At 58.9% G+C, this 57,671-nt stretch carries 46 protein-coding genes and 3 pseudogenes (1 of these 49 only partly in view); 39 read left to right on the forward strand and 10 right to left on the reverse strand.

The features are described 5' to 3' along the window. Positions 1 to 299 precede the first annotated feature (299 nt). The 13 genes and pseudogenes from ACYAR8_RS06750 (at position 300) to ACYAR8_RS06810 (ending at position 15,421) form a co-directional block, all read left to right on the forward strand. The gene (locus ACYAR8_RS06750) at positions 300 to 884 is read left to right on the forward strand and encodes a hypothetical protein (protein WP_463579445.1); all 585 of its coding nucleotides are present in this window, start codon (positions 300 to 302) and stop codon (positions 882 to 884) included. 123 nt (positions 885 to 1,007) lie between these two features. Next, positions 1,008 to 3,638, forward strand: a pseudogene (locus ACYAR8_RS06755) (DUF637 domain-containing protein); the annotation flags it as partial. After that, a complete protein-coding gene (locus tag ACYAR8_RS06760) occupies positions 3,635 to 4,117 on the forward strand; it encodes an SMI1/KNR4 family protein (protein ID WP_074893731.1) in 483 nt (160 codons plus the stop codon). The pseudogene ACYAR8_RS06755 and the gene ACYAR8_RS06760, both read left to right, overlap by 4 nt. Before the next feature lie 473 nt (positions 4,118 to 4,590). Beyond that, positions 4,591 to 4,823: pseudogene (locus ACYAR8_RS06765) on the forward strand (colicin E5-related ribonuclease). Further along, on the forward strand, positions 4,802 to 5,137 hold the full coding sequence (locus ACYAR8_RS06770) for a hypothetical protein (RefSeq protein WP_175514230.1): 336 nt from the start codon (positions 4,802 to 4,804) through the stop codon (positions 5,135 to 5,137). Before ACYAR8_RS06765 ends, ACYAR8_RS06770 begins: the two are co-directional and overlap by 22 nt. A gap of 405 nt (positions 5,138 to 5,542) precedes the next feature. Next, on the forward strand, positions 5,543 to 6,826 hold the full coding sequence (locus tag ACYAR8_RS06775) for a hypothetical protein (protein WP_463579446.1): 1,284 nt from the start codon (positions 5,543 to 5,545) through the stop codon (positions 6,824 to 6,826). A 308-nt stretch (positions 6,827 to 7,134) separates the two neighbouring features. Beyond that, the gene (locus ACYAR8_RS06780) at positions 7,135 to 7,809 is read left to right on the forward strand and encodes a hypothetical protein (RefSeq protein ID WP_074893751.1); all 675 of its coding nucleotides are present in this window, start codon (positions 7,135 to 7,137) and stop codon (positions 7,807 to 7,809) included. A gap of 187 nt (positions 7,810 to 7,996) precedes the next feature. Further along, positions 7,997 to 8,302 carry an EndoU domain-containing protein gene (locus tag ACYAR8_RS06785; RefSeq protein ID WP_463579466.1) on the forward strand — a complete coding sequence of 102 codons (306 nt, stop codon included), beginning with the start codon at positions 7,997 to 7,999 and terminating at the stop codon, positions 8,300 to 8,302. 9 nt (positions 8,303 to 8,311) lie between these two features. Beyond that, the gene (locus ACYAR8_RS06790; RefSeq protein ID WP_463579447.1) at positions 8,312 to 8,698 is read left to right on the forward strand and encodes a hypothetical protein; all 387 of its coding nucleotides are present in this window, start codon (positions 8,312 to 8,314) and stop codon (positions 8,696 to 8,698) included. A gap of 1,020 nt (positions 8,699 to 9,718) precedes the next feature. Next, positions 9,719 to 10,426: a hypothetical protein gene (locus ACYAR8_RS06795; protein WP_463579448.1), complete on the forward strand. Its 708-nt coding sequence runs from the start codon at positions 9,719 to 9,721 to the stop codon at positions 10,424 to 10,426. Between the two features lie 229 nt (positions 10,427 to 10,655). After that, positions 10,656 to 11,615, forward strand: a pseudogene (locus ACYAR8_RS06800) (omptin family outer membrane protease). Positions 11,616 to 11,912: 297 nt separating this feature from the next. Continuing rightward, positions 11,913 to 13,013, forward strand: a complete 1,101-nt coding sequence (locus ACYAR8_RS06805; RefSeq protein WP_463579449.1) for a WD40/YVTN/BNR-like repeat-containing protein — start codon at positions 11,913 to 11,915, stop codon at positions 13,011 to 13,013. Between the two features lie 26 nt (positions 13,014 to 13,039). Beyond that, positions 13,040 to 15,421 (forward strand): efflux RND transporter permease subunit, encoded by a 2,382-nt coding sequence (locus ACYAR8_RS06810; protein ID WP_108122622.1) that lies wholly within the window; start codon positions 13,040 to 13,042, stop codon positions 15,419 to 15,421. 487 nt (positions 15,422 to 15,908) lie between these two features. On the opposite strand, the gene ACYAR8_RS06815 is transcribed toward ACYAR8_RS06810, so the two are convergent. Together ACYAR8_RS06815 and ACYAR8_RS06820 are read right to left on the reverse strand one after the other, a co-directional pair. Then, on the reverse strand, positions 15,909 to 16,760 hold the full coding sequence (locus ACYAR8_RS06815) for a 3-hydroxybutyryl-CoA dehydrogenase (protein ID WP_463579450.1): 852 nt from the start codon (positions 16,758 to 16,760) through the stop codon (positions 15,909 to 15,911). A gap of 12 nt (positions 16,761 to 16,772) precedes the next feature. After that, entirely contained in the window at positions 16,773 to 17,957 is a 1,185-nt protein-coding gene (locus ACYAR8_RS06820; RefSeq protein WP_463579451.1) for an acetyl-CoA C-acyltransferase family protein, read from the reverse strand. Positions 17,958 to 18,145: 188 nt separating this feature from the next. Here ACYAR8_RS06820 and ACYAR8_RS06825 point away from each other — a divergent pair, with 188 nt between their 5' ends. After that, positions 18,146 to 19,174: an AraC family transcriptional regulator gene (locus ACYAR8_RS06825; RefSeq protein ID WP_463579452.1), complete on the forward strand. Its 1,029-nt coding sequence runs from the start codon at positions 18,146 to 18,148 to the stop codon at positions 19,172 to 19,174. Between the two features lie 16 nt (positions 19,175 to 19,190). Here ACYAR8_RS06825 and ACYAR8_RS06830 read toward each other — a convergent pair whose 3' ends face one another. Then, entirely contained in the window at positions 19,191 to 22,745 is a 3,555-nt protein-coding gene (locus ACYAR8_RS06830; protein ID WP_463579453.1) for a glycosyltransferase family 2 protein, read from the reverse strand. Between the two features lie 362 nt (positions 22,746 to 23,107). On the opposite strand from ACYAR8_RS06830, the gene ACYAR8_RS06835 reads away from it, so the two are divergent. The 9 genes from ACYAR8_RS06835 to ACYAR8_RS06875 all read left to right on the forward strand — a co-directional run bounded on the left by ACYAR8_RS06835 (position 23,108) and on the right by ACYAR8_RS06875 (position 30,513). Next, positions 23,108 to 23,686: a class I SAM-dependent methyltransferase gene (locus ACYAR8_RS06835; RefSeq protein WP_074893074.1), complete on the forward strand. Its 579-nt coding sequence runs from the start codon at positions 23,108 to 23,110 to the stop codon at positions 23,684 to 23,686. Positions 23,687 to 23,694: 8 nt separating this feature from the next. Then, positions 23,695 to 24,531, forward strand: a complete 837-nt coding sequence (locus ACYAR8_RS06840; protein ID WP_074893107.1) for a phytanoyl-CoA dioxygenase family protein — start codon at positions 23,695 to 23,697, stop codon at positions 24,529 to 24,531. Positions 24,532 to 24,659: 128 nt separating this feature from the next. Next, complete coding sequence (locus ACYAR8_RS06845; protein ID WP_074893076.1) at positions 24,660 to 25,373, forward strand: class I SAM-dependent methyltransferase; 714 nt, start codon at positions 24,660 to 24,662, stop codon at positions 25,371 to 25,373. Positions 25,374 to 25,594: 221 nt separating this feature from the next. Further along, entirely contained in the window at positions 25,595 to 25,822 is a 228-nt protein-coding gene (locus ACYAR8_RS06850; protein ID WP_237254702.1) for an acyl carrier protein, read from the forward strand. A gap of 93 nt (positions 25,823 to 25,915) precedes the next feature. Next, complete coding sequence (locus tag ACYAR8_RS06855) at positions 25,916 to 26,986, forward strand: aromatic ring-hydroxylating oxygenase subunit alpha (protein ID WP_463579454.1); 1,071 nt, start codon at positions 25,916 to 25,918, stop codon at positions 26,984 to 26,986. After that, positions 26,983 to 28,086 carry a 3-oxoacyl-ACP synthase III family protein gene (locus ACYAR8_RS06860; protein WP_463579455.1) on the forward strand — a complete coding sequence of 368 codons (1,104 nt, stop codon included), beginning with the start codon at positions 26,983 to 26,985 and terminating at the stop codon, positions 28,084 to 28,086. Before ACYAR8_RS06855 ends, ACYAR8_RS06860 begins: the two co-directional genes overlap by 4 nt. Next, a complete protein-coding gene (locus tag ACYAR8_RS06865; protein ID WP_463579456.1) occupies positions 28,087 to 28,848 on the forward strand; it encodes an SDR family NAD(P)-dependent oxidoreductase in 762 nt (253 codons plus the stop codon). Continuing rightward, positions 28,845 to 29,486 carry an acetyltransferase gene (locus ACYAR8_RS06870; protein ID WP_463579457.1) on the forward strand — a complete coding sequence of 214 codons (642 nt, stop codon included), beginning with the start codon at positions 28,845 to 28,847 and terminating at the stop codon, positions 29,484 to 29,486. The genes ACYAR8_RS06865 and ACYAR8_RS06870 overlap by 4 nt, the downstream gene beginning before the upstream one ends. Before the next feature lie 7 nt (positions 29,487 to 29,493). Continuing rightward, a complete protein-coding gene (locus ACYAR8_RS06875; protein WP_463579458.1) occupies positions 29,494 to 30,513 on the forward strand; it encodes a ketoacyl-ACP synthase III in 1,020 nt (339 codons plus the stop codon). A gap of 69 nt (positions 30,514 to 30,582) precedes the next feature. Here the strand turns inward: ACYAR8_RS06875 and ACYAR8_RS06880 are convergent, their stop codons facing one another. After that, positions 30,583 to 34,113, reverse strand: coding sequence for a glycosyltransferase (locus tag ACYAR8_RS06880; RefSeq protein ID WP_463579459.1), 3,531 nt, complete (start codon positions 34,111 to 34,113; stop codon positions 30,583 to 30,585). Between the two features lie 77 nt (positions 34,114 to 34,190). Next, positions 34,191 to 35,309 carry a dTDP-4-amino-4,6-dideoxy-D-glucose aminotransferase VioA gene (vioA, locus tag ACYAR8_RS06885; protein ID WP_463579460.1) on the reverse strand — a complete coding sequence of 373 codons (1,119 nt, stop codon included), beginning with the start codon at positions 35,307 to 35,309 and terminating at the stop codon, positions 34,191 to 34,193. 355 nt (positions 35,310 to 35,664) lie between these two features. On the opposite strand from vioA, the gene ACYAR8_RS06890 reads away from it, so the two are divergent. Together ACYAR8_RS06890 and ACYAR8_RS06895 are read left to right on the forward strand one after the other, a co-directional pair. Beyond that, positions 35,665 to 36,906, forward strand: coding sequence for a glutamine synthetase family protein (locus ACYAR8_RS06890; RefSeq protein WP_463579467.1), 1,242 nt, complete (start codon positions 35,665 to 35,667; stop codon positions 36,904 to 36,906). A gap of 54 nt (positions 36,907 to 36,960) precedes the next feature. After that, positions 36,961 to 38,439 (forward strand): MFS transporter, encoded by a 1,479-nt coding sequence (locus ACYAR8_RS06895; RefSeq protein WP_463579461.1) that lies wholly within the window; start codon positions 36,961 to 36,963, stop codon positions 38,437 to 38,439. A 326-nt stretch (positions 38,440 to 38,765) separates the two neighbouring features. Here ACYAR8_RS06895 and ACYAR8_RS06900 read toward each other — a convergent pair whose 3' ends face one another. From ACYAR8_RS06900 to flgA, 4 genes are all read right to left on the reverse strand, one after another. Beyond that, complete coding sequence (locus ACYAR8_RS06900) at positions 38,766 to 39,506, reverse strand: flagellar brake protein (RefSeq protein ID WP_074893093.1); 741 nt, start codon at positions 39,504 to 39,506, stop codon at positions 38,766 to 38,768. Between the two features lie 82 nt (positions 39,507 to 39,588). After that, positions 39,589 to 40,056 carry a flagella synthesis protein FlgN gene (locus tag ACYAR8_RS06905; protein ID WP_074893095.1) on the reverse strand — a complete coding sequence of 156 codons (468 nt, stop codon included), beginning with the start codon at positions 40,054 to 40,056 and terminating at the stop codon, positions 39,589 to 39,591. A gap of 49 nt (positions 40,057 to 40,105) precedes the next feature. Beyond that, complete coding sequence (gene flgM, locus ACYAR8_RS06910) at positions 40,106 to 40,423, reverse strand: flagellar biosynthesis anti-sigma factor FlgM (protein ID WP_074893097.1); 318 nt, start codon at positions 40,421 to 40,423, stop codon at positions 40,106 to 40,108. Positions 40,424 to 40,593: 170 nt separating this feature from the next. After that, positions 40,594 to 41,355: a flagellar basal body P-ring formation chaperone FlgA gene (flgA, locus tag ACYAR8_RS06915; RefSeq protein ID WP_074893099.1), complete on the reverse strand. Its 762-nt coding sequence runs from the start codon at positions 41,353 to 41,355 to the stop codon at positions 40,594 to 40,596. A 73-nt stretch (positions 41,356 to 41,428) separates the two neighbouring features. On the opposite strand from flgA, the gene ACYAR8_RS06920 reads away from it, so the two are divergent. From ACYAR8_RS06920 to ACYAR8_RS06950, 7 genes are all read left to right on the forward strand, one after another. Beyond that, positions 41,429 to 42,361, forward strand: a complete 933-nt coding sequence (locus tag ACYAR8_RS06920) for a chemotaxis protein CheV (protein WP_074893101.1) — start codon at positions 41,429 to 41,431, stop codon at positions 42,359 to 42,361. 44 nt (positions 42,362 to 42,405) lie between these two features. Continuing rightward, positions 42,406 to 43,233, forward strand: a complete 828-nt coding sequence (cheR, locus tag ACYAR8_RS06925) for a protein-glutamate O-methyltransferase CheR (RefSeq protein ID WP_074893103.1) — start codon at positions 42,406 to 42,408, stop codon at positions 43,231 to 43,233. Between the two features lie 1,145 nt (positions 43,234 to 44,378). Further along, the gene (gene flgB, locus ACYAR8_RS06930) at positions 44,379 to 44,786 is read left to right on the forward strand and encodes a flagellar basal body rod protein FlgB (RefSeq protein WP_074893064.1); all 408 of its coding nucleotides are present in this window, start codon (positions 44,379 to 44,381) and stop codon (positions 44,784 to 44,786) included. Between the two features lie 3 nt (positions 44,787 to 44,789). Further along, positions 44,790 to 45,233, forward strand: coding sequence for a flagellar basal body rod protein FlgC (gene flgC / locus ACYAR8_RS06935; RefSeq protein WP_074893061.1), 444 nt, complete (start codon positions 44,790 to 44,792; stop codon positions 45,231 to 45,233). 15 nt (positions 45,234 to 45,248) lie between these two features. Beyond that, positions 45,249 to 45,968 carry a flagellar hook assembly protein FlgD gene (locus ACYAR8_RS06940; protein ID WP_463579462.1) on the forward strand — a complete coding sequence of 240 codons (720 nt, stop codon included), beginning with the start codon at positions 45,249 to 45,251 and terminating at the stop codon, positions 45,966 to 45,968. A gap of 29 nt (positions 45,969 to 45,997) precedes the next feature. Next, positions 45,998 to 47,332 carry a flagellar hook protein FlgE gene (gene flgE, locus ACYAR8_RS06945; RefSeq protein ID WP_108122596.1) on the forward strand — a complete coding sequence of 445 codons (1,335 nt, stop codon included), beginning with the start codon at positions 45,998 to 46,000 and terminating at the stop codon, positions 47,330 to 47,332. Between the two features lie 256 nt (positions 47,333 to 47,588). Then, complete coding sequence (locus ACYAR8_RS06950; RefSeq protein ID WP_463579463.1) at positions 47,589 to 49,325, forward strand: flagellar hook protein FlgE; 1,737 nt, start codon at positions 47,589 to 47,591, stop codon at positions 49,323 to 49,325. A gap of 998 nt (positions 49,326 to 50,323) precedes the next feature. Here ACYAR8_RS06950 and ACYAR8_RS06955 read toward each other — a convergent pair. Next, a complete protein-coding gene (locus tag ACYAR8_RS06955) occupies positions 50,324 to 50,503 on the reverse strand; it encodes a hypothetical protein (RefSeq protein ID WP_074893053.1) in 180 nt (59 codons plus the stop codon). Between the two features lie 272 nt (positions 50,504 to 50,775). On the opposite strand from ACYAR8_RS06955, the gene ACYAR8_RS06960 reads away from it, so the two are divergent. From ACYAR8_RS06960 to ACYAR8_RS06990, 7 genes are all read left to right on the forward strand, one after another. Then, positions 50,776 to 51,516, forward strand: a complete 741-nt coding sequence (locus ACYAR8_RS06960; RefSeq protein ID WP_074893051.1) for a flagellar basal body rod protein FlgF — start codon at positions 50,776 to 50,778, stop codon at positions 51,514 to 51,516. Between the two features lie 47 nt (positions 51,517 to 51,563). Further along, positions 51,564 to 52,352: a flagellar basal-body rod protein FlgG gene (gene flgG / locus ACYAR8_RS06965; protein WP_074893049.1), complete on the forward strand. Its 789-nt coding sequence runs from the start codon at positions 51,564 to 51,566 to the stop codon at positions 52,350 to 52,352. 97 nt (positions 52,353 to 52,449) lie between these two features. Beyond that, positions 52,450 to 53,163, forward strand: coding sequence for a flagellar basal body L-ring protein FlgH (gene flgH / locus ACYAR8_RS06970; protein WP_108122644.1), 714 nt, complete (start codon positions 52,450 to 52,452; stop codon positions 53,161 to 53,163). Positions 53,164 to 53,176: 13 nt separating this feature from the next. Next, positions 53,177 to 54,286, forward strand: coding sequence for a flagellar basal body P-ring protein FlgI (locus ACYAR8_RS06975; RefSeq protein WP_074893047.1), 1,110 nt, complete (start codon positions 53,177 to 53,179; stop codon positions 54,284 to 54,286). Between the two features lie 12 nt (positions 54,287 to 54,298). Next, positions 54,299 to 55,585, forward strand: coding sequence for a flagellar assembly peptidoglycan hydrolase FlgJ (gene flgJ, locus ACYAR8_RS06980; protein WP_108122588.1), 1,287 nt, complete (start codon positions 54,299 to 54,301; stop codon positions 55,583 to 55,585). Positions 55,586 to 55,595: 10 nt separating this feature from the next. After that, the gene (gene flgK, locus ACYAR8_RS06985; protein ID WP_463579464.1) at positions 55,596 to 57,638 is read left to right on the forward strand and encodes a flagellar hook-associated protein FlgK; all 2,043 of its coding nucleotides are present in this window, start codon (positions 55,596 to 55,598) and stop codon (positions 57,636 to 57,638) included. Between the two features lie 13 nt (positions 57,639 to 57,651). Further along, positions 57,652 to 57,671, forward strand: the 5' portion of a protein-coding gene (locus ACYAR8_RS06990) for a flagellar hook-associated protein 3 (protein WP_074893041.1). It continues 1,570 nt past the right edge of the window; the window shows 20 of its 1,590 coding nt (coding positions 1-20); the start codon lies at positions 57,652 to 57,654; its stop codon lies beyond the right edge, outside the window.

The following is a 57,671-nucleotide window of genomic DNA, read 5'->3' on the forward strand; positions in this document are numbered from 1 at the left end:
TGCAGCCCTTTTGCTATCTATTTGCTTCCCTTTTGCTCCCAGGTTGCATCCTTTCTGCACTCAGGTTGCACCCCTTTTGCACCCATCCTTACGACCTACGGTCTACCTGCTCAATCCGCCCTTTTTCAGCATGATTTTTCGCTCCTTAACAGGAGCAAAATCTCAATACACAACACGCGATAAAAGGGGACGGACCCCTTTGTTTATGAGTTACCCAAGGTTTGGGAGTCACTACTCGAAAAGAACTCGAGTAACGCCCGTGTTTATACACAAGCTGAATTTTTCAAGGAGTTCAAAAAATGAAGTTGAACCAGGCAGTCTTTAATGATCTTTGGAATGGAGAAAGAAGTGTCTGCTTTTTTGTACACTTTGGAAAATGTTATTGGATTATAGATGAAAAGTATAATTTCTCTCTTGACGCAGAAAAAGACTATCGTGCCTATCTTGAAGATGGTGATATAACACAAGAGCAATACGAACAATCATGTAAAATTTTCAGGGGCGGCATTTTGAAAATGACGTCGGAAAATTTTCCGCAGTATCTAAATGATTCAAGTGAAAAGATTTTGTCTTCAGGCGATTTGAAAAATTTTATTGCGGCTGATTATGAAGTCTTTGAAAAGGTTGAAAATTATTTTTTAACCGGTGATGGTTTGTCCTCAGCCCTATTTGAAAAGGCCAATATTATTAATTCCAAGCTTCCTAGGTTCTACATAAATTTTGATAGAAAAATTTTTATGCACATGGATGACGTGCGTGGTCATGAAAGTCTAGCTTATTCTAACTGGACTGCTGAATGCTTTGATTTTAGCTTTTTGATCCCTGCTCGCGAGCGGTACTGGATAGTGGCGGGCAATGACTATTGGAAACTTCGGTTTATATAAGCGAGAAAAGTGCAAAAGCGACAGCGGCAGATCCCAAGCTGGCTAGCCTTACCACTATCACGGACGGAATGAGGGCTGATCCTTACCGCCCGGACTGGCAGCGTACGTAGGTAACGAGCCGAGAGCGGTCGCGACGTCACCGTGACCGCCATCGGCGGCGATGTCACCAACGAGCGCAGCGTGACCTCGCTCGACAGCGACGTGCGGGGCCAACTGCATAAGGAATACGCCGACAACGCCGCCCGCATCGAAGCTGCCAACGACCTGAGCGTTTCGGCTGGCCGCGACATCAACAACATTGGCAGCACGCTCCAGACCGGCCGCGACCTGATCCTTAATGCCGGGCGAGACGTCAACATCGCCTCTGCGCAGGTTACCAACAGCCAGATACTCAGCCCTAAACGCACCAGCAGCGACATCACCCAGATCGGCTCGACCGCCAGCGCAGGCCGCGACCTCTCGGTACAAGCGGGGCGAGACATCAACGCCATCGCCAGCCAGATCGACGCCAAACGCGACATCGCCATGGCCGCGACCGAAGACGTCACCATCAGCTCGGCGGCGGATGAAGAGCACTCGTACAGCAAGAGCAAGAAGGTCAAAAAGCAGGAAGACCACGTCAGCCAGGTTCAGACCGAAATCACGGCGGGTGGGAGTGTTGCTGTGAGTGCCGGGCAAGATCTGACGCTGATCTCCAGTCGGATCGCTGCGGGTGATGAGGCGTACCTCGCCGCCGGAGACAAACTCGGCGTTTTTGCGGCGCAGGACAACGACTACTCGCTGTATGACATGAAGAAGAAAGGTCACTTCGGCGCCAAGAAAACCAAGCACGACGAAGTCACGCAGGTCACCAACATCAGTAGCGAGATAACTTCTGGCGGTGACATGGTCTTGGTGAGCGGTGGCAACCAGCATTACCAGGCCGCGAAGATCAACAGTGGCGATGATCTTATTATCAAGAGTGGCGGCTCCATAACGTTTGACGCGGTTAAGGACCTCCATCAAGAGAGCCACGAAAAAAGCAATACGAGCCTTGCGTGGAACTCCATGTCAGGCAAGGGCAAGACCGATGAAACCTTGCGCCAGAGTGAACTGATCGCCAAAGGCGCTGTGGCAATCAATGCGGTGGATGGCCTGCATATCGAGGTCAAGCAGGTTAATCAGCAGACGGTTAGCCAAGCGATTGATGCGATGGTCAAGGCTGATCCTGAACTGGCTTGGTTGAAGGATGCGGAGAAGCGGGGGGATGTTGACTGGAAGCTGATCAAGGAAACCCACGACGCTTATAAGTACAGCAGCTCGAGCCTGGGTCAGGGCGCGATGCTGGCGATCATCATTGTCGCGACTGTATTGACGGCTGGTGCCGCTAGCGCGGCAGTTGGCAGCGCTGCTGGTGCCGGTGTGGGAAGCGGGACCGCAATGGCAGCGGGTGGTAGCACCGCCATGGTGGAAGCCGGTACTGCGGTGGGGACCGCAGCAGCAGGGTGGGGCAATGTTGCAGCAACTGCCGCACTTACCTCCTTGGCGGGTACGGCGGCCGTGAGTGTCATCAACAACAAAGGCAATCTCGGAAACACGGTTAAAGATACCTTTAGCAGTAACAGCCTCAAGAACGCGCTCATTGCAAGCGTGACCGCGGGCATTATTGATTACGCAGACCAAAATTGGTTCGCCAGCGCGGGTGACGCCGCTAATGGCGGTTCAAAGGTTATTACAGCGGGGCCGACTCAAAATCCAGGCTACGCGTCGAGCATGCTGCAGCCTGACAGTTGGGCGAATACGCTGGCACGCAGCGGCACGCACGCTCTGATCAACAGCGGGGTTTCGACAGCGGTCAATGGAGGTAACTTCGGTTCCAATCTAGGTGGCGCACTTGTCAGCGAGGGTATCGACCTTGGTTCCGCTTTGGGGAACAAGGTCGTTGGAGATTTAGCCGGGGAGCTGCACATTGCGCCCGAACTTGTGCAAAAGGTCGTGCTGCACGCCGTCTTGGGTGGGTTAATTTCCAAGGCGACCGGGGGTGACTTCGCAAGTGGGGCGATCGCAGGCGGGGTGGCGGAAGGGCTCACGCCGCTAGCGAATAATTATCTGGCCCAGTACGTCAGTGATCGATTCTCAGCAGCTGACCTTACAGAAGCCGGAAGCCAAGCAAAAATCACAACAGGGCAACTCATAGGCTTAATCGCTTCGAGCATGGCGGGTGGTAGCGCTGCTACCGGCAGCCTCATTGGCGGCGCTGGCGAGAAATACAACAACGAACAACACCACAACCCGGTTGAGGAGGTCGAAGCCGAAATCAGGCACTCCGAGGGCTTGCCGATTCCCCCCCAGGAAGCGGCGGACCTTGGAATGCCTCCGATCCAGTCAATTGTTCCAGGTCCCCCAGTCATGGGTTTAGGTGGGGCGGCCGCTGTCGGAGGGATGTCTATCCCTACGATTGGCGGCCGGAAGCCGATAAACAGTCAGTATGCAGGAGGCCAGTCTCCCTCAGGCGTGGCATATAGCGCGAGCGGATTCCCCGACTTTTCTCCGTACGCAGTTTCAACTGTTGTGGTTGAGGGCATGACAGGTGTGTATAGAGTAGACTCAAGGTTAGCGAATCAGCTGGTAGGTTTGACGCAAACACCTCAAGGATTCGTTTGGCATCATGTCGAGGATGGGATGACTATGCAATTGATCCCGAAAGATGTTCATGTCGAAGCGCCTCACACTGGCGGTGCCGCTGTAATAAGAAACGGAGGGATAGATAAGTGAACATTGAAATTAAAAGTGTTGAGCCATATTCCGATTTCGAGCTTTCAGAACTAGAACGCTACTCAGGTGTCAGCGTTGATGATGAAATTCGAAAGTTTTTTAATGAGTATAATGGAGCGCGGTTTTCCCCGAGTGGACTTCAGGGGGATGTTCGAGAAGATGTAGGGGTTTCCGAGTTTCTTTCTATTGCGCAGATATTGATTGAAGTCCAGCAGTTTAGATTCAGGTCTGGGTACATTCCGATTGCTTTAGCTGAGGGTGGCAACTATGTGGTTATTGATCTTGTAAGTAAGGCCGTACTGTTCCTAGATCATGAAGTTGAAGACGGTTATCGTGAGATCGCTGCAGATGTGGATGATTTTGTGAAGCGTTTAATCCCCAACGCAGAAATTCAGGATGATTTTTCGGGTATGAAGGTGAAAAGCGTGTGGATAGATCCAGTATTCTTAGCGAGAATCAAATCTGGAGAGTTCAAATAGAAAAAGCGTAAAGGGGGGGGCGGTCGCTTTGTTCTCGTAGGGTATAAAATGGGACTGATCGCTTAACCGCGAGCAATGGATAATAGGACTAAAAGGGACTGACCCCTTTGTTCCAAGTAAGTTGCTCGATGGCTGAGTTGGCAAAGGTGCAGTTATTGAGGTGCGCCCATCAATTGCCGGCAATCTGAATGTGTACGAAAGTGGGGTCACTGAACCTGGCCAGTTCCATCACCAGGTTTATACGGATGGTTAATATGTCTATGATCCTAGACTGTCTTCCCGCCCCATCCCGAAAGGCGACTGGCAACAGCATATAATGATAAAAGGATAAAAGGGCAGGATAAAAGGGGACGGACCCCTTTTTACCAGCTATCACTGTTGGCGGGCAAGCTGTAGATGGCGTTGGTGACGTTGCCGGCGGTCTGGGGTCAAAAGGACTATCTATAACGATTGAGCCCAAAATTGTCGATCAGATGGGTAAGAGAGGCTGGACAGAAAGCTCTATACAGGATGCTATAGATAAACCGATAAAAACGGTTGTGACGAAAGATACTCGGTTTGATACCGTGTCGGGAAGCCGTCTAAATGATCCGGCTCCGGGTATATTGCTAAAGATGGCTCCTACGTAGTGAGGAACGACCGTACAGGCGCTATTGTTCAAGTCTCCAATAAGAATGACCCTAAATGGGTCGCCCCATGGGATTGATTATGAAAGAAGTTTCTATCAAGGATTTGCCTGTGATTCCTACATTGATATGGGAAGGGGTCCCTTTGTTCGATATCGCAGATGGAATTGGGCTTGTTGAATATTGTGAAAAAAATGATATTGCAGTTTTGGGTATGGAGGGTTTTGAAATCAGGGGTGATCAGCGGATCCCAGATATGGATTGTATTGTAGATTTTTCGGCATCACTCAGTGACGAGTGCTTTCTTGCCAAATCACTAGCGGCTATCAAGCGAATATTGAGTGGTTTGCCAAGTCATAGTCTTTTTCTTGAGTTTGTTCTGGTTAAAGGTTAGTTTGCTAAAAAGGAGAATCAAAGGGGGTGGACCCCATTTTTTCATTAATACTGCTCAATATCTCGAAATATCGCGAGTGGAATGTCAGAAGAAGATGCTGCTTTAAAGACTTGGACAGGCCAAATTTCCCAAAAGTACGGATACAGTAAAGTCGATAATATTGAATTCATTGGAGGTATTACTTATGTCACCTTCAAAAAATAGAAACTTGTTAGCGCAATTGCTGAGGATGAAAAGGGACGGGATAAAAGGGGGCTGACCCCTTTTTATCATGTCGCGAAAGGTGCGCAAATTGCACAGTACGCGACGACGTACAACCGTCAACTGCATGCTGAAGAGCAGAAATGGTTAGAAGATAACGCCAAGACGTTCGCTGATAAGTATGGAATCACCGAGCAGGCGGCGATGGAGCGGCTTAGCCAGCAGGCGCTTAAAGACACCGACATACTATGGCGTTCGGTATTAAGTGACGGAACTGACAGCGTTGCCGAGACATTCTTGGCAGGCGCGGGCCAGACATTTACCAACGAACTGGGAAACAAGCAGCAACTGTTCACCACATCGGGGAACCAGCTCTTCCGTCCGGAGATGTTCGCGGACACCGCAGACCCGAACTTCTATAAAGAGTTCGTGCAGAGCGGAATCAGCAGAGACCTGAGTAGCGGATTGCTAAAGGAGTTGAAAGACTCTGGTATTGCCTTGAAAGACGGTGCCGTTAGTCTGTATGACGCTGCCAAGAAAGACCCAGGAGCCGTATTTGGCGGCATTCTGTCCAGCTTGAAAGATGTGCCGGCAGGCGCTCTTGAGAGTTTTCAGGAGAGCGGCAAGGCCATAGGGGAAGGCGCCGCCGTGGCGCTGAGCCCCGAACTCTCAGATAAGCTCAACAGTATTTACGGACAAGATGTCGGCGGTGCCCAAAAAACGTTGCTCGCCATACGTATTTTCACGGCAATCGTTGGTGCTAAGTCGGTGGCTGAGGTCGTCGATGTCGTGGCTACCAAGTCAGCCGCGGCAATTGCGAAGGCCTCTGACAACCCACCGGCTAAAAATCTCAATGCGGACAGCGCGTTCACCGATAATGAAACAGGTTCGCCTGCTCATGCGGACGCCCCTGATCCTGATCTGCCTCCTCCTGCGGATTTACCCGCCGGCGGTGCAAAAGGGCCGGGCCAGGTTACCCCTGATGCAATAAGCCCCCCCAAGCTCAGCTCGGTTGAAGACCTGTTTGGGCAGACATTTGAAAGTATCCCGCTGTCGCACCTTCCCAATTGGAAGACCGGTTCGCTTGTAAATGATGGGGTGTTGGGCGAGCAACTGTCCCTTCAAACCCTTAACGAAAAAACCGGCCTCAATTTCAAACCTCTGCAAAACAGTAGCAACCACGGCTGCGATGGATGCGCGGTTGCGATCAATGGCGATACGATTACCGTGGTGGTGATGGATGCGAAGTCTTCGGTAAATGGCGTGAGTAAGGCCGGTACGCCGCAGGGAGATCCGGAGACGAGGTTGAGAGGGTGGTTGGGTAATAGCTCAATTGCCGATTCGGACCCAGCGTTACGTGATGCCTTGCGAGCAGCGCTGCTTTCTGAAAACGTCAAGGTCCAAGGCGTGACCGTCAAAGTCGGTGTTCCTGCCCCCGGTAAAACAGGTGTAGCAGAATTTAAGGTGGAACCATGGTCCAAGAAATAATTCAGTGCGAGCGCTCGGGCGTAAACCCGAAATGGCCTTCTTACAAAAGTGTGCTGGGGCGCATAGCGAAGGGGCCACATGTCTCGGATGAATATGAGATAGCCGGTATTCGCGGGTACGTTACTCGCGAGGATGCTTCGCTGAAGCGTTCAATGATGGTTCCAAACCGAAACAATGCAACAGATGCTCGTGCAGAATGGATGTCGGTGACAAGGGCTCACAAAGTACTTGCCACTGCAACGGGAAACGCGCGATGGCTTTCCGAATTGGCACACTGGATGCGTTACTACCAAGTAGGCATTTGGCAGTTGTTTTTTTGGGCGGGGCAGTTTGACGTTTTGGCTAAAGCCGTAGGTAATGACAGACGCCAACAAAACTACAGCATCCAAACCGCTGCCAACATGATGGCCGCCATGGCGATTCTGGGCTGGAAGGAAGCCGTCATCCACCAAGGCTATTTGACCCATGCGGCGCTCAACCGCGGTCATCAACTGGTAATCGAGTACGAAGAGCAGCACCGCCGCGCCCAAGCCTTTATGCTGCGTGTGTTTGCCGATTGGGTGGGCGATGTCTCGCACCAATGGCCTGCGTATGCTTACGACGAACCCATCTACGAAGCCTTATTGGCTAAGTGGCGCACTCCCAGCCCCGACGACCTGATGCCCTGTCTGTTGGCCGCGTGTGACCTCCACACTTGGCAAACCGGCAAAGAGAGCCAGAAGAACTCCTACGACTTCAATCAGGACTGGCACTTGGAGCGCGTGCCGGTGGAAATTCTCTATATCCTGCGCCTGCGCCAGTGGGAAGGTTTAGCCAATCCGCAGAAGATTGATCATCCGCTGCTGGCCGCGCCCTTTGATCAATTGCCGCCCGAGCAGCCAGTGCCTGAGTTGGACGAGTTGATGCAAGGTGTACTCAACCGTGCCAGAGAAGACTGGCCAAATTACGATGACGTGCTGGCTTTGCCAGCGCTGAAAGGTTGAATAGGGTGCAAGAGGAGCGACAACTGCTGGGGAGCCTGCTGGCGCACCTCCCAAAAATCCATTGCTTGATGATTCGATTTCGAGAGATTGGTGATCGTCTGGTCGTGAACCAAGGGCCAACACCTACCTGCGGACACAATTCTCGCGGTATGGTTCTGGATACGTTGGGCAAGGAGGTTGATGTAGGATCTCTTATCCAAAAAGGGTTAAAGGGGACGGACCCCTTAATTCACAAAATGCGCAAGGTGTTTATAGCGCTAAAATCCAAGTGGCAGATCCAGTCAATCCGGGACAGTTTTTGCCCAAGACGAACAATGGCGGTATGTCTACAATGTTTCCCGACTCTTGGACCGCAGATCGAATAAAAGTTGAAGTGGATGGAGCCTTTCAGACGAAGAAAATTGTGGGTAACAAATGGACGGGAACGACACCTAGTGGCGTCCAAGTCGAGGGATATCTGAGTCCAAAAACTACTGTATATCCAAAGCTTTAGGGGCATAAAATGAGATTGCATTTTTCGTGGGACGAGTCTGCTGAAACTCTTTCGCCGAGTGTTAGTTCAAGTGCTGTCAACAAAGACGGCGTTAGCCCACTTGCTTGTCTCTTAACTGATGATGGCGGGCAAGTGTTTTTAGACACCGTGCCGTGGTTGGATGAAGGTGTTAAACGAATAAGATCTGTTAAAAATTCTGATATTGATTTTGCAGATTGGAGTCGCGATGCTTGGGGGGCTGAGTTAACTAAAGAGCAGGTAAAAATTTATTCCCTCTATTGTGAAAGTTGCTTTGAGTTACTTGATATCGATTCGTTTGAGATGGCGCTATTGGCGTGGCTGAATTTCATTCAACTGAAGCCGGAGGTAGGAGTGATTCAGGAAATTGAAATCTAAACTACCATTTGGCGGAGCTGGAGAGTTGGTGCAAATGCAACTGCGGGGCGATAGACCGTGCTACTACTGGGATTGAATGAGGCAAGGGTATTCAAGGTCAAGGAATGCATTGGGGTAAAGGGGACAAAGGGTAAAAGGGGACAGACCCCTTAATCCGGAGGCGTGGGGTATTGCGAATGGTTCAAGAACCGGTAGCCGACTCCAAGAAAATTATGATTCCTGGATGAGAGTTGTACTAAGTATAAAAGCGGTCAGCCCCCTTTTTTTATACTTGAGGTGGCAACTGTGGATGTCATTGAATGCGCTTTTAATAAAATAAATATCAACGCCAGCCGTTCTGAACTCCTTGTTATGAATGCCGCATTTAATGAGGTGTGCAATGTGACAAAAGGGGGCGAATCCCTTAATTGAGTAGATCTTTCGATCCCAATTTGCAGAAGGTAGATGTAAGAGGGGTATGTATCAGAGGCGCCAATCTGTGCGACGCTAACTTAGCGGTTGCGTGGCAAGAGGAAACCGATTGGTCTGGTGCGCAATATGATAAAGGACTGTTTTGTCTAAATAATTCTAACCTGCACTCCATCGCGCTATTGGGATTTAGGTGAGAAGTCAAAAGGATTCGGACCCCTTTACTTCTTATGGGTTTTCACAACACCCTATACCTCAATTACGATGGCTTTTGCATCAATGACTAATGGCGCATGAAAGGGGATAAATCCCTTATTCTAAAGAGTTTAGTGATGCATATTGTTTTCTAAAGCTGTACCAGGAGCGCAGGTGGCGCTCGAACTAAAAAATCTTTCTCCGCTTAACGCGAAATACCAAGCACGATTTCAGCTAATTAACTCTACGCGCGCGGAGGCGACCGGGCCTGAATATTATCAGGCCCTAAGGCTTTAGGATTAGGAAGGCCGGCCGATTTGTTACGTGGGCAATCAAACCCATAGGGCAGCGAGCTCAAACCCAAACCCCCGCTGCAATCTCGGATGAGATGTCAACTAAACAACAGGATGTCAACAAATGCGTCTGCTCCACAAACTAGTAACCCTGGCTCTCTTCACACTCATCATCACCGGCTGCACCAACCAGAAATTCAAACCCGAATACCGCTCCCAGATCCACACCGTCAAAATCCTCCCAGTCGTCTGGTCCACCAAGGACATCACCTACATGGGCCGAGAGCAGGCATGGGGTGCGGCGCTGGGCGCAGGGGCGGGCGTGGCAGTGGGCGCGGCGACGAACGCCTCACACCTGGCAACGGCCGCGATGAGCGGAGCCGGTTTTGCGGCGGGGTATAAACTTGGCGACCTGGCATCGATGTCCACGGTTGACGCGATCATCTACAACCTCAACACCGCCAACATCGACCTGGGCAGCATGGTCAAGCAACGATTCGAAGAGCAGTTGTCCCAGACCGGGCGGTTCAAGGTGGTTGGCGAGCATGACGCGGCGGATGCGGAAATTCTTCTGACCGTCAACAACTGGGGGTTTGCGTTGACTCAGGGGTTTAGCAGCGTCGTTTATCCGACGATCACTGTCACCGGGAGCATGAAGCGTGGCGACCAGTTGATCTGGCAGCGAACTGAATACATCTCAGCATTCAATGGCGGCAACACGTTTGGCTATGAGCCTAAACGTTACCGCACGGAGCCTGAGCTCTTGCGCACTGCTCTGGATGGCATCTCGAAAATCGTTGATGAAGCCATCGTGAAGGACCTGAATCTTTAATAGTGTGGGTAAGCGGCAAGTTCTGATGAGTGACGTCCGAAAGGTACCCCAACCGCCGCCACCCCAGCTCCTTTGTAGGCAATTTCCCAGCACCAACGTTTAGCTTTCACGCAATTCCTTCAGAACCGCCCGGCAGAGATTTCCTTCGCGGCGCTTCATCCTTTCGCTCCTTGTTCAGCTGCGTGCGGCGCTGGGCAAAAATCTCAATAAGAAGAGTGCGGAGTGGGTGATGAAGGGTAGGAAAACGCTGTTGTGGCTGGGCTTGGCTGCGCTTGGCACGGAAGCATTGGCCGAGGCGCAGACGACCCGCGAGGAGCAGTTTCAATTGGGGGCGGTCAGGGCAAGCGTGGGTGTCGGCTTACTCAACGGGCAGGCGCAGGAGAGGGTGTATGACCCGTACAGTGGACAGAAGATCAGCCAACTGAACTGGCGCATGAAGCAGGTGCCGACGCTGCACCTGGGTTTGAGCTACCAGCCGGTGAACTGGCTGTCCCTTGATCTGACCGGCTGAACGCGGGTGGCGAAGGGCAACGCTCATATGAAGGATTACGATTGGCTGGACGGTGAGCATGCGGACTGGAGTGACTACTCCGATCACCCGGACACGCAAATCACCAAAGCCTGGCAGGCGGATATCGCGGCGACGGCCTGGGCGCTGAAGCGTGATCATCTGGCCTTGGGCGTGATGCTCGGTTATCAGCGAAACCAGTTTGGCTGGCACGCGAGAGGCGGTCGATACATCTATTCATCGGACGAAGGGTTCCGCGATGAGTCTGGAGAATTCCCGGTGGGCGAGAAGGGCATTTCCTATCAGCAGACCTACGACACGCCTTACCTGGGTCTGGTGGGCCTCTACCATTTCCGCAACTGGACGCTGGAGGGCAAGTTCAAATACAGCCAGTGGGTCCGGGCGCGAGATCATGATCGCCATCATTTGACCGGCGTGAACTATGAAGGCGAAAACGGTAACAACGGGCGTATGCAGAGCCTGGGTGTAGCGCTGACGTATCAGGTCAACCCGCAATTTTCACTGAAGGCCGGGGTGGATCATCAGGTGTACGCGGAGACCAAGGGCAGCACCTTGATAAACGATACCCAAAGCGGTGATCGTTTCCGTGTGGAGGGCAACGCCAGCAGCCAGTCCGCCAAGACGACGATGTCCACTTTGGCGCTTACGTACGCCTTCTGAGCCGTGCTGCGAACCGTGCTGGCGCCGAACTGCCCGGCACGGTTTGCGACTGAATTGACAGTCCACGGCCCAGCTACGCTACACGCCTCGGATGCGCTCGATAACTCCCAGTGATAACGCGCCAATCAGCGCCCCGTTGCTTAACAAAAGATAACGTCATGTCGATTGTCATACCTTTCCAAAGCTGACTAGGATGGGGTCGCTTCGGTGAGGCCACTTCGTGTGCAGGCTAGAGCGCCTGCGCTGTCAAAATGGCCTCCTCAAGCACCTAATAAAAATAAAGGAAGGGGTAGCTCCATGCGTGAGCCCGTCATTCGGCGCACTCGGTTTGCGGTCATTCGGTGCCATTTCAGTGCCCGGACGCTTTTCAATAGCCTGCCTCTCCACGCTGCTCTGTCGCTGCTTATCTCCCCGATCTTCTGCGGCCCAGCCCTCGCCGCTGACACTACGCCCGCTGACGCCCCCGCTCACGATGGCGATTCCGCCGTCTACGCCCTCGAATCCGCAAAAGCCTCCCGCAGCCTGCTGCTGGACGTGACCCATGCCGGCAAGCGCATGGTGGCGGTGGGGGATCGCGGCCACATTCTCTATTCCGACGACCAGGGCAAAACCTGGACTCAGGCCAAGGTGCCGACGCGTCAGATGCTCACGGCGGTGTATTTCGTCGATGACCAGCACGGCTGGGCCGTAGGGCACGATGCGCAGATACTTGCCAGCAGCGATGCCGGCGCCACCTGGACCAAACAGTTCGAAGACCTCAAGCGCGAAGCACCGCTGCTGGATGTCTGGTTCAAGGATCTGACCACCGGGATTGCCGTGGGTGCCTATGGCGCTGTGCTGGAAACCACCGACGGCGGCCAGCACTGGGAAGACATCGGCGACCGTCTGGACAACGAAGACCAGTTCCACCTCAACGGCATTGCGTACGTGAAGGACGCCGGCCTGTTCGTGGTCGGCGAGCAGGGCAGCATGTTCCGCTCCCCGGACGATGGCCAGACCTGGGAGAAACTCGAAGGCCCTTACCAGGGCTCGCTGTTCGGTGCGCTCGGCACTGCGGAGTCCAACACGCTGCTGGTTTACGGCCTGCGCGGCAACTTGTTTCGTTCAACCGATTTCGGCACCACCTGGGAGCCCGTCCCGCTGCAGGGTGAGCGCGGCCCCCTGGAATTCAGCATCGCCAACGCCTCGCTGATGCCGGACAACGCCATCGTGCTGGTGGGCAACGGCGGCAGCGTCATGCGCAGTACGGACGATGGCCAAAGCTTCACGGTCGCCAATCGCCCCGACCGGCTTTCGTTGTCCGGCGTTGCTGAAGACGATAAAGGCAATCTGGTTCTGGTGGGACAGGGCGGCGTTCGCGTCACCTCGCCGACGGGCGCTGACAGCGCTCAACAATAAGAACAAGCAGGCGAGGACACGTTTCCATGAGCAACCTTCAACACCATCACGACAAGCCGACGCGTCTGGAGCAGTTGATTTTCAACAACCGCAAGACGGTGATCGGCATCTGCCTGCTGGTCAGTATCTTTCTGTTCTGGCAAGCGACGCTGGTGCGCCCGTCCACCAGCTTTGAAAAGATGATCCCTCTGGGCCATCCGTTCGTTCAGAACATGATGCAGCACCGCAACGACCTGGCGAACCTGGGCAACACCGTGCGTATCTCGGTGGAGGCCAAGCAGGGCGATATCTTCTCCAAGGAGTACATGGAGACCCTGCGGCAGATCAACGACGAGGTGTTCTACATTTCCGGTGTCGATCGCTCCGGGCTCAAGTCGTTGTGGAGCCCCAGCGTGCGCTGGACCGAGGTCACGGAGGAGGGCTTCGCCGGCGGCGAGGTGATTCCGCAGAGCTACGATGGCTCGCAGGAAAGCCTCGACAAACTGCGCAACAACGTCCTCAAGTCCGGGCAGGTCGGGCGTCTGGTGTCCAACAACTTCAAGTCGAGCATCGTCGATGTGCCGCTGCAGGAGTTCTACCCGGACCCCAGCGACCAGAGCAAACTGCTGCCGCTGGATTACCGTCAGTTCTCCCACCAGCTTGAAGAGAAGATTCGCGACAAGTACGAAGCGCAGAACCCCAACGTCGAGATTCACATCGTCGGTTTTGCCAAGAAGGTCGGCGACCTGATCGACGGCCTGATCATGGTGGTGATGTTCTTTGGCATCGCCTTCCTGATCACCTTGGTTCTGCTGATGTGGTTCACCCGCTGCGCCCGCAGCACCATCGCCGTGTTGAGCACCACGTTGATCGCCGTGATCTGGCAGCTGGGCCTGATGCATGTGGTGGGTTTCGGGCTTGATCCCTACTCGATGCTGGTGCCGTTTCTGATTTTCGCCATCGGTATTTCCCACGGCGTGCAGAAGATCAATGGCATCGCTCTGCAATCCAGTGACGCCGACAGCGCGCTCACCGCAGCACGTCGCACGTTCCGCCAGTTGTTCCTGCCGGGGATGATCGCGATTCTTGCGGACGCCGTCGGCTTCATCACCTTGCTGATCATCGACATCGGCGTGATCCGCGAGCTGGCCATCGGCGCCTCCATCGGCGTGGCGGTGATCGTGTTCACCAACCTGATCCTATTGCCGGTGGCGATTTCCTACGCCGGCATCAGCAAAAAAGCGGTGGTGCGCAGTAAAGAAGATGCTGTGCGCGAGCACCCGTTCTGGCGTCTGCTGTCGAACTTCGCCGCGCCGAAAGTCGCTCGCGTGTCAGTGACGCTGGCTCTTGTAGCTCTGGTGGGCGGCCTCTGGTACGGCCATAACCTGAAGATCGGCGACCTCGATCAAGGCGCGCCGGAACTGCGCCCGGACTCGCGCTACAACCAGGACAACAGTTTCATCATCAACAACTACTCCACTAGCTCCGACGTGCTGGTGGTGATGGTCAAAACGCCTCCCGAGGGGTGTTCGGCGTATCAGACGCTGTCGGCCATGAATGAGCTGTCGTGGAAGATGGAGAACACGCCGGGGGTGCAATCGGCGATTTCGCTGGTGACCGTGTCCAAGCAGGTCATCAAGGGGATGAACGAGGGCAACCTGAAATGGGAGTCGCTGTCGCGCAACAAGGACGTGCTGAACAGCTCCATTTCCCGCGCTGACGGTTTGTACAACAACACCTGTTCGCTGGCGCCGTTGCTGATTTTCCTCAACGACCACAAGGCCGAAACCCTGGATCGGGCCGTGCATGCGGTGCAGGAGTTTGCTCAGCAGAACAACAAGGATGGCCTGGAGTTTCTGCTCGCAGCGGGTAACGCCGGGATCGAGGCGGCCACCAACGAAGTCATCAAGCAGGCCGAGCTGACCATTCTGATTCTGGTGTACGTGTGCGTGGCGGTGATGTGCATGATCACCTTCCGTTCATGGGCGGCGACGCTGTGCATCGTGCTGCCGCTGGTGCTGACGTCGGTGCTGGGCAACGCGCTGATGGCGTTCATGGGCATCGGTGTGAAAGTCGCGACGCTGCCGGTGGTGGCGCTCGGGGTGGGGATCGGGGTCGATTACGGGATTTACATCTACAGCCGGCTGGAGAGTTTCCTGCGGGCGGGGCTGCCGTTGCAGGAAGCGTATTACCAGACGCTGAAATCCACGGGCAAAGCGGTGCTGTTCACCGGCCTGTGCCTGGCGATCGGGGTGTGCACCTGGATCTTCTCGGCCATCAAATTCCAGGCCGACATGGGCCTGATGCTGACCTTCATGCTGCTGTGGAACATGTTCGGCGCTCTGTGGCTGTTGCCGGCGCTGGCGCGGTTCCTGATCAAGCCGGAGAAGATGGCGGGCAAGGTCGGGAATTCGTTGTTTTCACATTGACCACATGCGGTGCCGTCGTAGGACCGGCTTCAGCCGAGAAGAGGCCGGTATTGCGCACGCAAAATTTGTGGATCGGGGACAGATTAATTTACGGTGAAGCGTTGTAAATAAATCAGTCCCCTTTCAGTGCGGCTAAAGCCGGTCCCACATTCGAGTACGCCGGAAGTTCACTGGATGCATGCAATACCCTGGTGGGACCGGCTTCAGCCGGGAAGAGGCCGGTATTGCGCACGCAAAATTTGTGGATCGGGGACAGATTAATTTACGGTGAAGCGTTGTAAATAAATCAGTCCCCTTTCAGTGCGAAAGCCAGTCCCACATTCGAGTACGCCGGAAGTTCACTGGATGCATGCAATACCCTAGTGGGACCGGCTTCAGCCGGGAAGAGGCCGGCATGGTCAACCCAAAATTTTGCAGTGTGACCACCGACGCCTTCTCGGCTAAAGCCAGTCCTACCAGAAACACGCCGTCCCACATCCGGATTCATTCAGTTATAAACAAAAAAACCACGCCCGGTCTTGCGTCCCAGATACCCCGCCGCAACCATTTCCTTGAGCAGCGGCGCGGGGCGGTATTTGCTGTCGTTGAAGCCTTCGTGGAACGCTTCGATAATCGCGAGCAGCGTATCCAGCCCGATCAGATCAGCCAGCGCCAGCGGGCCGATCGGCTGGTTGCAACCCAGGCGCATGCCGTCGTCGATGTCTTGCGCGGTGGCCAGACCTTCCTGCAACACCAGAATCGCTTCGTTGATCATCGGCACCAGAATCCGGTTGACCACAAAGCCCGGGCGGTTGCCGGCCGTGATCGCCGTCTTGTTCAACCGCTCGGCCAGCTTGATCGCCGCGATGTGGGTGGTGTCCGCCGTCTGCAAACCGCGAATGACCTCGATCAGGCTCATCATTGGCACGGGGTTGAAGAAGTGCAGCCCAATGAATCGATCCGGATGCTCGACGCTGGCCGCCAGTTGGGTGATAGACAGCGACGAGGTGTTCGACGCAATCACGCACTCGCGGTCGACATGGCTGGCGATCTGTTTGAGCAGGCGCAGCTTCAGCTCAAGGTTCTCGGTGGCCGCTTCGATCACCAGTTGCGCGCCGGTCAACTGGCCGTAGTCAGTGGTGACACTTATGCGCCCCAGGGCCGCTTCGGCGACATCGGCCGCTACCGTCTGCTTGGTCACCTGCCGCTCGAGGTTCTTGCGCACGGTCGCCATGCCGCGCTCCAGTGCGGTGTCGGAAATGTCCAGCAGGGTCACGTCGAACCCCGCCACCGCGCAGACCTGCGCGATGCCGTTGCCCATGGTGCCGGCGCCGATCACGGCGATGTGTTGCATGCTCATCGACAATCCCCCTTACACGCGTTCGAAGATAACGGCGATGCCCTGACCGCCGCCGATGCACATGGTGACCAGCGCGTAGCGGCCCTGAATCCGATGCAACTCGTGAATCGCCTTGGTAACGATGATCGCGCCCGTCGCGCCTACCGGGTGGCCGAGGGAAATGCCCGAGCCATTCGGGTTGACCTTCGCAGGATCAAAGCCTAGCTCACGGGCAACGGCGCAGGCCTGTGCGGCGAAGGCTTCGTTGGATTCGACGACGTCCAGATCCGCCACGGTCAGGCCTGCGCGTTCCAGTACTTTACGGCTGGCAGGGATCGGCCCCAACCCCATCATCGCCGGATCAACCCCGGCATGGGCATAGGCCACCAGACGGGCCATCGGCTTGAGACCCTGCGCGCGAACCATGTCGCCATTGGCCATGACCAGCGCCGCTGCACCGTCGTTGAGACCGGACGCGTTGCCGGCCGTGACGGTGCCGTCCTTCTTGAACGCGGTTTTCATCTTCTCCAGCTGTTCGGCCGTCACATCCCCACGGACGTGTTCATCCTGGGCGAAGGTTACGGTGCCTTTGCGCGTGGCGATTTCGATCGGCACGATCTGGCCCTCGAAACGGCCCTCGGCGATGGCGTGGGCGGCGCGCTGCTGACTGGTCAGCGCCAGGGCGTCCTGATCGGCGCGGGTAATTCCGTACTGCTCGGCGATGTTTTCCGCAGTGATGCCCATGTGAATGTTGGCGAACGGGTCGTGCAACGCGCCGAGCATGTAGTCGTACGCCTGCACATTACCCATGCGCGCACCCCAGCGGGCCTGGGGCATGATGTACGCGCCACGGCTCATGGATTCAGCGCCACCGGCCAGCACCGCCTGGGCATCGCCGAGCATCAGCGATTGTGCCGCCGACACGATGGCCTGCAAGCCAGAGCCGCACAGGCGGTTGACGTTCATGGCGGGGGTTTCTTGGGGCAGGCCGGCTTCCAGGGCGATGACGCGGGAAAGATAAGCATCGCGGACTTCGGTGGGGATCACGTGGCCCATGACCACATGGCCGATGTGTTCCGGTGCGATCCCCGATTTGGCCAGTGCGGCGCGGCTGACCTGAGTGCCCAGTTCGATGGGTGAGACGTCCTTGAGGGAACCGCCGAATCCACCGATGGCGGTACGCAGTGCGCTGACGACGAAAACTTCGGGTGTGCTCATGGGGGCTCCTGACACGTATTGGAATTATGGGGGCGGCACCGCGAAACGGCGTTTCGGCCGGTGCTGACTGCGGGCAAGTCTAGATCGGCGTTCGGGACGGGCCTATGCCGAAACTGTCCAGATGGGCTGGCGTTCTTTACCATCAGCGCCTGATCCGTGGTGCACCATTCAAAAAGGGAAAGGCGGTCATGCGGGAAAAGGATTCAGTGTCGATCTACTTCGTCCAGTTGATCGTCCACGGGCTGCGCGACCAGCCACTGCGTTTGCAGTCGGTTTTGCAGGCGGCGGAAATCGACATGGCGCTGCTCGACGATCCCACGGCACGGGTCTCGGCCAGCGCGTTTGCGGCGTTGTGGCTGATTCAGATCAAGGAACTGGGCGACGAATTTTTCGGCCTCGATTCCCACGGCATGCCCCTGGGCAGCTTCGCCCTGATCTGCCGGGGGCTGATTCAGGAACCCACTCTGGAGAAGGCCCTGCGCCAGTGCCTGAGCAATTTCGGCCTGTTCCTGCGCGACTTTCGCGGCAGCCTCATCGTTCGCGGCGCCCGGGCTGTGCTCGCGGTGGACACCACCACGGACGACCCGGTCCGCCAGCGCTTCGGTGAAGAGACGTTTCTGCTGCTGATGATCAGCCTGCTGTGCTGGCTTGGCGGGCGCCGCATCAGCATCGACCGCGCGCAGTTTCGCCAGCGCCGTCAGCGGCTCAGCGACGATTCGCTGTTGTGGGGTTACAACCTGAGTTTTGGCGAGCCGCGCACCGAGATCGAGTTTTCCAGCCACTACCTGCGTCTGCCGGTGGTGCAGTCGTTGCCGTCGCTGAAATCATTTTTACGCACTGCGCCGCAGTGGCTGGTCATTCGCTACCGCAACCAGCGCGGCCTCGCGGCCCAGGTTTATCAGCGCCTGCGTAATAGTCATTACGGATACTGGCCCACGCTGCTGGAAATGGCCGATGAACTGAAACTCAGCGCCACCACGTTCCGCCGTCGACTGGAGCGTGAGGGCTGTGCGTTTCAAGGGATCAAGGATGATGTACGACGCGGCATCGCCCAGCAGAAGCTGCGCGACACCGAGCTGAGCGTGGTGGAGATCGCGTCCTTGGTGGGGTTTCAGGAGCCCAGCGCGTTTCACCGGGCATTCAAGAAGTGGACGGGGGAGAGCCCGGGCGGCTACCGCAAGAAGCACACCGCCAGCGACTCAATGAGCGCGGACTGATGAGCCGCCGCCGCTATCAGGGCAGCCACACCTCGCGCCAGGCCTGAACAGCCCCGTCGTCGAACATCCAGTCGCGAAGCACTTGTTTGCGTAAGTCGTCCCCGAGCAGTGCCGCGCTGGCCAGATCCATCGTGTGGGCACGAATCAGGTTTACCCAGGCCTCCAGGGTGTTGGGCACCCGCGTCACCGGCAAATCCCCCGCGTAGGCGCGAACGTCGCTGCAGATCACCGGCACACCGCAGGCGCCGAGTTGCAGCAGGGTGATGTTGTTCTTGCAGGCGCCGAACAGGTTATCCACTGCGGGCAGCAGCGCCAGGTCGAGGTTCAGGTCGGCAACGGCTGTGGCGTAATGCTCGGCGGGCGGGCGATCGTGGGATTCATGGGCATGACTGCGCAGCACGCCTTGGTCATCGCCCATGACGATCCACTCCACTTCTTCTGCCAAGGCCTCGACCACGGCCAGAATCAAATGCAAGTCCTGAGGCTGCCAGCGGTCACTGACCAGCCCGACCCTTGGCTTGCCACCCACCCCACGGCGCGAGACGAGGTTGCCCCAGACGTGCGGCGACAGGCGCGAAGGCAGCAGCCGCACGTCCGCGTGGAATTCCCCGGCGATGTCGGCCAGTACTTGAGTCGAAGCGATCACACGTTGGGCCTGATGCAGGCTCTTCTGCAGCAGGTCAACGCACTCCGCATCGAAGGCGAACGGGTCATGGCCCGGCGTCCGCGAACCCAGTTGCAGGTCATTGATATCGAGCACCACGAAGGCATCCGGCAACAGCTGGGCGCGGGCGATGGTTTGCAGATGATCCGCGTCAAGGCGCGCCTGAAACACCACGACATTCGGCTTGAGCCGTCCCTCCTGGGGAATCGACAGCGGCTGGCTGCTCAGCATTCCGTCCACAATACCGGCGGCTTGCAGGGTCTCGAACGGCGCGATCACCCGTTCGTGGGGCGAGGCCCACAGACCCGCAGGGTAGGCCAGCACCACCGGGTGGCGGCGCCAGGCCATCGGGTGCCAGACCAGTGGCATGTTGAGTTCGAGCTCCACCGATTGCAGGTCGAACGAAAGATTGCTGTTGAAGGCGGGATCGTTCGCCAGCGTCGGTAGCCATTTGCGGTACATCGCCAGTTGCTCACCGACGAAGCGCTTGCGCTTGGCCTGCTGGGTGGCGGTGTCGACGTGGGTCTGGCTGACGCTGCCTTCGTGGATCAATACCGAATGGGGCGTCCAGACATTCAGGTAGCCGAGGGCGCCAACTTTCATGCACAGATCGACGTCGTTGTATGACACGACGAAGGCCTCTTCATCCAGCCCGCCGACCTCCTCGTAGATCGAGCGGCGGACCATCAGGCACGCCGCCGTCACCGCGCTCAAATCCTGATCCACCTGCACGCGCTGCATGTAACCTTGAATATGCCCGGGCTCACCAATGTGCTGATGACCCGCCGGGCCGTCCATGCCCAGGCGCACGCCGGCATGCTGCATGCGCCCGTTGGGGAACAGCAGCTTGGCGCCGACCACGCCGACTTCAGGGCGCAGCGCGTGATTGAGCAATTCGTCCAGCCAACGGCTGTGGACAATGGCCGTGTCGTTGTTCAGCAGCACGAGGTACTCGCCTTTGGCCTGGGCCGCGGCGACGTTATTGATGCGCGAATAGTTGAACGGGTGCGGGTAGCGCAGCACGCGCACCTGCGCCGAGCCCAGGGCGTCGATGCGCGCCAGCCATTCGAGGGCTTCGGGGGTTTCGCTGTTGTTGTCGACGATCAGCAGTTCGTAATTCAGGTAGCGGGTGCTGTGCAGCAGGGTTTCGACGCAGCGCTGCAGAAACGGCAGCTGATCTTTGGTCGGGACGATGATCGACACCAACGGCTGATCGGTGTGGCCGTACTGCACGTGGTAGCGGCGGGGCAGGGTGTGTTCGATGGTCGCCCGTGGACAGCCGCGCACCTTCAGATGGCGCTGCAGTGTTTCGATTTCGTGGGGATTATCCACTGCTTCCGGCAGGTCACAGACCAGCAGTGGCTCGCTGATATGGATGATCCGCCCGGCGCCTTCACGCTCATATAAACGCAAGATCAGGTCGAACTCGGCGGCATCGGCGAAGCGCTCATCGAAGCCGCCGATGTCCAGAATTGTCTGCCGTCGGAACAGCCAGTGGCCCGCCGTCAGCAGCGGGTAGCTCAGCAGGTAGTCGAGGTTAAAGTCCGGGCGCATGGCCGAACTCAGGCCGCCTCTTGGCCGCCGGTGCATTTCATCGGCGAACGCGGCGTGGGCGTCAGGGGAGTCGAGGAGCGTCAGCGCGCTGGCAGTCAGGCCGAACGGTGTGAATTGGGTACCGGCGTCGATCACGATCAGCCATTCGAAACGATTGCTTTCAACCACCTGATTCAACAGCGCGGCGGTGTTCATAGCGGCGATGGCGAGGGTGGTCAGCCGAGGGCCAACTAAGGTGGCCGGCAGCTTGGTCGCGTCCGTCAACACCACCACGTTCATCGCGGCGTGCAGGGCGCCGTGGGAAGCGAGGCTGTCGAGGCTGCGCTGAATCTTTTCCGGGACGTTGGCAACATCCTTGATCACCACCAGCAGCGAAGGCGCGTCGACCTCGGCCAGGTGCCGGTCGATCTGCGTCTGCTGATCGGCCGTCAGTACCCGATGACCGAGCCAGGCCTCGACCTGCTGCGGGTTCAACCGCTGCGGCAACGGCGCGGACAACTGCGCGAGCAGGTTGAAATCGGCAAACCCCCGGGACGCAGACAACGGCCGTGCGCCGACCCAGCCGTTGTCCAGCGAGGTGCTGGCCCAGCCGGCTTCACGGATCAGCCGGTGAAACGCAGGCAGATGATCACTGTCCGTGCCGACGATTTCGATGCCCTGTTCGGTCATCTGTTGCGGCGCGATGCGCGTGCCCGTCAACGTTGCCGGCAGCATGATCAGCTCGGCGTCGTGCAGCAATCTGGCGTACAGCGCCAGATTGCCCAACGGGCCGACGGATTCACCGTTGAGGGAAAACGGATCGGCGCCCAACCCCAGCAGGTCGTCACGGCGACACAGCACGCTGCTCAATTCGCCAATGAAATTGCAGGTGAATTCCCCCAGCAGCCCGACGATGTCAGGCCCGTTGAATACCGTCGGCTCACTGACACGAAAACGGGTTGCCAGATTCTCTTGCAGCGCCGCGCCCTCGGCGTTCAACCACTGGCGGTGCGCAGCCACCAGTGAGGCTTGGGGATTGAACTCCAGCGCTGCGACCATCTGCTGAATGCAGTCCGGCGCCAGCACGGCGTCACCCGCCATGAACTTGATGTACCGCCCGCAAGCGTCCGCAACGCCTCGGTTGAAACAAGCTTCGGCGCCCAGTGAAGACTCGTTGCGCAGGTAGCGAATCGGCCACCGGCACGACGCCCGGTACAGGTCAGTCACGGTTTCTGCCAGACCGTCGGTGGCGTCGTCGCAGATCACAATTTCGATCGCATCGTGGGTCTGCCCGATCACGCTGTTCAGCGCGGTTTCAAAAAACTCGGTGCGGCAGACAGCGATGACGACACTGACCAGTCGTTGAGAATCCATGGGGGTATCCGGTAGTTGAAAAACGTGCCTCGAACATCGGCGCATTGACAGGAGAACGCGGGCGCAAGCGACCCGTCATGAAAATGACGCCTCGGGCATGAACATGCGATGAAGCAATATCCCGGCCAACGGATACCTGTCAGGGGCAGCGTCAAAACTGAAGTTTCTCGCCGGTTAGTGGCTAAATACTGGCCCGCAGCCCAGGTAAATTGCGCTCGCGCGATAGGTCTTGAGGCATGACGCAAAGCATGCTTGAGTAGATTAATGATCGTCGGATTCATGCCGATACTCGAGAGACAGGCGGCTTTGCTTCACGCCGATCACCTTCCAATCACTGCTTCGGGCAGACAGCGGGACATACCATGGCGACACCTTCGAAATTCGATAACGACACGTTCCAGCTGGCCCGCGATCACCTGCAGCACTTCGTCAAGAAGACCGCCGAGTTGCTCCACGAAGAGACCGGACGGTTATTGGAAGTCGGGCCCCAGGAGCGTTCGCTGGTCCGGGAAAGTTTCACCCAGTTCGCCGTCGACACCTTCGACATCGTTGACACCTACGGTCCGACGTTAGTGGGCGATATCACCCGCAAGAACGAATTCATTGCCGACAGCGCCTACGACTGCGTCGTCTGCATGGAAGTCATCGAGCACACGCTGAACCCGTTCGACACCATCAAGGAAATTCGCCGCATCCTCAGACATGAGGGCTACTTGCTGATTTCCGCTCCCTTGAACTGGCGCATCCATGGCCCGAGCCCGGACTGCTGGCGCATCACCGAACATGGCTGGAATGCGTTACTGCGCGACTTCGATATCGTCGAGATCGATATTCTCGAATCCCCGGACCGTGAACTGTTCCCGATTCGCTACAACGTCCTTGCCCGTTGCAACAAGTTCAAGGAAACCAAGGACAACGAACTGACGTTCCGTTTCATATGAACGCCGCCATGCACGACAGCGTGAAATCCCTCGACGCGCTGATTCCCCGGCTCTCGTCCGAGGCATTCGACGTTGACGTGTTTCGCAAGACGGGCGTTTTTGTGGTGCGCAATGCCGTGCCCCGGGACGTGGTCGATGCATGGCAGAACGAGTGGCAAAGCTTCTACGGCGCGGTGCTGGAGAAGGGGCGAGACGTCAATCGTGCCAACCCTGTGTCCCTCAACGAACAGTTACCTGAAGGCCTGGCTCACATGTACCGCGAGCCGGTTTTCGCCACTGCCTTGAAGCCGCTGATGGGCGAGCACATTGCGTTGTATAACCACCGCTTTGTCATCAAAGACGCGCTGAGTGCCAACAAAGTGTTCCTGCACCAGGACAGTTGTTACCACGCCGGTCACCTGAACAAGTGCAGCGTTTTCGTGGCAATCAGTGCCGTGAACAAAGACAACGGCGGTATGACCTTTCATGTAGGTTCCCACGTCCTGGGGTTGCTCGGCGATGCCGGTGAAATCGATCCGGCCAGTTTCGATGTGCAATGGCCGACCGTCACGCCGGAGCTGGCGCCGGGCGACTTCGTGATCATGGACAGTCGCCTGTGGCATGAGTCAGGGCCGAACGTTTCGGGCGTCGACCGGATCATGGCCGACATGATTCTTCAGCCGGCCGACGACCCCACCGGGCAAGAGCTGATATGCGGTGAGTGGCAGACCGATGTCTTTTTCTCGCCCAAAAACATCACGCGTCACTTCGTCAATTCACGCATTCTCAAGATTGTTAAATACGAAAAAGAGCTGGCGCAGTTGAAGGCCGAAGCCGCACACATTGCTGGTGGCACAACAGAATGATTCAACACGCCTGACCTGTCCGCGCGTTGCAGGTATCGGTCGATACCGCCCCCTGAACACTGACCGCGCTGGCGCAGCCTGACCACACTGTGCGCCCCAGCGTCTGACAACCGATTTGAGGAGAGAAAATGGATACCTGTCTCGCGACCCGCACATACGCGCCTTCAGCGCTGATGCACATTCGGCCCTACCGCGTGCTGAGCATCGAGGACGGCCGGGAAGAAGAGGTCAAATTCTTCATGCCCCCCGCAGACGGCGCCGGCAGCCTGACGGCATTTGAATCGGTAATGCTGCTCAAGCTGGTCCGCGCCATCAACCCGGACTTCGTGTTCGAGTTCGGCACCTTCGACGGCCGCACCACCCGGCTGGTGCTGGAAGACCTGCCGGACAACGGCGACAACGAGCCGCGCATTTATACGCTGGACCTGCCGGACACAGACGGTATCGTGTTCCAGGGCGATGACAAGCTGCTCGCCGAAAAGGCCGTGCTATCGAGCCGCAAGTACAATCAGTCGCCTAAAAAGGCCATGGTCAGGCAGATCCTGCAGGACTCCATGACCTTCGATCCGTCGCCTTACGCGGGCAAGTTCGATTTCATCTTTGTCGACGCCAACCACGAGTACGAATACGTCAAGCGCGACACCGAAAACTCGCTGAAGATGCTGGGTGGCGACAGCAGTTGCATCGTCTGGCACGACTACGGTAACCCGCAGTTTCCTGAGCTGACCCGCTACTTGGAAGACTTGGCCAGCAGTCTGGAGCTGTACCACATCGAAGGCACGATGCTGGTGTTCCACATGCGTGGCGCGAAGATCGGTGAGGAAAGAACGGCGGGTGATTGATCGGTCGTTATTCAGGGCCACCGAACCGGTGGCTCACATACTTCTGCTTCGCCCGCGCCGTTTTTTTGTCTCTCCTCAATTCTTCCAACCCTTCCGAAAACCCCTGTACCCCATATGATCCGTGGCCTGGCGCCTGCTTTTCGGGTTCTGGTTCGGAACTTGCTTCTGCATGAGCACGCATCGGCGAAGGCGTCCGATCATGGTCCGTGGAGTGACGAGAGATGGTAGAGCAAGCAGTGGCACTGGAAGAGCAAGTCGTCGCGCTGATCGAAGAAGCGATGGAAGCCGATGAGGGCACCCTTAAGGTTGACCAACCGCTGGACTGGGATTCGATTGCCCTGGTGACCTTCATGGCGCTGGTCGATGAGCGCCTGGAAAAAACCATTTCGGCCTCGCGCCTGAACAAGTGCGAAACCGTCCGGGACGTCATCACGCTGGTTTCCGAATAAGCCTCTCGTTTTCGAAAGCGCTTCAGCGCAGGGCAACCCATGGGGCCCTGCGTGTGGAACTCCCCGGCGTGGCCCCGTTTTCTGGACAAAATCATGACGTGCTCAGCTTCACAACGGATCGCGCCGGACCTGGTGAAAGCCTACTGGCATCCGCTTTGCCTGAAGTCGCAAGTGGCCGACGACAAGGATTTCGTGCGCTTCAATGTGCTGGATTTCGAAGTCGTGGTGTTCAACGACGCGGGCAATCTGATCGCCTTCGATAACCGATGCCCCCACCGGGGGACGCGGTTTTTCACCGAAGACGCCGGTCAGCAACGGATCCTGTGTCCCTACCACGGCTGGAATTACGCGGACGGCCAGTTGCGCATCCCGGACGCCAAGCGTTTCGTCGGTTGTGACATTGGCAGCGCCAGCCTGAACTTCTTCAAGCTGGCGACCTGCGGCGAACTGGTGTTTTTTGCCATCGAGCCCCGGGCGTCTTTGCTTGACCAGTTGGGTCAGGACATCTTCACCCTGCTTGAGCAGACCACCCCGGATTTGGGCAAGCCCGCTGATTTCAATCGCTACGCCTTCGAAGCCGACTGGCCGATTTCCCTGGAAAACGCCCTCGAGCCGTACCACATCCCCCTCGTGCATCGGGAGACCCTGGCGACCCTGAAACTGGGCATCGGCGAGAATGTGTTCTACGGCGAGAACTCTATCTGGTACGCCCCGGTGGAGAACGAAAAGGTCGCCCGGCGGCTGCAAAGCCTGTCGCGCTTTTTCGCCCCTCGGGACGCCTATGCTGGGTACGTGAGCATCTTTCTGTATCCGTTTTCGATGCTGTCGGCGACCTATGGTTATTCGTGGTCGATGCAGAATTTCTTTCCTTCCGGGCAACCCGACCGGACCTGGTTCACCAGCCAGCTGTACCCGCTGCGCGCCGCGTCCGAGCGATACGACGAGATCGTGTCCACGTTCATGACGTCCACGGCCGAGAACAACCGGACCGTGTTCGAAGAAGATCACACCATCTGCAAAAGAATTCCTGGCGACACCTGGTCCTGGAATGCCCCGCGTTATTACAGCTCGCTGGAAGCCAAGCTTCTGCATTTTCGGGCGTCCTGCGCAGAGTGGGCACGACAGGCCGGTGCCGCCACAACGGTTGGCGAGGAACGGGTATGAATAGCGTCACTGGCACTAGCGCCGACGCAGTGCGCAGCATTGCCAAGGTCAAAATCAGGGGCATCGCCTGTGCGCTGCCCAAGGCCGTGGCAGATGTCGCGGACCTGGCCGGGCGCTTTGGCGACGAGAGCATCGCCAAGATCATGGCCAGCACCGGCATCGAACGCCGGCATGTGGTGCAGGACGAGTGCACGTCGGACCTGTGTGTCGAGGCGGCCCAGCGTCTGTTGGCGGATCTGGACATCGACAAGGCGTCCATCGACACGCTGATCTTCATCAGCCAGACCCCGGACTACGTGCTCCCGGCCACCGCGTGCACGTTACAACGGCGCCTGGGTTTGCCGGTCACCACCGCCGCGCTCGACGTCAATATGGGCTGCTCGGGTTACGTGTACGGGTTGTGGATGGCGTCGGCGATGATCGCCGGTGGCGGCAGCCGACGCGTGTTGCTATTGGTCGGCGACACCATTAGCAAACTGGTGGCCCCGGGCGATCGCTCGGTGGCCGCGCTGTTTGGCGATGCCGGTTCAGCGACGCTGCTCGATTACGATGAAACCGTTGCCGGCGCGCCTTTCGTGCTTGGCACCGATGGCCGTGGCGAGAAGAACCTCATCGTGCCCGGCGGCGGGTTTCGTGACCGCAAGGGGGCCGATGGCTCCACCAGTGAAGACGATGTGCGTGGCCCGTTCGACCTTTACATGAACGGCACCGAGATCTTTGCCTTCACCCTGGCGCGCGTGCCGGGGCTGGTGCGCGCGTTGGAAAAGCACGCTGACGAGCAGCAACGCCCTGTCGACAAATACGTCTTCCATCAGGCCAACCGCTTCATGCTTGAGCACCTGTCGAAGAAGACCAAATTGCCGACCGAAAAGGTGGTGCTGAATCTGCAGAACGTCGGCAACACCAGCAGCGCGTCGATTCCTCTGGCGCTAAGTCTAGGCGCGAGTGCGGCGACGGCCGACAGCGGCTCGACCCTGAACGGCCAGCACCTGCTCGCCGGTTTCGGCGTGGGGTATTCGTGGGCCGGCTGTATCGTCGATCTCGACAACACGTGGATCAGCCCGCTGACGCTGGTCGGCACAGACAGTAGCGAGGCGTAAGTGCAGAGCAATCCTTTTTCCCTCGATGGCATGTCCATCCTGGTCACCGGTGCGTCTTCCGGGATCGGCCGTGAAGTGGCGATCTGGCTGAGCCAGCAGGGTGCACGAATCGTCTCCGTGGCCCGTGACACTCAGCGCCTGGAAGAAACCCTCAGCCAGCTGCACGGCGAAGGTCACTCGGTCGAAGTCTTCGATTTTCTGGGCGGCGGCGATGTGGCCGCCTGGTTGAAAGCTCTGTCGCGCAACGGCTCGCCGTTCGACGGTCTGGTGCATGCGGCAGGCGTGCAATTGCCGCTGCCGATCCGCGCCATGGGTCTGGATCACTGGGAAACCATTTTCGCCACCAACGTCACCTCAGGTTTTTCCCTGATCAAGGCGTTCAGGCAAAAAGGCGTGTGCCGCAACCCGTCGAGCATCGTCATGCTGTCCTCGGTCATGGCTCAGGTCGCTCAGCCCGCGTTGATCGGTTACTGCGCGAGCAAGGGCGCAGTCGAATCCATGGTTCGCGCCGCCGCACTTGAACTGGCCCGCGAAGGCATTCGCGTCAACGCCATTGCGCCCGGCGTGATCAAAACCGAAATGGCGCAGAAGCTCGAAGGCCTGGTCGGCGAAGACGCTATGGCCGCCATCGAACGCAAACATCCGCTGGGCCTCGGTCATCCGCTGGACGTGGCCTACGCCGTCAATTATTTGCTGTCACCGGCCGCGCGCTGGGTCACGGGTACTTCGCTGGTTGTCGATGGAGGTTACCTGGCCGAATGAACATCAAAAAACTCCTTATCGTGGGCGCAGGCGGGCTGGGTCGGGAGGTCCATTCCTGGCTCAAGGACTGGGTCGAGCACAACCCGGATTACGTCATCGGCGGCTTCATCGATGATGGCAGCCTGTCCCTCAATCGCTTCAGTCATTACGCCGACATTATCTCGACCATCGACGCCTACGAACCGGCCGACGATGAGCTGCTGCTCTGCGCCATCGGCAAGCCTGCCGACAAGAAATACGTCGTGGAAAAGCTGCTGGCCAAAGGCGCGGCGTTCTTCACGCTGATTCACCCCACGGCGATCGTCGGCGAGAACGTGACGATCGGACGAGGCGTACTGGTCTGCCCGTTTTCGGTGCTGTCGGTGGATCTGGTCGTCGGCGATTTCGTCACGATCAACTCGCTGTGTACCGTCGGCCATGACACCGTCATCGGCCAGTTCTCGACCCTCAGCGGGCACTGTGACCTGACCGGCGGTGCCGTGCTGGAAGATGAAGTGTTCCTCGGTTCGCGCGCGTCAGTATTGCCCAAGGTGCGCGTCGGCAAAGGGGCTGTGGTCGGCGCCGGCAGCGTGGTGCTGCGGGCGGTCAAACCCGGCAGCGTGGTTTTCGGTGTGCCGGCCAAGTGCATCTCAGGATAAAAACGTCATGCCTACCTACGCCCGAATTGCCGAAATCGAATACGAACTGCCTGAGCAGGTACTCGAAAACCAGATGCTGGCCGAGGCGTTTCCGGAGTGGGACGTCGACAAGATTTTCCAGAAGACCGGGATCAGCCAGCGGCACATCGTTGCCGACGACGAGACCGCCTCGGACCTGGCCTTTCGCGCCTGCGAAAAACTCTTCGCCAGCAGCGCCACGCCGCGAGAGCAGATCGACTGCCTGATCTACTGCACCCAAAGCCCCGATCACATGCTCCCGGCCACCGCCTGCATCCTGCAGCATCGCCTGCAACTGCCGCAGCATTGCGCCGCGTTCGATTTCAATCAGGGCTGTTCAGGGTTCATCTACGGGCTGGGCATTGCCAAAGGCTTCATCGAATCGGGCCAGTGCAAGAACGTGCTGCTGATCACCGCCGAAACCTACAGCCGCTACATCAACCCCCGGGACAAGAGCGTGCGTACGCTGTTCGGCGATGCGGCGGCTGCTACGTTGATCAAAGCGTCGGACGAGGAGGGGCCTTGCCTCGATCGCTTCCGTTACGGCAGCGACGGCGCCGGCGCGAACAACCTGATCGTGCCCATGGGGGCTGCCCGCCGGCCGTTCGACGCGGAACACATGCCCGTCGAGTACGAAGACGACAGCGGCAATGTCCGTTCGGACGCGGACCTGTACATGAACGGCCCGGCGATCTTCGAATTCTCCATGACCCGCGTGCCGGCCTTGTTCGCCTCTCTGTTCGACGAGCAATTCACGGTCGAGCAGTCCGACCTGTTCGTCTTTCACCAGGCCAACCAGTTCATGCTCGAAGCGCTGCGTCGCCGACTGAAGCTGGCGCCGGAGAAATTCATCACCGAGTTCAAGCACTGTGGCAACACCGTGTCGTGCAGCATTCCCATCGCGCTGAAAGAGTCCCTGAAGAAAGGCCAGGTACAGCCCGGCAGTGTGATCACGGCGGTGGGTTTCGGCGTGGGGTATTCGTGGGGTGGGTGCGTTATTCGCTGGTGAGTGAAGGGGACATCGTCAAGGCAGATCAACCCACACCGAAAAGGGCTCCATGAAGGAGCCCTTTTTAGTTCAGCGATCCAGCAACACCTGCTGCCAGCGCTGCAGATACGCCTCATCCATCATCCAGTCACTCAGCACGCGCTGCTTCAACACTTGGCCGAGTCGTTTCGATTCGTCCAGATCGTTGAGGTGCCGGGCGATGGCGTCGGTCCAGGCGGCGGTTGTGTTCTGCACCCGTGTCAGCGGCAGGTTATTGCGCAGGCCCTGCACGTCGGTGGCGATGACCGGATAGCCACAGGCGCCGAATTCCAGCGCCAGGCGGCAGCTTCTGTGTTCGCCAGGCACGTCGTGGCCGGCGGGAATCAGCGCGACGTCCAGGTCCAGACACGCCAGCACGCCGGGATACAGGACGCCTTCCACCGGGCTGCGCCACTCATGAACATAAGGGCGCAGGGCCTGCGGGCACGGGCCCATGATGATCCACTCGACGCGGTCGGCGAAGGCTTTGATCACGTCGGCAATCAGCGCCAGATCGTTCACCTCCGAAGCAGTGCCGACCCAGCCGATCCGTGGCTTGTCATGGGGCAGAGAATGGCACTGCAGCCGCTGCCAGCGTTCGCTCAGGCGCGTCTCGATGACCTGAATATGCGGATGCAGCGCGCTCAGTTCATGGGCCAACCCTTCGCTGGACACCACCACCTTGTCCATCAGCGCCAGACTGGCCTCGAGACCGGCACGCACCTGTTGCACTGATGGCGCGCCGGGCAAGCGGTCGGCTGACGCTGGGTATTGATCCATGTCGAAGATTCGCAGCGCCTGGCTGTGAGCCTTGATCGTGCGGATGTCGGCGAGGGAGGTCTCGCTCAAGGGGCTTCCAAGGATCAGGGTTTCCGGGCGCAGGCGGGCGAACTCGCCAAGGGTCAGGACTTCCGGTATGGACACATGTTCGATCAGCAGCGCATCCGCGAGGGTATCCAGGGCACCGTTCAGGCGTTGGCTCGCCGGGCAGCGGTCGTTCAGGTGCGAGAGCACGATCGGCACGGGCCGCCATGACAGCGGCCGCCAGGTCAACGCCGTATTGATTTCGAGCTGCAAGCCCTGGGCGCGGGCCGAAAAGTTGTCGTTGTACGCCGGGTCATGGGCGATGTACTTCAGCCATTTGCGGTACAGCGCCGGGTTTGCCTGTTCGTCTGGTGCTTTGATCCGGGCACTGTCGTCAGCCCGGGATTCGTTAAGCAGCACCACGTGGGGCGTCCAGACAATCAGCCGCCCGGACTCCTTCACGCGCAGGCACAGGTCGACGCCGCGATAAGTGTTGTTCAGCTCACCCTCGTCCAGCCCGTCCGCCGCTTCGAACAGCGCCCGACTGATCATCAGGCACGCATCGCTGACTGCGCTGTAATTCTGATCCACCGCCAGCCGCTGCATGTAGCCTTCGCTGGCGCCGCTCTGGCCGCTGAAGATCTGTGTGACCGGCTCGTGCAAGCCGAGGATCAGGCCCCCGTGACGGATAGTGTTGTCCGGGGCAAGCAGTTTTGCACCGACGATGCCGACTTCGGGCCGTTGCGCGTGATTGAGCAGGTTGTCGAGCCAGTCCCCGTGCAACACGGCGGTGCTGTTATCGAGCAGCAACAGGTACTCGCCGGTCGCCTGCCGTGCGGCGCCGTTGTAGAGGGCCGAGCGGTCGAATTCGCCGGGATGGCGCAGCACCCGCACCTGAGCCAGGCCCATGGCCTCGACGCCGTTCAGCCAGTCAACGGCCTCCGGGGTCTGGCTGTCGTTGTCGACGATGAGGATTTCGTAATTCGGGTACGTGGTCTTTTCCAGAATGCTCTCGACGCAGCGCTGCAGGAGCAGGATCTGATCCCGGGTGGCGATGATGATCGAGACCTTGGGCTGACCCGCATGGCCGTACTTGATCTGGTACTGCCGGGGGCTTTTCTCGATCACCTGGCCGTGTTCATAGCCTCGGGCGAGCAAGTGGCGCTGCAGCGTTCTCGCTTCATCGAGGTTCGACTCCCGGGCTTGCGGTCGATAGGTGACGAGGGGCTCGGCGATGTGTTCAAGACCACCCATGCCTTCGTGCTCGATCAAACGAAGGATCAGGTCCAGCTCGAGGGCCTGAGGATAGTGCGGGTCGAAGCGCCCGGCTTCGATTACCGAATAGCGGTTGAAGATCCAGTGTTTGCTGGTCACGGATGGGCAGCTAACCAGGTAGTCGAGACTGAAGTCCGGCCGCAGCATGACTTCCGACGTGTCGTCCTGGGGTTGAGCGACTTCGTCGCCGAACAGTGCCCGCGTGGTAGGTCCTTCGCTGATCTTGACCGCCGCTTTGAACAGCCCGGCGACATTCACCGTCGCGCCGGCATCCAGCATCAGGAACCAGTCGAAACCCTGCTCGTCCATCAGCCGGTTGAGCGGCGCTGCGCGGTTCTGTCCGATGACAGGCACATAAACGGCCGGGTTGTCCGCCACTTGCTGCGGGGCCTCACGACTGCCGTCGTAGAGCACAAACACCCGGGGCGGCATCCACCCGCGAGTGGCCGCCTCGACACTGACCAACGTCTTGACCAGTGCCTGCGGACGGTTATGCGGATCGGACACGATGATCGCGAAAGTCGGCGCGCCGTGGTGCTGCTGGAAGTACTGCACGATGTGCGGCTTCTGCGGCCCGGCGGGGCGACGCTGCCAAGCCCACTCCTGGATCTGGTCGTGGCGAACCTCGGTTGCCGACTTCTGCAAGAACCAGGCACGCAGGTTAAAGGGGACGAAGTTTTCCCGGTCATGCAGCGGCGCGACCTTGACGTCGCCGTTGTCGGCCAGCGGGCGGAGCCATTCAAGCTCTTTGGTGATGCGGTAAAAGTTGGCGTGGCCTTCTTTGGCGATCTGCGGCGTTGACCTGACAATGCTGCTGCTCTGGGTTTCGGTCATGCGAAAGCGCGACAGCGGGCGGCCGATGAATGCCAGATTGCCCTCACGCAGCAGTTTGACGTACAGGCTGATATCGCCCAGCCAGTGTATGGGCAGGCCTTTGAGCGACATAAGGTCTTGGCCATAGGCGAGCGCGCTGTCACGCCGGCACATCACCGAACTCGGTTCGCCCATGAACGTCAACGGCAGTTCCGACAGCAGGGCCACCAGCTCCGGCCCGTGGATGACCACGTCTTCCTTGAACGGGAACACCGTCAGCATGTTCTCCCGCAGGAAATCGCCGTTTTCGTTGATCAGGCGACGGGTTGCCGCTGCGAGGGTGATGTCCGGCTGGTCATGCAGCAATTCGACCAGTGCACTGACGCACTCGGGTTCCAGCAGGTCGTCATCGTAGAGAAACTTGATGTACTCGCCGCGCGCCTCTTTGATGCCTCGCGCGACATTCAGCGCTTCGCCCAGTGACTGTTCGTTGTAGAAATAACGAATTGGAAACGGGCTTTCCGCCGTCAGCTCATCCACCAGCGCGCGGATGCCGCCGTCACGACAGTCGTCGCAGATCACGATCTCCAGCTGATCGTAGTCCTGCGCGAAGGCGCTGCGCAGCGCCAACTCGAAGTAGGTGGGTTTGTAGGCGGGAATGACGATGCTGACCAGGCGTGAAGCGCTCATCGGGTTACCTTGGGACGGATGACGGGCGCCGGTTCACGCCTATGGGCGCTGGCCGGCGAGTTGAATACAGGCGCTGCTTAGCGGTGCTCGACCAGCACCGCCTGCATGATCGCGATGATGCTGGCGAATTCATCCGGAGTGAGGCTATCGAAGATCGGCAGGCAGAGAACGCGGTTGGACACGTCGCTCGCCACTTGCAGGCGCTCCGGTTTGGCGGATTCCAGGCTGCGGTACATCGGGAACGACGAGATCAGCGGATAGAAATAGCGCCGCACGAGAATGTCCTGTTCGCGAAAGCGCTCGTACAAGGCGTCGCGGCTGATCGGAAACGCATCGCCGACCAGCACCGGGAAGTAGGAATAGTTGTGGTGCTCGCCGGGGCTCCAGAGCAAATCGATGCCGGGTATTTGCGTCAGCGCTTCGCGGTACATGGTGTCGATCTGCTTGCGTCGGTCCAGCGCGCCATCAATGTAGTTGAGCTGCAGCAGACCGAACGCTGCGTTGATCTCACTCATCTTGCCGTTGATGCCGGGGGCGACGACCGTCACTTCATCGGCGAAACCGAAGTTCTTCAGGTAATCGATGCGTTTTTTGGTCTTCGCGTCCGGGCAGACGATCGCGCCGCCTTCAAAGGTGTTGAAGACTTTGGTGGCGTGGAAGCTGAGCACCGACAGGTCACCGTTGCGCAGCAGGCTCTGCCCCTGATGCTGCACACCGAAGGCGTGGGCAGCGTCGTAAATCACTTTCAGGCCATAACGGTCGGCGATTTGCTGGATGCGGTCGACGTCACACGGCATGCCATAGCAATGCACCGGCATGATCGCGGTGGTCGCCGGGGTGATGGCCTCTTCGATGCGGTCGGGGTCAAGGTTGAACGTGCCCGGCGCGATGTCGACGAACACCGGTTTCAGCCCGTTCCACAGCAAAGAATGGGCGGTGGCAACAAACGAGTAGGGCGTGGTGATGACTTCGCCGGTCACACGTAACGCCTGCAACGCGGTGAGCAGCGCCAGCGTGCCATTGGAAAACAGGCACAAATGCTCGACGCCCAGGTACGCGGCCAGGTCTTTCTCCAGCTTTTCATGGAACGGCCCGGCGTTGGTCAGGCGCTTGCTGTCCCATATCTGCTGCAGATAGGGCATGAACTCTTCCAGGGGCGGAAGCAGAGGCTGGGTGACCGGGATCGTTTTACTCATAAGCTTCCTGTGCTCTCTCACGCGCTGCGGGCTGTGCGCGTTGACGCACGGCGGAACGCCACCGCTGTGATGGCAGGCCTTGTCGAACGCTCGCCGTCATCGAAATGGCGTTTGCGGCGCTACTGCACCGGAAAAAGCAAGAAGCCGGCCAACCCGCCGTGCTGCAAAGATGCGCTTGATATTCCGAACGCCTGATGCTTATTTTGTCCGCCTTGCCGCACGGCGGCGTGCCCAACGAAAAAGGATTTGAGTCATGAGCAGCGATGACCACCATTCACTCGCGCAGCGACTGATGGGCATTGATGAAATTGAATGCGTCACGCCGGATTTGAACGGCGTGCCACGAGGGAAGGTGATGACCGGCGAGGGCTTTCTGGAAGGCCGTCGGTTGCAGCTGGCGCGCGGCGTGCTGCTGCAATGCATCATGGGCGGCTACCCGCCGTCGAAATTCTACGGCAGCGATGACGGCGATCTGGCGCTGATCGCGGACCCGCAACAGACCCATCGTCTACCGTGGAGCGACGAGCCCCGCGCCCTGGCGATCTGCGACGCCGACGAACTCGACGGCCAGCCGTCGCCACTGTCCACCCGCGGCCAGCTCAAGTCGGTAATTGCCCGCTATGCCCGGCATGGCTGGTCACCGGTGGTGGCCACCGAGCTTGAGTTCTTTGTGTTCGCGCCTAATTCCGATCCGAGCCAACCCTTTCAGCCGCCCGTCGGTCTGGACGGTCGTCGCGAAGACGGCCAGTCGGCGTTCAGCATCAGCTCCAACAATGGCCTGCGACCATTCTTCAAGGAAGTCTATGCCTGCATGGCGGCGCTGGGCCTGCCCCGTGACACGGTTATGCACGAAATGGGCGTCAGCCAGTTTGAGATCAATCTGCTGCACGGCGATCCGCTGTTGCTGGCCGACCAGACGTTTCTGTTCAAGCACCTGCTCAAGGAAGTCGCGCTCAAGCACGGCCTGATCGTGGTGTGCATGGCCAAACCACTGGCACACACGCCCGGCAGCTCGATGCACATTCATCAGAGCGTGGTCGACACCGTCACCGGCGCAAATATCTTCAGCGACGACGAAGGCGAGGCCACCGACCTGTTCCAGCACTTCATCGGTGGCCAGCAGGCGGCGATGGCCGACTTCACCGCGTTGTTCGCGCCCAACGTCAATTCCTATCAGCGCCTGTGCCATCCGTTTGCTTCGCCGAACAACGCCTGCTGGTCCCACGACAACCGCGCGGCGGGCCTGCGCATTCCGCCCAGCGCACCGGTCGCCCGTCGGGTCGAGAACCGCTTGCCCGGCGCCGACGCCAACCCGTATCTGGCGATCGCGGCCAGTCTGGCTGCAGGGCTTTATGGCATTGAGCATGAGCTGGAACCGTCCCTGCCGATTCAAGGTGAGTTCGTTGTGCCCGATAATCTGTCGTTGCCATGTACCTTGCACGCTGCTCTGGAACGTCTGACTCGCAGCTCGCTGGCCAAGGAACTGTTTGGTGCCGAATTCATCGAAGGCTACGTCGCGTCGAAGACCCTGGAACTGACCAGCTTCTTCAACGAAATTACTCCCTGGGAGCGCCGCATTCTGGCCGCTCAGGCTTAAGAATCGCTGTTCGGAAATCCTCTGAAACCGAGGGTTTCCGTCTTTTGGAACGTTATGCGCCAAATCTGGAAGTCCTTTCGAGCGCTGTATTTTGCCTCGCTGATGATGTTGATCGGCTCGGGCCTGCTCAGCACCTACCTTGCCTTGCGTCTGGCCGCCGATCAGGTCGATGGCCTGTGGGTCGGTGCGTTGATGGCGGCGAACTACGTCGGTCTGGCCCTGGGCGGCAAGATCGGTCACCGTCTGATCGGCCGGATCGGGCACATCCGTGCGTATGCAACCTGCGCCGGTATCGTCGGCGCCGCGGTGCTGGGCCACGGGCTGTTCGACTACCTGCCGGCGTGGATCTTCCTGCGGATGATTGTCGGCCTGGGCATGATGTGCCAGTACATGGTCATCGAGAGCTGGCTCAACGAGCAGGCGTCGCCCAAGCAGCGCGGCACGGTGTTCAGCCTTTACATGATCGCCTCGTACCTGGGGCTGGTGCTCGGCCAGCTGATTCTGGTCATCCACCCGCAGCTCGGCCCTGAACTGCTGATGCTCGTGGCGATGTGCTTCGCGCTCTGCCTTGTGCCTGTCGCCATGACCCGCAGCATTCACCCGGCGCCGATGCACCCGGCCCCGCTGGAGCCGCTGTTCTTCATGCGCCGCGTACCGCAATCCCTGACCACAGTATTGAGCGCCGGCATGATCATCGGCTCTTTCTACGGTCTGGCGCCGCTCTATGCTGCGCAACAGGGGCTGTCCACCGAGCACGTCGGTCTGTTCATGGCCAGCTGCATCGGCGCGGGCCTTATCGTCCAAGGCCCGCTGGGCAAACTGTCGGACCGCTATGACCGCGCCTGGCTGATCCGCGGCGTTGCGGTGTTGCTGGTGCTGGCGTCGCTGCCGCTGGCGATTCTCCCCAATGTGCCGATGGGAGTGCTGCTGGTGGTGGGCTTTCTTGCCTCGCTGCTGCAGTTTTCCCTGTACCCGCTGGCGGTGGCCTTCTCCAACGACCACGTTGAAGGCGAACGCCGCGTCTCCCTGACCGCGATGCTGCTGATGACCTACGGCGTCGGGGCGAGTATCGGCCCGCTGGTGTCCGGCGTGCTGATGAAAATGTTCGGCAGCAATATGCTCTACGCCTTCGTCTGCTGCGTGGCGCTGGTGCTGGTCACCCGTATTCGTCCGAAAGCCGTCACCAACCTGCACCAGGTCGAAGACGCCCCGCTGCACCACATCGCCATGCCCGACAGCATGTCCAGCTCGCCGCTGGTGGTCGCCCTTGACCCGCGTGTGGATGAACAGGTGGTGCAGGATCAGATGCAGGACGTTGAGCCTGAGCCTGAGATTTCGACCGAGGTTGCGCCGGATGTGGCGGCGGAAGCTGAAGTGCAGCCAGAGATGGTGGAGCGGGTTGTGGCATCGGGTGAGGGCGTTGTGCGGCCGGTGGCGATTATGGATGAGGAAGTGGCTGCTGAACCTGATGCGGCTGGGCCGGAGGAGGTGGTTGACGTGCGTCGGGATGTTGGGGTGGATCGGCCGTTGTGATGGGGGTGGGCTGATCTGCCCCCACAGGTCTAGTGTCTCACGTTGAAACCGCGTTCACCGCAAAACCCTTGTAGGAGTGACCGGGGTGGCGCTCCACCTTGCCCGCGATGGCGGTGTGTCTATGAAATGGATGTTGGCTGACCCACCGCATTCGCGGGCAAGCGCGCTCCTACAGTTGATCTTCGCCCATCGATAAAGGGTGGCGGACTGCAAGACCGTTGTAGGAGTGAGTTTGCTCGCGAGGGCAGACGATGAGATATGAGCGCAGCAAAATTCAGCCACCCGCCAGCGCGCCATGAAACGCGCCAGCAGATCACCACCAACGATCAGAAATCGTCGTCTTTGTCGAAGCGTCGCGCTTCGCGTTGCAACTGATACACGAAACGCTCGACCTGACGCTGCACCAATCCACTCATGTTGTGAAAGCGCACACCGGCGAACGTGGTGTTGATCCTTTCTTCGAAGTGCAGATGGCGCAATTCCACAGGCGTGGTCATGTTGCCGAAGGGCAGGGAGGCGATGAATCGCTCATAAACCTGACCCAGCTGCATGCGCTCGGATATATCGCCCTCAAAGCGCAGCTTGCAGCCCGTGGCGGAGACATCCAGCAGTTTGCCCCGCAACGGAAATTTGAGCCTGTCGCCGCCGATCTCGACATCAATCAGCGAAGCCAGCTTCAGGGCCGCGCGAAACGCGTTGCGGCGCTGGTGATAGACGACTTCTTGAGGCAGCGGGCCGCGATAACTGCGCGGCTCTTCGATGACTGTCAGCTGGGCTTTGCTTTCCCAGGCGATGCGCACGCCGTCGTGAAAGCCTTCGACACGGAACGGTTCACCGCTGGCAAGGAAACGCTCACCGTCGCGGGGGATCATCTCGTCGAGGATCATCTCGTTGGTGTCGCGGTTGACGTCGATCACGTAGCTCTGAAACCGCTGGCTGCGTTCGTGGAACGTGATGATCAGCGGGTCATGACTTTCCATCAGCAGCCGCAGATTGGCAGCGATTTCCAACGGGGTGGTCAGTACCTTCGGGGGCTGCGGAACATCTTCCGCGCTTGAGGCATTCACGGTCTATCCATCTCCAGGCAAATAACGGCAGCGTTCAGCGTGCGGCATATTGCCACTACGTTGCGCACCTTGATACAAGAACTTACGCCTGGCTGAGCGGACGCGGCCTGGCCTTGCCGGACGTCGAACCGCGGCTGTCATACAGTGTCGGGGTGTCGCCGCCGTTGAGAATCCTCAACTGCTGTGCCGTGGTGAGTTGCTGGAGCTGGATAAGGCTGCCGTTCTGTTCGTTGGCCGCCTGGCATTCACTCATCAGTGCGCTGAGTTCATCGCCTGCGGTTAACAGGGCTTCACCCACTGACGAATGTTTCGCCACTTCTTCGAGTCCCGCACGATTGGCGGGCAGACCCAGGCTGGTCATCAGCTGGGTACGTCGGCGTCCATGCTGCTCGAGCACGATCACCAGCGCCTGTTTCTGCGCCAGGATGTGTTCCATCTCGACCATATTGCGCCCGTGAAGCGCCACTGACTCGGCCTTCAGGATGTCCAGCAGATGCCGGGTTGGCGCAATGTCGTCCGTGATCAGTTGAAGCAATGTAGTGTCTTGCATCGCATGCCCTGGTGTTTAAGCGTCCAGAAGCCCCTGCGCAGACCTGGGGCTAGCGCTGGGCTTCGAAGTTAAGCAGTTTGCTAGCAACACGATTGCTGTCGACCTTATAGCTGCCGTCGGCGATCGCCTGCTTCAACTCAGCCACACGGGCGCTGTTGACGACAGGCTGATCACGCAACGAATCACTGATCTTCTGCAACTGTTGAGCTTCGCTGCTCAAATGTACTGCCTCACCACTGCCGGGCACGCTCGAGGTGCCGCTGACCGCTGCCGTAGCTTCGGTTTTGCTGGCTTCCTTGGTGCTGGCAGTACGTGTTGTACCGCCAACGGGAGTGGAGCTATTCAAACGATTGAAGTCGATGACCATGATTGAAAAACCTCTGGGTTCTAGGACGCTTGCCTTGGTTTCGGCCATACCCGGAATAACTTTAGGGCTCGCGCGAAAACAGTCTCGAATGGACGTCGCGCGGAGCACTGGGGTTCCGAGTGTAGGAAAAGCGCAAGCGCAGCGCCAGAGGTCTTACCTATACATGTCAGTTACATAGCGACCTCAACTTGCCCGGGCGCAACGATGTTGGCCTTGATCACCCGTTGTGAATTCAGGTTCTTCACCCGTATTTGCTCGTTGAAACCGCCGTCGGACAGGGCTTCGCCCGGCATCCGCACGCTCATCGAACCACTGCGAGCGCTGATCACGACTTGGTCGCCCTTATGGACCATTTGGGGTTGATCGAGGTGGACGGGCGTCAGGATCTGGTCGATGACCGTTGGTCGGACAACTTTTTGCCCGACTGCCTGATCGACCGAATCAAGGAAGCCCTGCCCCAGTTGGCTCACGTCACGTTCGCGCAGCGCTACATCGTTTTCGGTCACGATCGCGTCGCGCTTCATTGGCCGTACGGCCGTGACCACATTGCGGTAAAGATGTACCTGGGCCGGTACGAACACTGTCCACGGTGAGGCGCCTTCACAGCGCACTTTGACGGTGACGCGGCCGATGGGCTGGGCCGGGCTTTCCAGTGAGGCTGTCAAATCCTTGTCACACAGCGGCATGCGCATACGCGGATCCAGCTGTTTGACTTCGATCTCATAGCGGCCGGCGGTTTGGTTGGTCGCCATATAGTCTTCAACTGTGAATTCAAGAAAGCCCTGGGTCACGCCGATAAGTGTTTCAGGCAGGGTCATGTTGTCTGCGCGGCTGAGGCTGGCGGCACACAACAGACACAGCGCAACCAGCACGCAGAGAAAGCTGCGGGTTGCGGGGGCCAGGCGTCGGGATACTGTCGTTTGTGTGTTCATGATGAGTAAATAGCAAGGCCCGTGCCGCTTACCGATCCGGTAGCGCAATTGGTCGTTTTGGGAGGAGTGGTTCATGGCTGGTGTGATGGATTCAGTAAACCAGCGCACTCAACTGGTAGGGCAGAACCGCCTTGAACTGTTGCTGTTCCGGTTGGACGGCAAGCAGTTGTATGGGATCAACGTGTTCAAGGTAAAAGAGGTGCTTCAGTGCCCGAAACTTACCCATATGCCCAAATCCAGTCCGATTGTGCGCGGTGTGGCAAGTATTCGTGGCGGGACCATCCCGATCCTCGATCTGGCATTGGCGACCGGCGGCAAGCCGTTGTCTGACATTGCCAATTCCTTCGTGATCATCACGGAGTACAACACCAAGATTCAGGGCTTCCTGGTGCACGCGGTGGAACGCATCGTCAACATGAACTGGGAAGACATTCATCCGCCACCCAAGGGTACGGGGCGCGACCACTACCTGACGGCGGTGACGCGTCTCGACAATCAGTTGGTGGAGATCATCGACGTAGAGAAGATCCTCGCCGAAGTGGCGCCGGTCTCCGAGAACATCTCCGTGGGTGTGGTTACGGCTGAGGTGCAGCACAAGGCGCTCTCGCTGCGTGTGTTGACGGTCGATGATTCCTCCGTGGCGCGCAAACAGGTCACGCGTTGCCTGCAAACCGTCGGCGTGGAAGTCACGGCGTTGAATGACGGTCGTCAGGCACTGGATTTCCTGCGCAAACTGGTGGAAGAAGGCAAGAAACCGGAAGAAGAATTCCTGATGATGATCTCCGACATTGAAATGCCGGAGATGGATGGCTATACCCTCACTGCGGAGATTCGCAGCGACCCGCGCATGCAGAAGTTGCACATCGTGTTGCACACGTCGCTGTCGGGCGTGTTCAACCAGGCGATGGTCAAGAAGGTCGGCGCTGATGATTTCCTGGCCAAGTTCCGGCCGGATGATCTGGCGGCGAGGGTAGTAGATCGTATCAAGGCGGCGGATATCAGCTGAGGAGGGATTTTCCTCCTTGCTGTTCACATGATTTGAGGGGCGGCATGTCTACAGGTAATTTGGATTTTGATCAGTTCCGGGTATTCCTGGAAAAGGCCTGTGGCATTTTGCTGGGTGAAAATAAACAGTATCTGGTCTCCAGCCGCCTCAACAAGTTGATGGAACAGCAGTCCATCAAGTCGTTGAGTGAGCTGATCCAGCGTATCCAGACCCAGCCGCGCAGTGGTTTGCGCGAGCAGGTGGTCGATGCGATGACGACCAACGAGACGTTGTGGTTTCGCGATACGTACCCCTTCGAGGTGCTGAAGAACAAGGTTTTGCCGGAGGCGATGAAGGCCAGCCCCAACCAGCGTTTGCGGATCTGGTCGGCGGCATGTTCTTCGGGGCAGGAACCGTATTCGCTGTCGATGTCGATCGATGAGTTCGAGCGCAGTAACCCGGGGCAGTTGAAGTCGGGTGTGCAGATTGTGGCGACGGATTTGTCGGGTTTGATGTTGAACAATTGCAAAACGGGTGAGTACGACAGTCTGGCGATCGGCCGGGGTTTGTCGCCGGATCGTCTGCAGCGTTTCTTCGATCAGAAGACGCCAGGGCGCTGGACGGTGAAGGCGCCGATCAAGAGCCGTGTGGAGTTCCGGTCGTTCAATCTGTTGGACAGTTATGCGGCGTTGGGCAAGTTCGATATCGTGTTTTGTCGCAACGTGCTGATTTATTTTTCGGCGGAGGTGAAGAAGGATATTTTGCTGCGCATTCATTCGACGTTGAAGCCGGGGGGGTATTTGTTCCTGGGCGCGTCGGAGGCCTTGAACGGGTTGCCCGATCATTATCAGATGGTGCAGTGCAGTCCCGGGATTATTTATCAGGCCAAGTGATTGGCTGCTCTTTCGCTTTATTAGAACCCGCTTAGGCGGGTTTTTTTATGTTGTGTTGGCGCTTGGATTTTTGGCAGCGGGTTAATTGTGGTGGCGCTGAGTTTGGTCTGCCTAATGGCAGACATTTCGCCTTCGGCGAGTTACTTGGAAACATTTTTAAGGGGACTGATTTATTTACAGCGCTTCACCGTAAATCAATCTGTCCCCGAGTGCGCGGTGCGGCTTATTACAGCAAGGTCAAGAGCATCTGCCTCACGGCAGACATTTCGCCTTCGGCGAGTTACTTGGAAAAGCACCCCAAGTAACCAAGGGTGCTTGCTCCTGGTTGGGCCCTTCGTTCCTCAGGGTTCCTTCACTTCGGTCTCGCTCCGTGGGCCCGCGCCGAACGGGCATCCATGCCCTGACGGCGCTCTCGCCGCATCCATGCGGCTCGGCCCACTGCGCGAGACCTGCGTTCAGCCTGCACCCAAGTCGCGATTGGCGGTGACTGGACCTTTTGTGTACGAAGATCAAAAGCACATCTAAAGCAGATCAAGAGCAGATCAAGAGCAGATCAAGAGCAGATCAAGAGCTTCCCGGCTAAAGCCAGTCCTACAGGTATTCGCGCACGGTCAGTGGGACCGGCTTTAGCCGGGAAGCCTTTGATCTGCTCTTGATCTTCATGCACAGCCAGCGCAGACGACACGAATCGCGACTTTGGTGCCGGCCTAACGCAGACGACGCGCAGTGGGCCGAGCGGCATGGATGCCGCGAGAGCGCCGTCAGGACATGGATGTCCGTTCGGCGCGGGCCCACGGAGCGTCGTCGGAGTGAGGGTATCCCGACGGAGGAGGGACCTAACCAGGAGCAAGCACCTTTGGTTACTTGGGGTGCTTTTCCAAGTAACTCGCCGAAGGCGAAACAGTCTGCCCCTAGGCAGACGCTGTTGATCTTGATCTTCCGCGCTGACGCTGACGCGCAATACGGCAAAAAAACGGCACCGCTCTTGCCGCTTTCCTCCCAATGAGCGGAAATCCCTTGCCGCTTTTCTGTCATCCCTCCTCACCAACACCCTGCAGCCCCCGTAAACCCGTGCTTTCAGAAAGTGGCACACACCTTGCTATAACTCCTGCACGTACATCTGGTCAGCCCTCAAAGGTCCCGACATGAGCATCAGTTTTGAAAACGCCCTCGGCATCCACGAAAAAGCACTCAACTTCCGCGCCCAGCGTGCCGAAGTGCTGGCCAACAACATCACCAACGCCGACACCCCCAACTACAAGGCGCGTGACCTCGACTTCTCCAAAGTCCTGGCCGCCGAAAGCGACAAAAGCAAAAACGGCCACTTCGCCCTCGACATGACCAACAACCGTCACATCGAAGCCGAAGGCATGAGCGATGGCGAAGCCAGCCTGCTCTACCGCACCCCGTCGCAGCCGTCGCTGGATCAGAACACCGTCGACTCCCAAGTCGAAAATGCCAACTACGCCGAAAACGCCATCGGTTTTCAGGCCAGCTTCACCTTGCTCAACAGCAAATTCAAAGGGCTGGTTGCAGCCCTGCGCGGAGAGTAATCCATGTCCCTGTCCAGTGTTTTCAATATTGCCGGTAGCGGCATGAGTGCCCAGAACACCCGCCTCAACACCGTGGCCAGCAACATCGCCAACGCCGAAACCGTGTCCTCCAGCATGGACAAGACCTATCGCGCCCGCCATCCGGTGTTCGCCACAGTCTTCCAGGGCCAGGAAGCCGGCGGCAGCGCATCGCTGTTCGAAGACCAGGGCCAGGCCGGCACCGGCGTACAGGTTTCCGGCATCATCGAAGACGCCTCCAACCTCGAAGCACGTTACGAGCCAAATCACCCGTCAGCCGACAAGAACGGCTACGTGTATTACCCGAACGTCAACGTCGTCAACGAGATGGCCGACATGATCTCGGCCAGCCGTTCGTTCCAGACCAATGCGGAAATCATGAACACCGCGAAAACAATGATGCAGAAGGTCCTGACCCTGGGTCAGTGATAAAGGGCGAAATCCATGACGGTCTCAAACACAGACGCTACCTCGTCGTTCCTCAAAGGGCTGCAAAGCACGACCCCCGGGACCACAGGCACTAGCACTAAATCCAGCACCAGCAGCCTCACCGGCTCAAGTTCCCTGGGCAAGGATTCGTTCCTGCAGTTGCTGGTCACGCAGATGCAGAACCAGAACCCGCTGGATCCTCAGGACAACAGCGAGTTCGTGGCGCAGCTGGCCCAGTTCAGCAGCCTGGAAACCATGCAGAACCTGAGCACCTCGGTTGACTCGATCAGCACCATGTATCAGTCGTCCCAGGCGTTGCAGGCTTCTTCGCTGGTCGGCCGCTCGGTGACCGTGGACGCCGGTTCGACCTACGTCGACACCAGCAAGGCGATGACAGGTTCGGTGGTGTTGCCATCGTCCAGCGCCGACACCACGGTGAAGATCTACGACAGCACCGGTACCAACGTCGTGCGCACCATCGACCTGGGTACTCAGGCCGCCGGCACCACATCCTTTAGCTGGGATGGCCTGGACGACAGCGGCGCGGCGGCGGCAGCGGGCAACTACAGCTTCGTCGCCAACGGCAAGCTGGACGGTAAGGGCACTCAGCTGAGCACCTACCTGCCGGCGACAGTGAACAGCGTAACCATGGGCACAACGGGCTCTGACATGACGTTGAACCTCGCCGGCGGCACCCAGGTGGCACTGGCAAAAATCAAGCAAATCGGAATTTAGAGCCGACTAGACGGCGCAGGAGTTAAATCATGTCTTTCAATGTTGGTCTTAGTGGGCTCTACGCGGCAAACAAAAGTCTCGACGTCACCGGCAACAACATTGCCAACGTCGCGACCACCGGTTTCAAATCTTCCCGTGCGGAGTTTGCAGACCAGTACGCCCAGTCAATTCGCGGCACCTCCGGCACTTCCAATACCGGTAGCGGCGTTTACACCGCCGCCGTTTCACAGCAGTTCACCCAGGGCACGCTGAACACCGGTACCGGGCGCAGTCTGGATCTGGCGATCAACGGCAACGGCTTCTTCATGATGAGCAACAACGGCGAGAAGCTTTACACCCGCGCCGGCGCATTTCACACCGATTCCGATGGCTACATCGTCAACGAGGCGGGCAACAATCTCCAGGGCTACAGCGTTGACGGTCAGGGCAATGTCGCCACGGGCGTGCTGAGCAACCTGCGTGTCGACTCCTCAAACCTGGCGCCGAAAAGCACCAGTTTGATCACCGTCGCCTCCAACCTGAACTCTTCGTCCACCGTCCCGACCGTTGCGACGTTCTCGCCGTCGGACACCAGCAGCTACACCACGACCTACAGCACGCCTATGTACGACAGTCAGGGTAACCAGCACACCCTCGACCAGTATTTCGCGAAGACGGGCACCAATACCTGGACCATGTACAGCCTGGTGGATGGCCGCAGCATCAACGATCCAACGTCCACCAAGCCTGACGCCACAGCCGTGACCTTCGATTCGTCGGGTGGCTTGATCACCAGCGGCACCGGTAGCCCGGACACCACCAACTCGCCCAACGTGAGCATTGGTACGGACGGTGTTTTCTCCCTCAATAACTGGGTGCCGGCTGCCAAGACTACCGTTGGCAGTACCACCACCTGGGCGAGTAACGGCGCGGCTGCCAACGCGGGCGGGATCAAGCTCAACATGCTGGCGACCACCCAGACCAACGCGGTGTCGGGTGCAATCAACAAGACCCAGGACGGCTACGCCACCGGCCAGATCACGGCGATGAACATCGACGCCACCGGCAACATGTTCGCGACCTACACCAACGGTCAGTCGAAGGTCATCGGTCAGGTGTCGCTGACCAACTTCGCCAACGTCCAGGGCCTGTCCCCGGCAGGCGGCACCGCCTGGCGCGAATCGTCGGCATCGGGCATTCCGGTCACCGGCGCGCCGCAGTCGGGTACGCTGGGTTACCTGACCGGGCAGGCGCTGGAAGAATCCAACGTCGACCTGACCGGCGAGCTGGTCAACCTGATCAAGGCGCAAAGCAACTACCAGGCGAACGCCAAGACCATTTCGACACAAAGCACCATCATGCAGACCACCATTCAGATGACCTGATAACGGTCGCTGGACACGGTCAATGAAGCCCCTCTCTGAGGGGCTTTTTTTATGGCTTTTTTTTGACTGAAATATCGAGAGCCATCCCACTCTACAACTGGAAACTTCCTACTTTCGTCTTTGCGAGAATCAAGTCCGCTGACAAATAAATGCCATTGCGCGGGGCCGTTTACGGGGCCGTTCGATTGCATTCCTTTGCCCGCGAACTTCGATGCATTGACGAGCGTGTCGTTTAGCAACGACTCAGGGAGTGTTCATGTCATTCAACACAGCGGTTTCAGGTTTGCACGCGGCGCACAAACGCATGGAAGTGGCCGGCAACAACATCGCCAACGTCCACACGTCCGGTTTCAAATCCTCTCGCGCCGAATTCTCGGCGGTGTATTCCTCATCCATGCTCGGCGGCAGCCGCACAGCCTCAGGGGATGGGGTGCAAGTGGCCAACGTCTCGCAGAACTTCGCGCCCGGCGGGGTCATCACCAGCGAGGGGCGGGCGCTCGACATGCGCATTCAGGGCAACGGTTTCTTTGTCATGAGTGACGCCGGTTCCATCAGTTACGGCCGGTCAGGGGCATTCATCAAGGATGCGAAGAATTTTGTCGTCGACGCCCACGGCAGTCGCTTGCAGGGTTATGGGATTACCGATGACGGGAAAGTGATCACCGGCGTTCGCACGGATTTGAAAATTGATTCGGCAGGCATGTCGCCCAAAGCCACCGGCAAAATGGAGCAGACCCTCAACCTGAATGCGGCGTCGGCGTCACTCGGCGCTCTTCCGCGCTTCGATCCCGGCGACCCGACCACCTTCACCCGGGTAACCGGGCGGGTAATTCAGGACGCCGGCGTTCCGCCACAGGATCACGAGCTCAAGCAATATTTCGTCAAGACCGAGGACAATAACTGGACGTCGTACATTCTCGTCGACGGCGTTAACCCGCTGGATCCCACCAGTAACGCCCCGCTGGAGATCGGTTTGCAGGTGTCTGCGGCCGGCAAGCTTTCACTCACCGGCCCGACGGCGGCGGTCAAGATGATTTCCGACACCGAGTTGGAGCTGCAGACCTGGCGCCCGGCGATCAACGTCAACGGCACCTGGACCGCCAGCCCCGCGCCGTCTCCAGGACCGATCTCACTGCCGCTGGTCGATAGCGGTCTGCCCGTGCTGGACCCGGCCGATCCGCTCATGCCGCGGCCCGTGCCGACCTTCAATCCGTCTGACATCACCACCTTCACCAAGGCGTCCACCTACGGCGTTTTCGACAGCCTGGGCATGCGCCACGAGATGACCCAGTACTTTGTCAAAGACGGCAGCAACAGCTGGAAGATGCATACGCTGATTGACGGGCGCAACCCGCAGGATCCGACCAGCACGGCGCCGTCGACGGCGAGCATGCTGTTTGACTCAGGCGGCTCGTTGCAATCGCTGATCGGCAGTCAGTGGCTGACCGCCGCCAACAACACCCTGACCCTCGAAGGCTGGGTGCCGGCCAAACCGCTGGACGGCAACAAGCCGGGCGGGCGGTGGGGTGCGAATGGCGCGGTGGGAAATGCCGACGGGATTGTCATGGACTTCAGCAAGACCACTCAGCACAACGCCGCCACCGGCAGCAGCAACATCGTCATCGACGGCCATGCGGCAGGGCAGGCCACCCAATTGACGATCGACAAGAGCGGCATGCTGATGATCGGCTTCAGCAATGGCCTGCACCGCAACGTGGGTCAGGTCATGCTCGCCAGCTTCGCCAACAATCAAGGGCTGCAGCCGGTGAGCGACACGCGCTGGGTCGAAACCCTGGCCTCGGGAGTCGCCAATTACGACACGCCGGGTGTCGGCACCTTGGGCAGCGTTATCGGGCACTCGCTGGAGGGCTCCAACGTCACGTTGACCAATGAGCTGGTCGAGCTGATCCAGGCGCAGACGGCGTATCAGGCCAACTCGAAAACCCTGTCGACGGAGGCGGAACTGATGCAGACGCTGATACGCGCGACCTGATCCGGGATTTAGCGTGGACGCGAATGTGTGACCGGCTTTAGCGGGGAAGGCGGTGTGTCAGGCGATGGATCTGTCACAGATAGGCCGCCTTCGCGGGCAAGCGCGCTCCTACAGTGGATCTCGGCAAGGCACAAATTTTTTGGCGTACCCGAAATCCGTAGCCGGCTTGCTGGCGAAGGCGGCGTTTCAGGCGATTGATTCGTCACAGGCAAACCGCCTTCGCGGGCAAGCGCGCTCCTACAGTGGATCTCGGCAAGCCACAAATTTTGTGGAAGACACAGAATCCGTAGGAGCCGGCTTGCTAGGGAAGGCGGTGTGTCAGGCGATGGATCTGTCACAGATACACCGCCTTCGCGGGCAAGCGCGCTCCTACAGTGGATCTCGGCAAGCCACAAATTTTGTGGAGGACACAGAATCCGTAGGGGCCGGCTTGCTGGCGAAGGCGGCGTGTCAGGCGATTGATCTGTCACAGACACACCGCTTTCGCGAGCAAGCTCACTCCTACAGTGGATCTCGGCAAGCCACAAATTTTGTGGAGGACACAGAATCCGTAGGGGCCGGCTTGCTGGCGAAGGCGGTGTGTCAGGCGATGGATCTGTCACAGATACACCGCCTTCGCGGGCAAGCGCGCTCCTACAGTGGATATCGGCAAGCCACAAATTTTGTGGAGGAGACAGAATCGGTAGGGATCGGCTTGCTGGCGAAGGCGGCGTGTCAGGCGATTGATTCGTGTCAGGCAAACCGCCTTCGCGAGCAAGCTCACTCCTACATTTGATCGTCGTCCGGCTCGGAATCTGCACAAGGTCAGGCACGGTTTTGGTCTGCGCTAAATTCTGCGGACGCTGCGGAACCTGTAGGAGTGAGCTTGCTCGCGATCTGGCGCGCAGCGGCAGTAAAACCGGTACGTGAGGCGTGTCAGGCGTTGCCAGGGCGTCAGGTTTACTGCCGCTGCGCGCCAGGTCGCGGGACAAGCCGCGCTCCTACTAAAGCAGCGCCCTTTAAATCGAACAATCCGACTTCACATACGCGGCGCTGATCCTTGTCCAGCCTTCGCCGGGGCTGGTCTGGGCGCAGACCGTGCGGTGGGCGCCTTGCCAGAGGAAATAGGGCGCCGGCGCTGCCCAAATGGCAAACGAGCTGGCAACCAGTGTGAGGAGTAGGGCGATGCGCAGACCCATGACAGTTTTCCGTGGCGACTGAAGCGAATTCACAAAACGCTGCAAGTTTCGCACCCCGATGGAAAGTTTTCTGGCGCTCGTTGCCGTCGATTTGCAGGAAACCGGCAGTCTGCTGTCGCGCGGCGGCGCAAACCGGATCCCGGTCCGCCAAATGCTGCCGGAATCATTGAAGAATCAACGCTTTGTATCACCGCTGAAAAACTGGTTCGATTATTGCTATGACCTGTTCAGTACAGCTACAGACGGCAAGCGTCTGTCGGAGGAGGAAGACTGTGGACAAGTTGCTATACGTGGCCATGAGCGGAGCGTCAGAAAACGCCATCGCCCAAAAAGCCCATGCCAACAACCTGGCGAACGTTTCGACCAACGGGTTTCAGCGCGACCTTGAGCAGGCGCGCTCGATGCCCGTGTTCGGTGAGGTCAACCCGTCCCGTGCGTACGCCATGAGCGAACGTCCAGGCACTGACTTCAGCCAGGGCGCGATGGTCGACACCGGTCGCGAACTGGACGTCGCCGTCAAAGGCAACGGCTGGATGGCGGTGCAGACAGCCGATGGCGGCGAAGCCTACACCCGCACCTCCAGCATGAACATCGACGCCCTCGGCGTGTTACGTGATGGCAATGGTTTGCCGGTCATGGGCAACAGCGGGCCGATTGCCGTGCCGCCTCAGCAGCAGATCGAGATCGGCGCCGACGGCACCATCAGTGTCCGCTCGCTGGGTGAAAGCCCGCAGGTCATGGCGCAGATCGACCGCATCAAGCTGGTCAAGGGCGACCAGACCACCATGGAAAAAGGCCCCGACGGTCTCATGCACACCAAGAGCGGCAGGCCGGCCCAGGCCGATGCCGACGTCCAGGTCGAATCCGGGTTTCTGCAGGCCAGCAACGTCAACGCCGTTGATGAGATGACCTCGGTGCTGGCGCTGTCCCGCCAATTCGAACTGCACATCAAGATGATGAAGACCGCCGAGCAGGATGACGAGTCGATGGCTCGCGTCTTGCAAATGGGCTAATGACTGACAGCTTGCGCCGATAAACAGGCGCTCGAGGAGATTCAAACATGCTTCCGGCACTCTATGTTGCTAAAACCGGTCTGGCCGCCCAGGACACCAACCTGACGACCATTTCCAACAACCTGGCCAACGTTTCGACCACCGGTTTCAAAAGCGACCGTGCGGAATTCCAGGACTTGCTCTACCAGATCAAGCGTCAGCCAGGCGCCCAGTCCACTCAGGACAGCGAGCTGCCGTCGGGCCTGCAACTGGGTACCGGTGTGCGCATCGTCGGCACCCAGAAAAACTTCACCGCCGGCAGCCTGCAGACCACCAACCAGCCGCTGGACATGGCGGTCAACGGCCGCGGTTTCTTCCAGATCCGTCAGCCTGACGGCACCCTGGCGTACACCCGTGACGGTACGTTCCACCTCGACAGCAACGGCCAGATCGTGACCTCCAACGGTTACGCGCTGGAGCCTGCGATCGTCGTTCCGCAGGATTCGCAGACCTTCACCGTCGGCGAAGACGGCACCGTATCGGTCACCACGTCGGCCAACGCTGCGACTCCGCAGGTCATCGGCAACGTACAGACCGCCGACTTCATCAACCCGGCCGGCCTGCAATCCCAGGGCGGCAACCTGTACCTGGAAACCGCATCCAGCGGTGCACCGCAGGTCGGTACCCCGGGCCTCAACGGTCTGGGCGTGGTCAAGCAGAACACCCTGGAAAACTCCAACGTCAGCACCGTTGAAGAACTGGTGAACATGATCACCACACAGCGCGCCTACGAGATGAACTCCAAAGTGATCTCGACCGCTGACTCGATGCTCCAGTACGTCACGCAGAACCTGTAAGCCGGTCTTGAAGCACCTGATGTCCTGCTGCGAAACACCTGATCAATTCCAAGGGGCGCCTGAAAAGCGCCTGCTACACCGCGAGGTTTTAAGTGTCATGAAACGGCTCTCTGTATTGCGGCTTTCCCTGTTGGCAGCACCGCTGTGCGGTATCGCGCTGCTGACCGGCTGCGTTGCGCCTGCGGCCAAACCCAATGACCCTTATTACGCGCCGGTGTTGCCGCGCACGCCGCTGCCTTCAGCGGCCAGCAACGGTTCAATTTATCAGGCCGGTTTCGAGCAGAACCTGTACGGCGACCGTAAGGCTTATCGGGTCGGCGACATCATCACCATCACGCTCTCCGAGAAGATGGCCGCCAGCAAGGCCGCCAGCTCAGGGATCAGCAAGAACAGCAAAACCAGCCTCGGCCTGACCTCGCTGTTCGGTGCTGGCGTCAGCACCAACAACCCGGTGGGTGGCGGCAATCTCAGTCTGGACGCCGGGTACACCGGCGACCGCTCCACCAAGGGTGACGGCAAGGCCGCGCAGAGCAACAGCCTGACCGGCTCGATCACCGTGACCGTCGCTGACGTAATGCCCAACGGCATTTTGCTGGTGCGCGGCGAGAAGTGGATGACCCTGAACACCGGTGACGAACTGGTGCGCATCGCCGGCCTGATTCGTGCCGACGACATCGCTACCGACAACACCGTGTCGTCGACTCGTATTGCCGATGCACGCATTACTTATTCCGGTACAGGCGCGTTTGCCGATTCCAGTCAGCCAGGCTGGTTCGACCGATTCTTCCTCAGCCCGTTGTTCCCTTTCTGATAGCGGGATAGCCATGATCACGTTCAAGCAACTGATAGCGGCAGCGCTGCTGTTCACCACCGCACTCGGCGCCCACGCCGAGCGCCTGAAGGACATCGCCAGCATTTCCGGCGTACGGACCAACCAGTTGATCGGTTACGGTCTGGTAGTGGGACTCAACGGTACGGGTGACCAGACCACCCAGACGCCGTTCACCCTGCAGACCTTCAACAATATGCTTTCGCAGTTCGGCATCAAGGTGCCGGCGGGTTCCGGCACCGTGCAGCTGAAAAACGTCGCGGCCGTGGCCGTGTACGCCGACCTGCCGCCGTTCGCCAAACCGGGTCAGCAGATCGACATCACCGTGTCGTCCATCGGTAACTCGAAGAGCCTGCGCGGCGGTGCCCTGTTGATGACCCCGATGAAAGGTATCGACGGCAACGTCTATGCCGTGGCCCAGGGCAACCTGGTAGTCGGCGGCTTTGATGCCGAAGGCCGCGACGGTTCGAAGATCACCGTCAACGTTCCGTCTTCCGGTCGTATCCCGGGCGGCGCATCGGTTGAACGTGCCGTGCCGAGTGGTTTCAACCAGGGCAACTCGCTGACCCTGAACCTCAATCGCAACGACTTCACCACCGCCAAGCGCATCGTCGACAAGATCAACGACATGCTCGGCCCTGGCGTGGCTCAAGCGCTGGACGGCGGCTCTGTGCGGGTTACCGCGCCGCTGGACCCCAATCAGCGCGTCGATTACCTGTCGGTGCTGGAAAACCTGGAAATCGATCCGGGCCAGACCTCCGCCAAGGTCATCATCAACTCGCGGACGGGCACCATCGTCATCGGCCAGAACGTCAAGGTCTCGCCGGCAGCCGTTACCCACGGCAGCCTGACCGTGACCATCACCGAAGACCCGATCGTCAGCCAGCCGGGCGCGTTCTCCAACGGCCAGACCGCTGTGGTCCCGCGTTCGAAGATCAACGCCCAGCAGGAAATGCACCCGATGTTCAAGTTCGGTCCGGGCACCACGCTGGATGAAATTGTCCGCGCGGTTAACCAGGTGGGGGCAGCGCCAGGCGACTTGATGGCGATTCTCGAAGCACTGAAACAGGCTGGCGCGTTGCAAGCCGACCTGATCGTGATTTAAGAGGCAAACTGAATGAGCATTCCAAGCGGCGGCGTTTCTTCAGGTGATTCAGGTGCGTACACCGACCTCAATCGTCTGACGGCCATGAAAACCGGTGATCGCGACAGCGAGGGCAACCTCAAGAAAGTCGCGCAGGAATTCGAGTCGCTGTTCGTCAGCCAGATGCTCAAGGCCATGCGTTCGGCCAACGAAGTGCTGGCCAAGGACAACCCGATGAACACTGCGGCGACGCGGCAGTATCAGGACATGTATGACCAGCAGCTTTCGGTGAGCATGTCTCGCGAGGGTGGCGGCATCGGTCTGCAGGACGTGCTCATGCGTCAGCTGTCGAAAAACAAGGGCGCTGAAATCGCGCCGGCCAGCACCGGGCTTGTGTCCGGCGGCAAAGCGGATCTCAAGACCGACGCCAAGGCCGACGCGCCTGCGCAAACCGGCCTCGCCACGCGCATCGCTCAGCGACCGTTGTGGGCCAGCCGTTCGGTCACCGCACCCGCGGCAGCGGACGGCACCGTGCACAACGACGTCGCGGCGCTGAATTCCCGTCGTCTGTCGCTGCCGAGCAAACTCAGCGACCGCATCATGGCCGGCATCGTGCCGAATGCATCGGGTGCCCAGGACCCTGCCGCCAGCGCCACCACACTGAAAAACCGGATTGCCGTATCCAATGCCGTGGCCGCAGCGAAAAGCGCAGGCTCCCAGGGCAATGGCGATTGGACGGTCGGGCCGCAGTACGCCGCGGATGCCGACGCTTATGTTCGCAGCCGCGTGCAGACGCCGCTGGCGCCGGGCAAGAGCGCGTTCGCCAACAAAGACGACTTCGTCGCCACGATGATGCCGCTGGCCAAAGACGCCGCCGCGCGCATCGGCGTCGACCCAAGCGTGCTGGTGGCCCAGGCCGCGCTGGAAACCGGCTGGGGCAAATCGATCATGCGTCAGTCCGATGGCGGCAGCAGCTACAACCTGTTCGGCATCAAGGCCCAGGGCGGCTGGAAAGGGCCGGAAGCACGTGCAATTACCAGTGAGTTCCGCGACGGCCAGATGGTCAAGGAAACGGCGGATTTCCGTGCCTACGACTCTTACGCCAGCAGTTTCCACGACCTTGTGAGCTTCCTGCAGAACAACAGTCGCTATAAAGAAACCCTGAAATCAGCCGATAGCCCGGAACAGTTTGTGAAAGAGCTGCAGAAAGCCGGATACGCAACCGACCCGTCCTATGCCAGCAAGATTTCTCAGATAGCGAAACAGATGAAGAGCTACCAGACCTACGCATCCGCCTCGGGCTCTTCCACGACTTTATAAGGTTTGAACCATGTCACTGATCTCAATCGGGCTTTCGGGACTCACCGCCAGCAGCGCTGCATTGACGACGATCGGCAACAACACTGCCAACGTCGACACGCAGGGCTACTCGCGTCAGCAAGTGATGACCGCCGCCGGGGCTCAGCAGAACATCGGGGTCGGTTTCATCGGCACCGGTACGACGTTGTCCGACGTGCGCCGCATCTACAACGGCTACCTCGATAACCAATTGCAGACCAGCACATCGCTCAACGCTGATGCCACTGCGTACCTGAGCCAGGCGAGCAAGCTCGACTCGATCCTGTCGGACAGCTCGACTGGCGTCAGCACCGTGCTGGCGAAGTTCTTCACTGACCTGAGCGCTCTGGCCAAACAGCCTACCGACAATGCGGCGCGCACGACGTTTCTGACCAGTTCGAAGGCGCTGGCCGGCCAGTTCAACACCATCTCGGCGCAGATGAAGGACCAGAACGCCAGCATCAATACCCAGCTGACCACGGCAACAGGGCAGGTGAATGCACTGGCGTCGTCCATTGCCGTCCTCAACAAGCAGATCACCGAGACCCAAGCTTCCGGCGGTCAGCCCAACACGCTGCTCGATTCGCGGACCGAGGCGGTACGTCAGCTCAATGAACTGGTGGGCGCCAAGGTCGTTGAAACCAACGGCAGCTATGACGTTTATATCGGCACCGGCCAGCCGCTGGTTACCGGCACCACCTCCAACACCTTGAGCGCGGCGCCGAGTGACAGCGACCCCAGCGTCTACGCGCTGAAACTGAAGTATCAGAACAACGTCGTCGACGTTTCAAGCGTGGTGATCGGCGGCTCCCTGGGCGGCCTGCTGCGTTATCGCAGCGACGTGCTGCAGCCAGCCGCCAGCGAACTGGGCCGTCTGGCGGTGGTCGCTTCCGACCAGATCAACAGCCAGCTCAACCAGGGCGTGGACGCCAACGGCGACTTCGGCATTAACCTGTTTACCAGCGTCAATGACCCGAGCCTGACCAGCCAGCGCAGCCTTGCCAACACGACCAACGACCAGTCTTCGGGCAACTTCGCGGTGTCCATCGCCAACAGCGGCGCGCTGCAGACCAACGATTACCAGGTGACCTTTACCGATGCCAGCGGCCAGTACAGCGTCAAGCGTCTGCCGGACGGCAAGGACATGGGTTCTTACAACACAAGCGCCACCACCGCGCCGGTCATCGACGGGTTCTCGCTGAAATTCAACGGCACCTCTACCGAGGGTGACAGCTTCAAGATCAGCCCGACCAAGACCGGTGCCGACGGCATCAAGGTGGTGATGACCGATCCGAAAGACATCGCCTCGGCCAGTCCGCTGACCGGCAGCGCTCTCGTGAGTAAAGGCTCGGGGACGTTCACCCAGCCCGTGTTGTCGACCCAGGCCGACATCTACAACCCGACTGCGACGGCCGATCTGCGTAACGCGCTCACCGCGTCGACGCCGATGCGCCTGCTCATGGGCGATGTCACCAATGGTGCTCAAGCCTATACGCTGGTCGATGCACAGGGCGTGGCTGTCAAAGACAAGTCCGGCAATGCAATCACCGGGTCAGTTGTTCCAGGCCAGTCCAACGACATCAGTCTGGAAGTGGGTTACACCGACTCATCCGGTGCTGCGCAGTCGTTCAAGTTCGGCATGACCCTCGCCGGAAAGGCCAACAGCGGTGATACCTACAGCATTGCCATGACCGGCGCCGGGTCCCTGGACAACCGCAATGCGGTGTCAGTGGGTACCCTTCAGACCAAACAGACCCTCGACAGCGCCGCCGGCAACGGCACGGGCATGAGCCTGAGCGGTGCCAACGCCAACATGATCACCACGGTGGGCAGCAAGGCGGCCCAGGCCAGGGGCGACACCACGGCGACCACTGCCGTGCTGACCCAGGCGAAAAGCGCGCGCGACAGCGTTTCCGGTGTGTCGCTGGACGAAGAAGCCGCCAACCTGGTCAAGTATCAGCAGTACTACACCGCTTCGTCGCAGATTATCAAAGCGGCTCAAGCCATCTTCAGCACGCTGATCAACAGCCTGTAAGGAATCGTAATCCATGCGTATCTCAACGACCCA

Source organism: Pseudomonas sp. HP_01 (genome assembly GCF_055284355.1).

What these genes read in the sequence shown, in the direction of transcription:
- ACYAR8_RS06875 (WP_463579458.1), top strand. Translation starts at nt 29,494, where the DNA reads ATGCCTACCTACGCCCGAATTGCCGAAATCGAATACGAACTGCCTGAG.
- ACYAR8_RS06750 (WP_463579445.1), top strand. Translation starts at nt 300, where the DNA reads ATGAAGTTGAACCAGGCAGTCTTTAATGATCTTTGGAATGGAGAAAGA.
- ACYAR8_RS06820 (WP_463579451.1), bottom strand. Translation starts at nt 17,957, where the DNA reads ATGAGCACACCCGAAGTTTTCGTCGTCAGCGCACTGCGTACCGCCATC.
- ACYAR8_RS06845 (WP_074893076.1), top strand. Translation starts at nt 24,660, where the DNA reads ATGGATACCTGTCTCGCGACCCGCACATACGCGCCTTCAGCGCTGATG.
- ACYAR8_RS06870 (WP_463579457.1), top strand. Translation starts at nt 28,845, where the DNA reads ATGAACATCAAAAAACTCCTTATCGTGGGCGCAGGCGGGCTGGGTCGG.
- ACYAR8_RS06905 (WP_074893095.1), bottom strand. Translation starts at nt 40,056, where the DNA reads ATGCAAGACACTACATTGCTTCAACTGATCACGGACGACATTGCGCCA.
- ACYAR8_RS06890 (WP_463579467.1), top strand. Translation starts at nt 35,665, where the DNA reads ATGACCGGCGAGGGCTTTCTGGAAGGCCGTCGGTTGCAGCTGGCGCGC.
- ACYAR8_RS06955 (WP_074893053.1), bottom strand. Translation starts at nt 50,503, where the DNA reads ATGGGTCTGCGCATCGCCCTACTCCTCACACTGGTTGCCAGCTCGTTT.
- ACYAR8_RS06815 (WP_463579450.1), bottom strand. Translation starts at nt 16,760, where the DNA reads ATGAGCATGCAACACATCGCCGTGATCGGCGCCGGCACCATGGGCAAC.
- flgA (WP_074893099.1), bottom strand. Translation starts at nt 41,355, where the DNA reads ATGAACACACAAACGACAGTATCCCGACGCCTGGCCCCCGCAACCCGC.
- flgG (WP_074893049.1), top strand. Translation starts at nt 51,564, where the DNA reads ATGCTTCCGGCACTCTATGTTGCTAAAACCGGTCTGGCCGCCCAGGAC.
- ACYAR8_RS06770 (WP_175514230.1), top strand. Translation starts at nt 4,802, where the DNA reads ATGGGTCGCCCCATGGGATTGATTATGAAAGAAGTTTCTATCAAGGAT.
- ACYAR8_RS06805 (WP_463579449.1), top strand. Translation starts at nt 11,913, where the DNA reads ATGCGTGAGCCCGTCATTCGGCGCACTCGGTTTGCGGTCATTCGGTGC.
- ACYAR8_RS06840 (WP_074893107.1), top strand. Translation starts at nt 23,695, where the DNA reads ATGCACGACAGCGTGAAATCCCTCGACGCGCTGATTCCCCGGCTCTCG.
- ACYAR8_RS06940 (WP_463579462.1), top strand. Translation starts at nt 45,249, where the DNA reads ATGACGGTCTCAAACACAGACGCTACCTCGTCGTTCCTCAAAGGGCTG.
- ACYAR8_RS06830 (WP_463579453.1), bottom strand. Translation starts at nt 22,745, where the DNA reads ATGGATTCTCAACGACTGGTCAGTGTCGTCATCGCTGTCTGCCGCACC.
- ACYAR8_RS06835 (WP_074893074.1), top strand. Translation starts at nt 23,108, where the DNA reads ATGGCGACACCTTCGAAATTCGATAACGACACGTTCCAGCTGGCCCGC.
- ACYAR8_RS06775 (WP_463579446.1), top strand. Translation starts at nt 5,543, where the DNA reads ATGGAGCGGCTTAGCCAGCAGGCGCTTAAAGACACCGACATACTATGG.
- flgH (WP_108122644.1), top strand. Translation starts at nt 52,450, where the DNA reads ATGAAACGGCTCTCTGTATTGCGGCTTTCCCTGTTGGCAGCACCGCTG.
- flgC (WP_074893061.1), top strand. Translation starts at nt 44,790, where the DNA reads ATGTCCCTGTCCAGTGTTTTCAATATTGCCGGTAGCGGCATGAGTGCC.
- flgE (WP_108122596.1), top strand. Translation starts at nt 45,998, where the DNA reads ATGTCTTTCAATGTTGGTCTTAGTGGGCTCTACGCGGCAAACAAAAGT.
- ACYAR8_RS06790 (WP_463579447.1), top strand. Translation starts at nt 8,312, where the DNA reads ATGAGATTGCATTTTTCGTGGGACGAGTCTGCTGAAACTCTTTCGCCG.
- ACYAR8_RS06895 (WP_463579461.1), top strand. Translation starts at nt 36,961, where the DNA reads ATGCGCCAAATCTGGAAGTCCTTTCGAGCGCTGTATTTTGCCTCGCTG.
- ACYAR8_RS06855 (WP_463579454.1), top strand. Translation starts at nt 25,916, where the DNA reads ATGACGTGCTCAGCTTCACAACGGATCGCGCCGGACCTGGTGAAAGCC.
- ACYAR8_RS06880 (WP_463579459.1), bottom strand. Translation starts at nt 34,113, where the DNA reads ATGAGCGCTTCACGCCTGGTCAGCATCGTCATTCCCGCCTACAAACCC.
- ACYAR8_RS06795 (WP_463579448.1), top strand. Translation starts at nt 9,719, where the DNA reads ATGCGTCTGCTCCACAAACTAGTAACCCTGGCTCTCTTCACACTCATC.
- ACYAR8_RS06810 (WP_108122622.1), top strand. Translation starts at nt 13,040, where the DNA reads ATGAGCAACCTTCAACACCATCACGACAAGCCGACGCGTCTGGAGCAG.
- flgB (WP_074893064.1), top strand. Translation starts at nt 44,379, where the DNA reads ATGAGCATCAGTTTTGAAAACGCCCTCGGCATCCACGAAAAAGCACTC.
- ACYAR8_RS06950 (WP_463579463.1), top strand. Translation starts at nt 47,589, where the DNA reads ATGTCATTCAACACAGCGGTTTCAGGTTTGCACGCGGCGCACAAACGC.
- cheR (WP_074893103.1), top strand. Translation starts at nt 42,406, where the DNA reads ATGTCTACAGGTAATTTGGATTTTGATCAGTTCCGGGTATTCCTGGAA.
- ACYAR8_RS06825 (WP_463579452.1), top strand. Translation starts at nt 18,146, where the DNA reads ATGCGGGAAAAGGATTCAGTGTCGATCTACTTCGTCCAGTTGATCGTC.
- flgM (WP_074893097.1), bottom strand. Translation starts at nt 40,423, where the DNA reads ATGGTCATCGACTTCAATCGTTTGAATAGCTCCACTCCCGTTGGCGGT.
- ACYAR8_RS06975 (WP_074893047.1), top strand. Translation starts at nt 53,177, where the DNA reads ATGATCACGTTCAAGCAACTGATAGCGGCAGCGCTGCTGTTCACCACC.
- vioA (WP_463579460.1), bottom strand. Translation starts at nt 35,309, where the DNA reads ATGAGTAAAACGATCCCGGTCACCCAGCCTCTGCTTCCGCCCCTGGAA.
- flgK (WP_463579464.1), top strand. Translation starts at nt 55,596, where the DNA reads ATGTCACTGATCTCAATCGGGCTTTCGGGACTCACCGCCAGCAGCGCT.
- ACYAR8_RS06920 (WP_074893101.1), top strand. Translation starts at nt 41,429, where the DNA reads ATGGCTGGTGTGATGGATTCAGTAAACCAGCGCACTCAACTGGTAGGG.
- ACYAR8_RS06860 (WP_463579455.1), top strand. Translation starts at nt 26,983, where the DNA reads ATGAATAGCGTCACTGGCACTAGCGCCGACGCAGTGCGCAGCATTGCC.
- ACYAR8_RS06850 (WP_237254702.1), top strand. Translation starts at nt 25,595, where the DNA reads ATGGTAGAGCAAGCAGTGGCACTGGAAGAGCAAGTCGTCGCGCTGATC.
- flgJ (WP_108122588.1), top strand. Translation starts at nt 54,299, where the DNA reads ATGAGCATTCCAAGCGGCGGCGTTTCTTCAGGTGATTCAGGTGCGTAC.